At 37.5% G+C, this 57,671-nt stretch carries 47 protein-coding genes and 2 pseudogenes (2 of these 49 running past the window's edge); 7 read left to right on the top strand and 42 right to left on the bottom strand.

Going from position 1 to position 57,671, the window contains the following annotated elements:
* Positions 1 to 805 carry the 5' portion of a LysR family transcriptional regulator gene (locus D7I46_RS12400; protein WP_120773152.1) on the bottom strand. It extends 26 nt beyond the left edge of the window, so only the first 805 of its 831 coding nucleotides appear in the window; the start codon lies at positions 803 to 805; its stop codon lies beyond the left edge, outside the window.
* A gap of 116 nt (positions 806 to 921) precedes the next feature.
* On the opposite strand from D7I46_RS12400, the gene D7I46_RS12395 reads away from it, so the two are divergent.
* On the top strand, positions 922 to 1,977 hold the full coding sequence (locus D7I46_RS12395) for a YeiH family protein (RefSeq protein ID WP_162930911.1): 1,056 nt from the start codon (positions 922 to 924) through the stop codon (positions 1,975 to 1,977).
* Positions 1,978 to 2,147: 170 nt separating this feature from the next.
* Positions 2,148 to 3,599, top strand: coding sequence for a lysine--tRNA ligase (lysS, locus tag D7I46_RS12390; protein ID WP_162930946.1), 1,452 nt, complete (start codon positions 2,148 to 2,150; stop codon positions 3,597 to 3,599).
* Positions 3,600 to 3,884: 285 nt separating this feature from the next.
* On the opposite strand, the gene D7I46_RS12385 is transcribed toward lysS, so the two are convergent.
* From D7I46_RS12385 to D7I46_RS12315, 14 genes and pseudogenes are all read right to left on the bottom strand, one after another.
* Positions 3,885 to 4,361: a PAS domain-containing protein gene (locus tag D7I46_RS12385; RefSeq protein ID WP_120773149.1), complete on the bottom strand. Its 477-nt coding sequence runs from the start codon at positions 4,359 to 4,361 to the stop codon at positions 3,885 to 3,887.
* A gap of 111 nt (positions 4,362 to 4,472) precedes the next feature.
* On the bottom strand, positions 4,473 to 5,450 hold the full coding sequence (locus D7I46_RS12380) for an FAD:protein FMN transferase (protein WP_120773148.1): 978 nt from the start codon (positions 5,448 to 5,450) through the stop codon (positions 4,473 to 4,475).
* A complete protein-coding gene (locus D7I46_RS12375) occupies positions 5,450 to 6,343 on the bottom strand; it encodes an NADPH-dependent FMN reductase (protein WP_120773384.1) in 894 nt (297 codons plus the stop codon). The genes D7I46_RS12380 and D7I46_RS12375 overlap by 1 nt, the downstream gene beginning before the upstream one ends.
* Positions 6,344 to 6,596: 253 nt before the next feature.
* Positions 6,597 to 7,022 (bottom strand): hypothetical protein, encoded by a 426-nt coding sequence (locus D7I46_RS12370; RefSeq protein WP_120773147.1) that lies wholly within the window; start codon positions 7,020 to 7,022, stop codon positions 6,597 to 6,599.
* A 198-nt stretch (positions 7,023 to 7,220) separates the two neighbouring features.
* Positions 7,221 to 9,566: a nitric-oxide reductase large subunit gene (locus tag D7I46_RS12365; protein ID WP_120773146.1), complete on the bottom strand. Its 2,346-nt coding sequence runs from the start codon at positions 9,564 to 9,566 to the stop codon at positions 7,221 to 7,223.
* Between the two features lie 850 nt (positions 9,567 to 10,416).
* Positions 10,417 to 11,157 carry an ABC transporter permease gene (locus tag D7I46_RS12360; RefSeq protein ID WP_240424447.1) on the bottom strand — a complete coding sequence of 247 codons (741 nt, stop codon included), beginning with the start codon at positions 11,155 to 11,157 and terminating at the stop codon, positions 10,417 to 10,419.
* Positions 11,158 to 11,443: 286 nt separating this feature from the next.
* Positions 11,444 to 12,262 carry an ATP-binding cassette domain-containing protein gene (locus D7I46_RS12355; protein WP_162930910.1) on the bottom strand — a complete coding sequence of 273 codons (819 nt, stop codon included), beginning with the start codon at positions 12,260 to 12,262 and terminating at the stop codon, positions 11,444 to 11,446.
* Positions 12,263 to 12,507: 245 nt separating this feature from the next.
* The gene (locus D7I46_RS12350; protein WP_205570819.1) at positions 12,508 to 12,990 is read right to left on the bottom strand and encodes an SRPBCC domain-containing protein; all 483 of its coding nucleotides are present in this window, start codon (positions 12,988 to 12,990) and stop codon (positions 12,508 to 12,510) included.
* 135 nt (positions 12,991 to 13,125) lie between these two features.
* A pseudogene (locus D7I46_RS12345) lies at positions 13,126 to 14,486 on the bottom strand (amino acid permease).
* A gap of 310 nt (positions 14,487 to 14,796) precedes the next feature.
* Positions 14,797 to 15,525 carry a histidine racemase CntK family protein gene (locus D7I46_RS12340; protein WP_162930909.1) on the bottom strand — a complete coding sequence of 243 codons (729 nt, stop codon included), beginning with the start codon at positions 15,523 to 15,525 and terminating at the stop codon, positions 14,797 to 14,799.
* 65 nt (positions 15,526 to 15,590) lie between these two features.
* Positions 15,591 to 16,616 (bottom strand): M20/M25/M40 family metallo-hydrolase, encoded by a 1,026-nt coding sequence (locus D7I46_RS12330; protein WP_120773142.1) that lies wholly within the window; start codon positions 16,614 to 16,616, stop codon positions 15,591 to 15,593.
* Between the two features lie 88 nt (positions 16,617 to 16,704).
* Positions 16,705 to 17,535 carry an amino acid ABC transporter substrate-binding protein gene (locus D7I46_RS12325; RefSeq protein ID WP_120773141.1) on the bottom strand — a complete coding sequence of 277 codons (831 nt, stop codon included), beginning with the start codon at positions 17,533 to 17,535 and terminating at the stop codon, positions 16,705 to 16,707.
* Between the two features lie 217 nt (positions 17,536 to 17,752).
* Positions 17,753 to 18,388 (bottom strand): amino acid ABC transporter ATP-binding protein, encoded by a 636-nt coding sequence (locus tag D7I46_RS12320; RefSeq protein ID WP_120773140.1) that lies wholly within the window; start codon positions 18,386 to 18,388, stop codon positions 17,753 to 17,755.
* 28 nt (positions 18,389 to 18,416) lie between these two features.
* Entirely contained in the window at positions 18,417 to 19,055 is a 639-nt protein-coding gene (locus D7I46_RS12315; RefSeq protein ID WP_120773139.1) for an amino acid ABC transporter permease, read from the bottom strand.
* 385 nt (positions 19,056 to 19,440) lie between these two features.
* On the opposite strand from D7I46_RS12315, the gene D7I46_RS12310 reads away from it, so the two are divergent.
* Positions 19,441 to 20,271 carry a peptidylprolyl isomerase gene (locus D7I46_RS12310; RefSeq protein WP_120773138.1) on the top strand — a complete coding sequence of 277 codons (831 nt, stop codon included), beginning with the start codon at positions 19,441 to 19,443 and terminating at the stop codon, positions 20,269 to 20,271.
* Positions 20,272 to 20,422: 151 nt separating this feature from the next.
* On the opposite strand, the gene D7I46_RS12305 is transcribed toward D7I46_RS12310, so the two are convergent.
* Genes D7I46_RS12305 through D7I46_RS12295 form a run of 3 tightly spaced genes read right to left on the bottom strand, consistent with a single transcriptional unit; the run spans position 20,423 to position 22,762 of the window.
* Positions 20,423 to 21,304, bottom strand: coding sequence for an RluA family pseudouridine synthase (locus tag D7I46_RS12305; protein ID WP_120773137.1), 882 nt, complete (start codon positions 21,302 to 21,304; stop codon positions 20,423 to 20,425).
* Entirely contained in the window at positions 21,304 to 22,116 is an 813-nt protein-coding gene (locus D7I46_RS12300; protein WP_120773136.1) for an NAD kinase, read from the bottom strand. Before D7I46_RS12300 ends, D7I46_RS12305 begins: the two co-directional genes overlap by 1 nt.
* On the bottom strand, positions 22,103 to 22,762 hold the full coding sequence (locus D7I46_RS12295) for a GTP pyrophosphokinase (RefSeq protein WP_120773135.1): 660 nt from the start codon (positions 22,760 to 22,762) through the stop codon (positions 22,103 to 22,105). Before D7I46_RS12295 ends, D7I46_RS12300 begins: the two co-directional genes overlap by 14 nt.
* Before the next feature lie 569 nt (positions 22,763 to 23,331).
* Here D7I46_RS12295 and D7I46_RS12290 point away from each other — a divergent pair.
* The gene (locus tag D7I46_RS12290; RefSeq protein ID WP_120773134.1) at positions 23,332 to 23,925 is read left to right on the top strand and encodes a CYTH domain-containing protein; all 594 of its coding nucleotides are present in this window, start codon (positions 23,332 to 23,334) and stop codon (positions 23,923 to 23,925) included.
* A gap of 155 nt (positions 23,926 to 24,080) precedes the next feature.
* Here D7I46_RS12290 and D7I46_RS12285 read toward each other — a convergent pair whose 3' ends face one another.
* From D7I46_RS12285 to D7I46_RS12275, 3 genes are all read right to left on the bottom strand, one after another.
* Complete coding sequence (locus D7I46_RS12285; RefSeq protein ID WP_120773133.1) at positions 24,081 to 24,599, bottom strand: DsbA family protein; 519 nt, start codon at positions 24,597 to 24,599, stop codon at positions 24,081 to 24,083.
* A 419-nt stretch (positions 24,600 to 25,018) separates the two neighbouring features.
* Complete coding sequence (locus tag D7I46_RS12280; RefSeq protein WP_120773132.1) at positions 25,019 to 25,330, bottom strand: YlbG family protein; 312 nt, start codon at positions 25,328 to 25,330, stop codon at positions 25,019 to 25,021.
* Complete coding sequence (locus D7I46_RS12275; RefSeq protein WP_120773131.1) at positions 25,317 to 25,700, bottom strand: YlbF family regulator; 384 nt, start codon at positions 25,698 to 25,700, stop codon at positions 25,317 to 25,319. The genes D7I46_RS12280 and D7I46_RS12275 overlap by 14 nt, the downstream gene beginning before the upstream one ends.
* A gap of 530 nt (positions 25,701 to 26,230) precedes the next feature.
* On the opposite strand from D7I46_RS12275, the gene D7I46_RS12270 reads away from it, so the two are divergent.
* A complete protein-coding gene (locus D7I46_RS12270; RefSeq protein WP_120773130.1) occupies positions 26,231 to 27,619 on the top strand; it encodes an amino acid permease in 1,389 nt (462 codons plus the stop codon).
* A gap of 21 nt (positions 27,620 to 27,640) precedes the next feature.
* Positions 27,641 to 29,014, top strand: coding sequence for an amino acid permease (locus tag D7I46_RS12265; RefSeq protein ID WP_120773129.1), 1,374 nt, complete (start codon positions 27,641 to 27,643; stop codon positions 29,012 to 29,014).
* A 27-nt stretch (positions 29,015 to 29,041) separates the two neighbouring features.
* Here the strand turns inward: D7I46_RS12265 and recA are convergent, their stop codons facing one another.
* The 21 genes and pseudogenes from recA to D7I46_RS12160 all read right to left on the bottom strand — a co-directional run bounded on the left by recA (position 29,042) and on the right by D7I46_RS12160 (position 57,352).
* Entirely contained in the window at positions 29,042 to 30,202 is a 1,161-nt protein-coding gene (gene recA / locus D7I46_RS12260) for a recombinase RecA (RefSeq protein ID WP_120773128.1), read from the bottom strand.
* A 408-nt stretch (positions 30,203 to 30,610) separates the two neighbouring features.
* Entirely contained in the window at positions 30,611 to 31,432 is an 822-nt protein-coding gene (gene mutM / locus D7I46_RS12255) for a DNA-formamidopyrimidine glycosylase (protein WP_120773127.1), read from the bottom strand.
* Between the two features lie 220 nt (positions 31,433 to 31,652).
* Complete coding sequence (gene asnB, locus D7I46_RS12250; protein WP_120773126.1) at positions 31,653 to 33,245, bottom strand: asparagine synthase B; 1,593 nt, start codon at positions 33,243 to 33,245, stop codon at positions 31,653 to 31,655.
* A gap of 150 nt (positions 33,246 to 33,395) precedes the next feature.
* Positions 33,396 to 34,307, bottom strand: coding sequence for a GTPase Era (era, locus tag D7I46_RS12245; RefSeq protein WP_120773381.1), 912 nt, complete (start codon positions 34,305 to 34,307; stop codon positions 33,396 to 33,398).
* A 126-nt stretch (positions 34,308 to 34,433) separates the two neighbouring features.
* Complete coding sequence (gene cshA, locus D7I46_RS12240) at positions 34,434 to 36,068, bottom strand: degradosome RNA helicase CshA (protein WP_120773125.1); 1,635 nt, start codon at positions 36,066 to 36,068, stop codon at positions 34,434 to 34,436.
* A 307-nt stretch (positions 36,069 to 36,375) separates the two neighbouring features.
* A complete protein-coding gene (locus tag D7I46_RS12235) occupies positions 36,376 to 37,947 on the bottom strand; it encodes a peptide chain release factor 3 (RefSeq protein WP_120773124.1) in 1,572 nt (523 codons plus the stop codon).
* 571 nt (positions 37,948 to 38,518) lie between these two features.
* The gene (locus tag D7I46_RS12230; protein ID WP_162930908.1) at positions 38,519 to 39,457 is read right to left on the bottom strand and encodes an ABC transporter ATP-binding protein; all 939 of its coding nucleotides are present in this window, start codon (positions 39,455 to 39,457) and stop codon (positions 38,519 to 38,521) included.
* On the bottom strand, positions 39,457 to 40,509 hold the full coding sequence (locus tag D7I46_RS12225) for an ABC transporter ATP-binding protein (RefSeq protein WP_120773122.1): 1,053 nt from the start codon (positions 40,507 to 40,509) through the stop codon (positions 39,457 to 39,459). Before D7I46_RS12225 ends, D7I46_RS12230 begins: the two co-directional genes overlap by 1 nt.
* 20 nt (positions 40,510 to 40,529) lie before the next feature.
* Positions 40,530 to 41,561: an ABC transporter permease gene (locus tag D7I46_RS12220; RefSeq protein WP_120773121.1), complete on the bottom strand. Its 1,032-nt coding sequence runs from the start codon at positions 41,559 to 41,561 to the stop codon at positions 40,530 to 40,532.
* 16 nt (positions 41,562 to 41,577) lie between these two features.
* Positions 41,578 to 42,501, bottom strand: a complete 924-nt coding sequence (locus tag D7I46_RS12215) for an ABC transporter permease (RefSeq protein WP_120773120.1) — start codon at positions 42,499 to 42,501, stop codon at positions 41,578 to 41,580.
* Positions 42,502 to 42,584: 83 nt separating this feature from the next.
* Positions 42,585 to 44,267 carry a peptide ABC transporter substrate-binding protein gene (locus D7I46_RS12210; protein ID WP_120773380.1) on the bottom strand — a complete coding sequence of 561 codons (1,683 nt, stop codon included), beginning with the start codon at positions 44,265 to 44,267 and terminating at the stop codon, positions 42,585 to 42,587.
* A 244-nt stretch (positions 44,268 to 44,511) separates the two neighbouring features.
* Positions 44,512 to 46,182 carry a peptide ABC transporter substrate-binding protein gene (locus D7I46_RS12205; RefSeq protein WP_120773119.1) on the bottom strand — a complete coding sequence of 557 codons (1,671 nt, stop codon included), beginning with the start codon at positions 46,180 to 46,182 and terminating at the stop codon, positions 44,512 to 44,514.
* Between the two features lie 241 nt (positions 46,183 to 46,423).
* Positions 46,424 to 48,076, bottom strand: a complete 1,653-nt coding sequence (locus D7I46_RS12200) for a peptide ABC transporter substrate-binding protein (RefSeq protein WP_120773118.1) — start codon at positions 48,074 to 48,076, stop codon at positions 46,424 to 46,426.
* A gap of 236 nt (positions 48,077 to 48,312) precedes the next feature.
* Positions 48,313 to 49,644 carry a UDP-N-acetylmuramoyl-tripeptide--D-alanyl-D-alanine ligase gene (locus D7I46_RS12195; protein WP_120773117.1) on the bottom strand — a complete coding sequence of 444 codons (1,332 nt, stop codon included), beginning with the start codon at positions 49,642 to 49,644 and terminating at the stop codon, positions 48,313 to 48,315.
* Between the two features lie 70 nt (positions 49,645 to 49,714).
* Positions 49,715 to 50,668: an AraC family transcriptional regulator gene (locus tag D7I46_RS12190; RefSeq protein ID WP_120773116.1), complete on the bottom strand. Its 954-nt coding sequence runs from the start codon at positions 50,666 to 50,668 to the stop codon at positions 49,715 to 49,717.
* A gap of 360 nt (positions 50,669 to 51,028) precedes the next feature.
* Positions 51,029 to 52,078 (bottom strand): D-alanine--D-alanine ligase, encoded by a 1,050-nt coding sequence (locus tag D7I46_RS12185; protein ID WP_120773379.1) that lies wholly within the window; start codon positions 52,076 to 52,078, stop codon positions 51,029 to 51,031.
* Between the two features lie 249 nt (positions 52,079 to 52,327).
* The gene (recR, locus tag D7I46_RS12180) at positions 52,328 to 52,924 is read right to left on the bottom strand and encodes a recombination mediator RecR (protein WP_120773115.1); all 597 of its coding nucleotides are present in this window, start codon (positions 52,922 to 52,924) and stop codon (positions 52,328 to 52,330) included.
* A gap of 111 nt (positions 52,925 to 53,035) precedes the next feature.
* Positions 53,036 to 55,192: a penicillin-binding transpeptidase domain-containing protein gene (locus D7I46_RS12175; protein ID WP_120773114.1), complete on the bottom strand. Its 2,157-nt coding sequence runs from the start codon at positions 55,190 to 55,192 to the stop codon at positions 53,036 to 53,038.
* 515 nt (positions 55,193 to 55,707) lie between these two features.
* Positions 55,708 to 56,409, bottom strand: a complete 702-nt coding sequence (locus D7I46_RS12170; protein ID WP_120773113.1) for a phosphoglycerate mutase — start codon at positions 56,407 to 56,409, stop codon at positions 55,708 to 55,710.
* 172 nt (positions 56,410 to 56,581) lie between these two features.
* Positions 56,582 to 56,979: pseudogene (gene gloA2, locus D7I46_RS12165) on the bottom strand (SMU1112c/YaeR family gloxylase I-like metalloprotein).
* 25 nt (positions 56,980 to 57,004) lie between these two features.
* Positions 57,005 to 57,352, bottom strand: coding sequence for a winged helix-turn-helix transcriptional regulator (locus D7I46_RS12160; RefSeq protein ID WP_120773112.1), 348 nt, complete (start codon positions 57,350 to 57,352; stop codon positions 57,005 to 57,007).
* 141 nt (positions 57,353 to 57,493) lie between these two features.
* On the opposite strand from D7I46_RS12160, the gene D7I46_RS12155 reads away from it, so the two are divergent.
* Positions 57,494 to 57,671: the 5' portion of an aldo/keto reductase gene (locus tag D7I46_RS12155; protein ID WP_120773111.1), read on the top strand. 641 nt of this gene lie beyond the right edge of the window; the window shows 178 of its 819 coding nt (coding positions 1–178); its start codon is at positions 57,494 to 57,496; the stop codon falls past the right edge of the window.

Raw genomic sequence — 57,671 nt, 5'->3', positions numbered from 1 at the left:
GTTTTCTAATACGCTCGGTTAATTTTTTTATAGAAGGTTGGTGCTCATCAAGATAAGTCACACCATAAAATACCCGCTTATATTTCTCTCCTAGTCTTACAAAGGGAATTTCATTATCAATAAAGCGTTTTGATATGATTGAAGCACCAAGTCCAGCATTCAGATGGTTAACAATCAACTCGTTACTGTTCATTGTAACGATGTTTTTCGGAATACTCTCACACTCTTTCAAAAATTGTTCTGTATAATGGTTGACCCCAGAACCTTTTTCACGAATAAAAAATAAATCCGATTCAAGATTCCCTGCAAGTACCAACTCGTCATCATAAATAGGAAAAGTGTTAGTCCGCGCTCCCATCAAAGGTTTTTCAATAATTCCCAAATGCAACTCATGATTAGAAACTAAATCAAAAACTTTATCTGAATTAAAAGTTGAAATTTCCATCTCTAAATGATTAATCTCTGGCATAAATTCTTGAAAAATTTGAGGCATTACACTGCCAGCCACACTATGAGATACTGCAACTTTAAATGACTGTCGTTTAGAAGTGTTCTGCTGGAGCTCCCGCTCTATTTTTGACCATTGCTCCAGTAAATCTACAACCCTGCTGTAGAGCTGGTTTGCCGCTTCGCTTGGGATAACTTCATGATTTTTTCCTCTGAAGAAAAGGGAAGTACCTAGTTCTTCTTCTAGTTTTTTGATTCGCACCGTAACCGTTGGCTGCGAGAAATAGAGCTGTTGTGCTGCACGAGTGAAGCTTTTAGTCTCATACACTGCAACAAAAGTTTTAAATAATGAAAACATCTTTAATTACCTTTTTTAATCAATATGATTATTATAATTTATTTTACAAATAAACTCAAGCGCGCTATAATCACTCTATGAATAATTTTATAAAGAAATCTTTTCACATAGAAAGATTGGGAACTCCTACCGCAAAATCTCCTGTCCAAACTCTAAAAAGAAATATTTGGCCTGGATTAATCATTTGTGCCATTATTGGTCTTGCTTGTATGATTGAAGGTGTCTATTTTCCAGCCCTCAGTGCAAATTTATTGGCAATTTTATTGGGATTCGCTGCTCGCAATCTTTTATCTATTCCAGAAACTCTCGAACCAGGAATTGGTGTAGCTGCAAAGCGTTTACTGCGTTGGGGAGTTGCACTTTTAGGACTTCAAGTTTCTTTGTCAACAGTACTTGGGCTAGGGTGGGGAGTCATTATAACAGATATCTGCGCCGTATCCATTACTTTTGTTGCGACTTTCTTCCTCGGACGTTTGTTAGGTATTGATGAGGATTTAGTTACACTCATTGCCTCTGGATTTTCAATTTGTGGCGCTGCTGCTGTTGCTGGAATCCAAGGTACTGTCAAGGCAACCGAAGAAAAAGTGGCTGCTGCCGTCGCATTGGTCGTTCTGTTTGGAACAATTATGATTGGTGTTGGTCCTCTTATTTATCATTTGCTTGGTATGAGTTTAGGAAATGGTGCCACTCTTATCGGAGGTTCAACTCATGAAGTCGCTCAGGCTGCTGCTGCCGCTGGAATTGCTGGTGGTGGTGCATTATTAACTACTGCAATCTTAGTCAAACTCTTTAGAGTCGCCTTACTTGCTCCAGTTGTTTTTTTACTCGGAATTTTCCGTCGTAAAGAAGTTGAGATTATTGATAAACATGAACTCTATCAAGAGGGCACAAAAGTTAAACGTCCTGCCCTTTTACCTTTGTTTGTTGTTGGATTTATTATCCTGATGTTTATTGCAACACTCAATGTCATTCCAAAACCTATTGCTGCAAATATCAAGTTGCTCCAACAATTTTTTCTTACTACTGCAATGTTTGCACTAGGTCTTGGGGTTCATATCAAATCTCTACGAAAACTTGGCTTTAAACCGCTACTTCTTGGTTTATTCAGTACCATTATCATTATTTTAGTGGTGTTGGTTTGTATTTCTTTGGGACTTGGGGCGCGGATTTAATAATTAAAAAATCAGTCATTAAAATTTGACTGGTTTTTCATTATTTGCTTTCAAACAGCTTCATTTCTATCAATTTTTGGCTGTAAAATCGGTAAAAATGTGATAAAATAGAGAGAATAAAATTTACAAGGAGCTATATTTTGGCTGAAATTGAAGAACTTAATGACCAAATGAAAGTCCGTCGCGAAAAAATGGAAAATCTGCGCGAAGCAGGAATTGACCCATTTGGACATAAATTTACACGTACACATAACTCTGCTGAACTCCACGCAGCATATGATGACAAAACCAAAGAAGAGCTTCATGAGTTTGAACTTCAAGGAGTCGTTGCTGGTCGTTTGATGACAAAACGTGGAAAAGGGAAAGTTGGTTTTGCCCATCTCCAAGACCGTGAAGGCCAGATTCAACTCTATGTCCGCAAAGATGAAGTCGGCGATGAAAACTACGAAATCTTTAAAAAAGCGGATCTCGGGGATTTTCTTGGTGTTGAGGGCGAAATCATGAAGACTGATATGGGCGAACTTTCGATTAAAGCAAAAAAGGTTACTTTCCTTTCTAAAGCCCTTCGCCCACTTCCAGAAAAATTTCATGGTTTGACCGATACTGAAACACGCTATCGCAAACGTTATTTAGACTTGATTTCAAATCGTGAAAGTTTTGAACGCTTCTTGACCCGTTCAAAAATCATTAGCGAAATTCGTCGTTACATGGATGGTCGTGGTTATCTTGAAGTAGAAACTCCCGTTTTGCACAATGAAGCTGGTGGTGCTGCTGCGAAACCATTTTACACCCACCATAATGCTTTGGACTTTGATATGGCGCTGCGTATTGCCTTGGAACTTTACCTAAAACGTCTGATTGTCGGTGGCATGGAAAAAGTCTATGAAATTGGGCGAGTTTTCCGCAATGAAGGAATGGACCAAACACATAATCCTGAGTTTACCATGCTTGAGAGTTATGAGGCTTATGCCGATTTTAATGATATCATGGATTTAACAGAAGGCATTTTCCAACACGTTGCTAAAACGATTGTCGGCAAAGAAGTCATCGAGTACAATGGCAAAGAAATCAATGTCGGCGGCAAATATCGTCGTGTCCACATGGTCGATGCCATCAAAGAATCTACAGGCGTGGACTTCTGGCAAGAAATGACTTTTGATGAAGCGGTCAAATTGGCGGAGCAACACGATATTCATGTCGAAAAACATTTCACAATTGGGCATATCATTAATGAATTTTTCGAGAAATATATTGAAGAAACATTAATTCAGCCGACTTTCGTTTTTGGTCATCCAAAAGAAATCTCGCCGCTTGCCAAGATGAACAAAGAAGATCCACGTTTCACTGATCGTTTTGAGTTTTTCATTGATGGACATGAATTTGCCAATGCTTTTAGCGAGTTAAATGATCCGATTGACCAGCTTGAACGCTTTGAGGCTCAAGCTCGTGATAAAGAATTGGGTGATGACGAAGCAACAGGCATTGACTATGATTATGTTGAAGCTCTTGAGCATGGTATGCCACCGACAGGCGGACTCGGTATCGGGATTGACCGTTTGGTCATGCTTTTCACAGGTACAACTTCAATCCGTGACGTTTTACTCTTCCCAACAATGAAATAATAAAAAATACTCTCGTCAGGACTGATGAGAGTATTTTTTAGTTTAACCAAGCAAGTGACTGCTAAAACTCCTCCATCTTTTAGGCGGAAACTCTAGCAGATTATTCTACTAATATTAGTAGGGAAGAAAAAATTCCCTACTAATGAAGTAATCTCTTCAATTTTGTAAAATACCACTGACAAAGTCATTCTCAAAAACTATCAGTACTGACAAGAATTATTTTTGTGGTTTGTCAGTAAGAAAAAAAGATTCTGTCAGCACTGACAGAACCCTTATACTGTTAAATTATTCTGATTTACCAGAATTATGAGGGGTGCGAACACCACGGAATCCTTGAATACGTTTGATGTCTCCTGTAAATTCCATACACCCCAAATAAGTTCCATCAATATCACGAATCGCATAATAATTAATATAGCAAGTATGTTCTCCCATTGGGAACCATTGTTCATAGTGGTCAGCTGAACCATCATGGAAACTTTCCAAAATTTTCTTGACCGTTGGACGAATGCGTTCTGGTTTTTCTGGATGCAGTTCAAGTAAATTTTTACCTAACTGTTCAACAAAACGTTGGTGCATCCGTTTTTCTCCGTCAGTAAAGTAAACAAATTCATCATTGGCATCAATAAGGTCAATTTCAAATGGAATAGTGTTTAATACTTGGCGCAATAAGTGTAAATTCATCTTACCTGTGGGGAAATTCACGAAACCATCCTCAAAAAAAGTTTTGGCATCTTCTTCTATCAAATTACGTTCTTTCATTTCTTATCTCTCCGTTTTAAACATAAGCATATCTATTTCTAGGTAAGGAGCATTATCCAGATGCTTCTCATACTCCTAGATTACAGTTTTGTTCATCTTTTCTTTATATTTTTATTCAAATTCAAAGCTCGAATCAGCAATATAGACTTGACTTTGAGGTATTCCGACTACCTTTATCTTTTTGTCTCGGCTAATAAAGATTGCTCCATAGACATCTGGATGATTCTCTAGCCAATTCTCAATCGGTTGATTTGCGAAAAACAGTCTTGTCGTCTCAATCTCACCATCAATTGAGCGTTTTGATAAAACTGTAACACTTGCAATCTGATTATTGTGTGGATAGCCCGTTTCAGGGTCAATAATATGATGGTAGGATTTTCCATCTACTTCCATATGTCGCTCTGCGATACCAGAAGTCACAACTGAACTCTCCCTTGTTAATATTTGAGCGATAGAAATACCATTATTATTGAGTGGATTGCGAATTCCAACGCGCCACTTTCTATTTTTTTGATGAGGAGCTTCTCCCATCAAAATTAGATTCCCACCGAGATTAATCATTCCAGAAGAAATCCCATGCGCTCGCCATAAGTCTTGAACTCGGTCAGCGATATATCCTTTTGCAATACCTCCCAAATCAATTTCCATCCCTTTTTTGGGAAGAAAAATAGAAAATTCTTCATCATTAAGAATAATCTCATCGGGGCTGATTAATTTAAGATATTCATCAATCTCTGATTGCTGAGGGAGTCTAGCATCCGAAAATCCAATATGCCATAATTTAACTAAAGGACCAATTGCTGCATTGAAACCAAAATGCTCTTGACTTTTTCCCACTGCAATTTTTGTCAACTGATACACTGGATCCGAAACTTGCACAGCGCTAATACCCGCTGCATCATTGACCATCATCAGTTCTGATTGTTCACGGTTAACTGTAAAAATATCCTCATAATATTTGATGAGACGAAAGCCATCATCCAACAACTGTTCATCAGTTGTTCCATAGATTGTTAAATCAATGACTGTCCCTAATGCCCTATATCGCTTTGATATTTTCTTTGTTGCAATCTTGTCTAATTTTTCCATTAGTGTTCTGATGCACCTGTTGAAGTATCAGGCTGTCCTTTAGCATCTGCAACTTTACCATGAGTTGATTTAGATGCCGAAGTTGCTCCATCTTCTTTAGCTCCCGAATGAAGTCCAATTTCTTCAATCCACCAACCATCACCCTCTTCGAGAATTTGTGCATAGACTGATTTTACCGCTTCATCAGGTTCCTCATATTCTGAAGCCCCCGTATCAGCATCTGAAATCACTGGGAATCCAAGATTAGTATCTTCAATCCACCAACCCTCTCCTTCTTCAAGGAGTGGTACTTTTTCTTCTTGATTTTTACTAGATGATGCTCCTGTACGGTCCGTTGCTAATGCTCGCATTGGTTTCAAGGTCTTTGTATAAGTCACAAAGTTTAAAAAGCAATGCTCCAACCAACCAATTGTTCGTTCATCTACTAACTCATCACGACTATTGAAAGACTCTGCTGCGCGCCCTAATAAAAACTGATTTGATGGTAAAACAAAAGCATCAAGACCTGGTGAACTAAGAATTTGGCGCAAATTTTCTTGCGCAAAGACAGTTCCCATATTCCCCAATGACACACCAACAATCATGACAGGTGTATTCGTCAAGGGATGAAGTGAACCCCATGAAAGCCATTCAATCAGCGATTTTAATCCTGCAGTGATAGAGTGGTCATACTCAGGTGTTGAAAAAATCACACCATCAGCTTCCTCGATTGCTCTTGCAATTTCTAGAACTTTGGTGGGGATTTCTTCGATGTCCTCACAAAAAAGTGGTACATCTGTAATCTCAACAACTTCAATTTGTGCTTGGTTGTTGAAGTGTTTTTTCATATACCAAAGTAACTTTCGATTGTACGAAAAGCTAGCATTGGTGCCGACAATGGCGATATATTTCATCCCATTTCCTCTTTCGCTTTGTAAATACATTGTAATTGTATTCCTTTTCACTAACTTTGTCAAGAAGATATTCAACATTATGTTGTTTTGTCAAATGATTTGTTTCTAGCAGATTTTAAAAGTATTTTAATGTTTACATTATGTATTTTTAGCTCTACATTTATTAGGTTCAATACCGATTTTTTCTTATTTTATCTGTAACATAACTCAGTTGTTATTTTACAAAAACATTTCATAATAAAAACTCCCACATTTATTGTGCGAGTTTCTTTTTCTTATTGTCTGGAAGGTTTAAAGCTTCGTTCATTAATAAAATACCTATAAGTAAGCCAAATAAAGTGCTGATATAATATCCTGGAAGTAAGAGCTTTCCCATCATATTTAAAGAATTTCCTACATTTGTAGCGTCTAAATGTAAAACTTGACTATACGTAAATACACTAACCACTGTAAAAGATATGCCAACGAAAATATTATAAATTCTATTTTTTCCACGCATGATGTAATAAAAGATGAACAAGAGGACTAAAATCAAATACATGACCCAATTTTTCTTTACAAATTCAAATCCAAAATGTGCTTGAAAGCGATAAGTTTCCACACTTATTAGCTTCATGTAAGGTAATAAATAACTTAAAATATATAATACGACTAAGCTTTTAAAAAAGTATTTTTTCATTTTTCCTATCACTATGCTAGCTACTTTAAGAACTGACAAGATTTTAAAGCGGCTATTGCGCTCTGGACTTTAACTACAATGTCAATTTTTCTCATTTTACAGCATATTAAACAATTTTTAAATATACTGATTCATGTCTATCTAGACATCGAATTAGTATAAAAGCAGCTTCTACGCAGACAAACCAATTTATACTAATTACGTATTTTCTGCTGCAAGTTCATCCAGTACAATCTTTGATTCTTTTTCATGTTGTTCGTTTTCTGCTGGTTTCAGATTGAAGAAAGCTCCAACAACAATGATAATCAAAACAATAACTCCTGCTGTAAACACAAGGTCTGGAAGCATTCGTGCCCATAACAATCCTGAAACAAGTGGGCTATGGTAAAAACTTGTTAAGCGAGCGTGCCAATAACCGTGTTCAACTGCATCTGTCAACTGCATATATCCTACTGGAAGTAGAGTAATCACTAGCATCCCAAGAAGTCCCATATTTGTCAACCAAGCGGACCAGACCACCATTTTTTCTCGTTTTGGTGTCCAATATTCTTTCTTAGATACTGAACGCATTGTATAAAGTAGGATTGCAATGGAGAACATTCCGTAAACCCCAGCCATTGAGCCATGAGCATGAGCTGATGTCCATGTTGTTCCATGTTCAAAATAACTAATTGCTGGCAAGTTAATCAAGAACCCAAGCGCACCAGCACCGAAAGCATTCCACAATCCTGTGGCTGCAAGGAAAATGAATGTTCCTTTATAAGGGAACTCTACCCCTGAATCTTTGTAAACCTTATAGTGCGTATAAGCTTCCCAAACCAAGAGACAGAGTGGGACAACTTCGAGGGCGGAAAATGAAGAGCCGAGCGCCAGCCAGATGGAGTTATCGCCCATCCAGTAGTAATGGTGCCCAATCCCAACAACACCAGAGCCGAGGAGCAAAATCATTTGGAAATAGAGCGCACGAATCGTAGATTTGATGGTCGTCAAACGCATATCAACCATGAGCCAACCAATGAGGAGGACGGCGAAGACTTCAAAGACACCCTCAACCCAGAGATGGACAATCCACCAGCGCCAGTAGTCGGCGAAAGTAACGTGTGAGTCGGGCATGATGAAGAGCGATGCCACGTAGAATGATGGAATAGCAAGCGCACCGACAAAAAGCATGGTGGCTAAGTGCTTTCTATCAAAAAGATAACTCGTTTTTGCTTTTTTACGAATGGCGGGGACAAATCCACGACCAAGGATGACGGCCCAGAGTACCATTCCGATGATGAAGAGGACTTGCCAGAATTTACCTAGTTCGATATATTTCCAGCCATATTGTCCGAAGAGCCACCAAACTTTGCCCATCCAGCCCATTGTCCCTGCCCATTCGCCAAGCATTGAACCTGCGACGACAATAATTAATGCCCAAAATAATAAGTCAACGAGCAATCCTTGACGTTTAGGTTCACGTCCAAGGACACGAGGAACAACGTAAATTCCTGTGGCTAGCCAAGAGGTGGCTACCCAGAAAATAACGAGTTGCAAATGCCATGTCAAATCAATTGGAAATGGGAAGATATTTTGGATGTTCCAACCAAAGAAAGAATTTTCGGCGTAGAAGTGACTCATTAATTCTCCAAGCATGATTTGAACAAGGAAAAGGAGAACGACAATCACAAGGTATTTGGCAACTTTACGTTGTGAACTTGTGATTGCTTTATCTGCATCAATGATGGGCAAATCTCCCTCAGCATAACGGTCTGCCATCTCGAGATTGTAGCGACGTTCGTACCAGATGATGATACCAAGACCCGCGACAAGGATGGCTACCGAAATCGCTGACCAAGTGATTGCCGTCATCGAAACATTATTCCCTGCTTCAAGGTCATATGGGAAATTATTGGTATAGGTTGAGCCTCCTTCGGGTCGCTCGGTTGAAGATAACCATGCACCCCAGAAGAAGAAATCAGCGAGGTAATCCACTTGATTTCCTTTGGCTTGATAAGCCCCTGTATTATGTGCTTTAATCAAGTTTTCTGGCAAGCCTGCTTCTGAAGGATTGTTGATAAACATTTTGTGATAATATTGTTCTTCATATTTGAAACCTGCAGCTTGTGCATCGGTCAAGACCAATTGGTGAGTTTTGGTATTGTAACGATTTTTCTTGATTTCTTTGACTACTTGACCTTTGATGCCTTCTTGCTGAATATCAGAAAGGTCTGACCAGTTCTTATTGAACAACTTTTGGGCTTTATATTTATACATTCCTTGAATGTAAATATGTAACGCTTCTGAGCTGTAGTCAGGGCCAAGATAAGCGCCATCTCCAAGATATGAACCATAGTCACCAAGCCCATAGCGCTCATAAGTCGCTTGCCCTGAGATAAGTTGCGTTTTGGTTGCTAAAGTTTTGCCCTGCTCGTTTACAATTTGAGAAGGACGGGGTGCTTCATTTTTGAAAATTGAAAGACCACCAGCAATGAGGATTGAGAATGTTATCACCAATGTGATAAACAGCACATTTCTCAAACGCGCGTAGGGGTTCTTTTGCATTTGTTTACTCCTTTAAAATATGAGCCCGACTGTTCTGAAGTCATGAAAAATATGGAAAATGTGGTTGCCTTTTGCTCTTGCTGCTTTAGCAGCTAAGCAAACGGACAGCGTAGTGGCGAAGCCACGAAGATCTGCTCGAAGAACCGGTTCCATTTTACAATTTTTCACTATCTTCAAGGAGGACGAACTCAGTTACAAGATGTGAGGGGTGCTAGATTTGAAATAATGAAAAATAGGAAAATACGCGTTCTTCGCTTGTGCAGGTTGTTGATTTTATCTTTTTTCACTTTTTTCTAGCCTTTCGAACTCAGTTGGTTGGTTAAGATATGAGCCTGACTCCAAGGATGGTGAACTCAGTTGGTTAAAACGTACGGTTTTCTTTTATGAGTTTAAACGACCCAAACTTGATGATTATACTAGTTTATCTCTCAATCTACGTTACAAATTTAGTAGTTAAACTACAGATATACTGCCTTGTGGCTGCACAACAGACAATTTGCGTAAACGCAAACTTTAATTTCTAAAAGTTCCTTTTAAAAATTAACCAGTATTAGATTTTAAACTAATGACAGACCCGATTTATTGATAAATAATTTTTATGAAAACTTGTCAGTATGCTGACAGAAAATTTTTTAGCTCAGTTTTGATAGAAATTCAAGAATTATTGATAATTTCTAATTCCGTTATTCACTCATGCGTGTCTTGTATCGTTCCTATCCTTTAAAGTTAGGGTGCATCTTTATCGATTTTTACAACAAATCAATCATAGGATAAATATTAAACTTACAGAAATTCCGCTAACCACGGTGGATAGTCGGTTTTTAATTTTATTCTCACTTTGTTTTCCTTTCTATCTTTTTGCAAACGATCTGTGTCTGATTGTGTAGATTGCCAAAAGCAAAATAACAGCCACACTGAGCAAAATTTCCAACCAATTGGGCTGCAATAAATAATGATGCGTCAGCGTTTCTGTTAGTGCTGACAGAAGTTGTGTCAGAAAGAAATTTGCGGAAATAACTCGAATGATACCTGTCATTTGAGAAAATGGAATCATCATTCCTGATAGAAAGAAGCTGACAAACATAATGGGTAGTCCCAGACTACTCGCGATGGCAGGATTTTTAACTCCAAAACCAATAATAATAGAAATGAGGAAAAATGGAATGGCATAAAGGTATAATTTCACGTAATAAAGGAGCACTACACCAAATCTAGGAAGCTGATAATGATAGACAACCACTGCAATCGCAAGAATAACAAGGCTTGATAGAAAAACAATAAGGACAAAACCTAAAATTTGGGCAAGAAGATAGACATATTTATTGGCGCCGCGCCTCTCCAACATCGAATAATATTGGTCAGCGTTATATTTAGAAATCTCTATCGAAAGACTTGCAATACTCGCCGACAACACGGCATACATCATGATAATGCCTAAATTTTCTTGTAGATAACTCGGATTATTTTTTGCAAAAATGACCGAAAATGCAATCATCAGAAAGATTGGAAAACCAAAAACGAAAAAGAGTTGTATCGGAACTCGGAAGCGTAGTTTGAGTTCTATCATAAGATATTTTGAAAAATTATTCATTTTATATTAATTATTAATTTCTGTCAGTGTACTGACAGCTTTCCAGTGGTTAATTTTTAGACACTAATAAACTGACAGAAATTTTAACATTTTCTATCAGTAAAAAAATTGATACAAATCAATGTTTTTTCAATAATAATGTTCTGTCCCATCTCACTAAACGCCTAAAACTGCAAAGCAAAGATTGACGAATCTAGTGCTATCTTTAACTTTACACTACTGTCAAAGTTTCAACTGGAGCTATTGAAGCTGGTATCAAAACATAGTTAAATAAGTCGTCGCACATTTAGTCTGAAATGATTTCGCCAAGGTTTCTTACAAAATCACGTTCATATCTTGTGATTTCCTCATATCTCGTCTCCAAGATATCTGGCATTTTGTCCTTTAAAATCTTATAAGTCCAAGTTTTTTCATCAATCAACTCCTCTGTCAGACCAATTTGTAAACGGTCAAATTGCACCAAAGAAAAGTTAGTCTGAACCAGTTCATCACGTGTAAAGTCCTGTGTAATTCGCCCATTAGCAACAACAACAAAACGATTACACAGACGTAAAGCTTCTTCAATATAGTGAGTGACAAGAAAAAGTGTCGCCTGACTTTCTTCAAAAACTTCTGACAAAAAACTCAATAGTTCATCTCTGGAATTGTAATCTAGCCCCGTTGTAATTTCATCAAGAAAGAAATATTCAGGATTATTTTGTATCGCCGAAATCAAAAACAACTTCTGCTTTTCACCACCAGAAAGTTTAGAAAATCGCTTATCCAAAGCTTTTGTTAAATCAAAATGTTCAGCAAGTCCTAATCCCTTTTCAAAATTCTCTGGACTTTGCGCCAAAACGTATAGTGCTTCTTTAATCTTTAACTCACTCGGCAAATTCTCATGCTGCATGATATAACAGCGATTTTGATTATTAATCTCAAAATCTTCGTCCTCAATTTTTCCTGCTGTGGGTACTAAAGTTTTGTTGATTAAGTTTAAAAGTGTTGTTTTTCCAGAACCATTTTGCCCTAAAATCGCGATACGTTCACCTTTATTGACCTGCAAATTGATAGATTGTAACACTTCCTTATCACCAAACTTAATGGCTAAATTCGTAATTTTCATTTTTTTCTCCAAAATAGAATTTATCATTTTTCATCAGTAAAAAAATTGATACAAATCAAGTTTTGTTGATTATAGATAAACCATTTTACGCATTTTGATGTGCAAAACACACCAGAACACGCTATGGTGCGCCAATCTACGTTCGTGTTCGTTCTCATCAAACTCGTTTGCTTAGACTACCTTAATTGCAGAACAACTACTAAATTAAGACAAACAAAAATGCATCCGAAGATGCATTTATTTCATCAGCGAAGCAAGCCTGTTCGTAAGCTCGTCACACCATTTTCCAAATAAGCTTTCAAGCAAGCCAGAACAAAAGTCCAACCTCCTTTTCCACCCATTAGATTATTTATAATTTCCTCATATTCATAAGTACGAACTTCAGCAAGGACTGGATCTGTCAGCAACCGTTCATACTCTTGGAAACCAACTTCCTTCACCTCAACAATCGTTTTCTCATCAACCTGCGTGAAACTCATCGTAACTGCTCGTTCATCAGAAATCGGTCCCCAAGTCAATAAAATTCGACGATTTTCTCGAATATCCATGATTTGAATCGGTACATTAGCTTCAAATTCCTCATAGCTCAGTATTATTGTTTTTCCTTTTTCCCAACGTTCCGAACTATTTGAAAACCAAAAATTCCCTATCTTTTCAGGATTGACAAAAGCATCAAAAATCTCCGAAGCGGGAGCCGAAATTTCCATCCGTGTATTTATTTCAATCATTTTTTTCCTTTTTCACAAAATAATTTACTGACAGTTTTCTGTCAGCACTGAAAATTTACTGACAACTTTGTCAGCAAGTAAAAAGAGCTTTCGTTTTTTATTTTATCATACATTATTATTTTTCTCGGCTCAAATCTACTTCTTCAAGCGGAATAATTTTTGTATTATATTTCCATTTATATCCAAAATATAAAATAAGAAAGATTGGAATAGCAGCGTACAATGCAAGCCCTTCCCCCAATGACTACTAAAAAGCATAGAAGGATCCAAATTAATCGCAATAGCTGCAGTCATCAAAAGCGCAACCATTGGTCCAAAAGGAAACCATTTTGCTGTATAAGGAAGGTCTTTCAAATCTTTTCCTTGTGCAACATAGGCACGACGAAATCGAATGTGACTGACAGAAATTCCAAGCCAAGCCAGAAAACCTGTCAGTGATGACAAATCTACCAAAAATAGATAAATTTGAGTTCCAAAAATTCCTGTTAAAAATGTGATAAAACAAATGACTGCTGTCGCAAGTAAAGCGTAAAATGGAATACCATTTTTAGCAGTACGTCCAAAAAATTTTGGTGCCCCATTCTCTTGACCTAGTGAATAAAGGATGCGCGTAGAAGCATACATCACAGAGTTTGCGGAAGAAATAACCGAAGTTAAAATCACAGCATTCATCACAGAAGCTGCAAGTGCGAAACCAATGTTTTTAAAGACAATAGTAAATGGACTCATTACTGCCGTTGAGTTTGGATTGAGCAGTCGCGGATCTTTAAAATTAATAATCGCCGCAATAACAATGATTGAAAAAATATAAAAAAGTAAAATCCGCCAGAAAATTGAATTCATCGCTTTCGGAATAGATTGTCCAGGATTTTCTGACTCTCCCGCAGTTACACCAAGTAGCTCTGTTCCCTGAAAAGAAAAACCTGCAATCAGCAATACCCCAACAAATCCAGACACACCACCAACAAATCCATGATTGCCCGCAGTCAAATTAGCTGCCACATCAACATTACCTTGTCCTAAAACACCTACAATCGTTAAAATACCTATAATAAGAAATAGAACAATAGTGATTACCTTTATCGTTGAAAGCCAATATTCCGTTTCACCAAAAGCTCCCACTGCAAGAACATTAATCACAAAAATCAAGATTGTTGCAATTCCAGAAAAAATCCATGAAGGAATATGAGGAAACCAAAATTGAGTAATCAATCCAGCCGTTGTCAAATCAACAGCGATTGTAATTGCACCATTAATCCAATAATTCCACCCCAGAGCAAAACCAAACGCTGGATCAACATATCTCCCCCATAGTCAGAAAATGAACCTGATGTTGGAAGATAAGTCGCCATCTCACCCAATGAAGTCATCACAAAATAAACCATAATCCCGATAAAAACATAAGCAAGTACTGAACCCCACGGTCCGGCTTGACTAATCGTCGCTCCAGAAGTCAAAAACAAACCTGTACCAATCGTGCCACCCAGAGCAATCATTGTAATATGGCGCTGTTTAAGGTTGCGCTTCACCTGATTTTGCTTCTCCAAAATATTTTCCTACATATTAATTTTTCTATCACCAACCATTAAATTTCGTTAGTATGACTTATATATTCTATCACTTTTATGACTTTTGGTCTCAAATCAACCGTTTTATGACAATCTCACTTTAAAACCCCAGAAGATTTCATAATACCGCAGTTGTCACTTTATTCTCAGTGCAACACTAAGATTCTGAGTCAAAGTCATCATCCCCATATCACGAAAATCAAACCATAACATCATTTTTTTGTTTACAACAAATCATCTATAAAGGTATTTCTTCAACTTCTCCAAAAATTCTAGCGCCTCGCTTATCAATTATAGCAGTAATCCACTTACCCGAAGGCTGCCTTAAACCTAACTCAACGAAGTTCCCAAACTTTTTATACTCCACCATTGCCACAGCCATTGTTCCTGAACCACAAGCTGTTTCACAAAACAGAGTATTGATTTTTTTAACCCAAACCACAGGATATATCTCATCATCTTCTACAAAAATAACCCCTAAGCAATCTTCTACAGTTTCCTTATACTTATCAATAAATTTCATCGCCATGTGTTTTGGATTTTGAGGATATCCTATCGAAACAAGATGAGTAATCCCTTCTAACTTCACCTCATACAGGTCATCAGTCAGTTTTTTCACACTCCTTTCAATCGAGTCAATCAATGGAATTTCTGACCAAGCTTGTCCTTTCTCCATTCCTACATTGACCTTTCGCTTTCCCTCACAAACTTCCAAAGCAAGCACTCCATCTGCACCTCCTAGATAATAAAATGCTGCGCAGCGACTTGCGTTACCACAAAACTCACCTCCCGCCATTGAAAGCTTGGGAGGTTGACGAGCCGTTATAAATCCAACTTGTTCTACATTTGGATGTTGGCTCATAATCACTCTATTAATTTCTTGACGTTCTTTTTCGGAAAAGTCATTCCCCTCAACAAGAGCGGTATCATTTCCTGAAGGACGATAAATGTGATAATTATAGTTCATCGTATAACTCCTTATGACGAGTAGCGCTGTTAACTGACCAATCCTATTTTATCAATCACTTACTATCAACTTTGCTCAATCAACTGCTTATAAATAATTGCAACACGCTTCAAAGATTCTAGTGAAACATATTCGTCTGCTTGGTGTGAGGTGTCTGGGCCTGCACCATAAATGATACGTGTTGTGGTCCGCGGAAGAAAACTTGCCTCCGTCATACCATCATCACCCTCAAAATTTCTATCAAATATTCTATCTATCTCCCTCTCTGAAATTTTATTTTCAAAAGGTTCAATATCATTTAAAATTGTAAGTTTTATCGGCTGTTCATTTGATAATCTTTTTATCTCCTCTCTTACTTTTTGATGTTCATTTGGATTCGTTCTAAAGTCTGCAACTATCCAACATTTTTCAGCAGTAGAATTAACCGAATCTCCACCTGAAATCTGCCCAACATTCATACTAGTAAATGGTATTGAAAAATTATGATTGGGTTGACTTTTACGGAGTTCTGCGCTAAAGTTACGAAGCTCATTTATAAAATCTGTCGCTCTGAAAATAGCATTTTTATCATCAGTAGCAACCGAACTATGGACCCTTACTCCTGAAAAATCAACTCTAAACTCAAACAGTCCTTTCCCTGTATTTAACACGCGCTCATCTGTTGGCTCACAAATAATTACGGTTTCTGGAAATTCTTCTTCCGCAATTAAATCACGAATCCCCGCAAATCCAATTTCTTCATCATAGGTAAAATAAAATGTTACTGCTTTTTCCGTTTGGCTTGCAACAAATAACATTGCCGCAATCCCACTTTTCATATCACAAACTCCCAAACCATAAAGCTTATCTCCCTTTTGGACAAGTTCCCACGGATTAGTCGTCCATTTTTCACTTGCTGGCACCGTATCTGTATGACCTAAAAATCCAATTTTACTTTTACCACGTTCTGCCACAAGACAGGCGCCGACATTCTTGAATCTAAAATGATAATCAGTTAGAAAAACTCGAATAAAGTCGAACATCTTTTCTTTTTCTGAATCATTAACTGTATTAAAAGATACCAGTTTTCCCAAAATTTCTTCTATTTTCATGATTAGCACTTCTTCCTCAAAGCAAGTGCGTGCTATTATCCTTAGCGGGATAAAGCAGCATTAGGCTTCGAATTTCGTCCGATTAAATTTATTTTGAACTTGGATAAACATCCTTACCAAACCATTTTTCTGATATTTTTTGAAACTCTCCTGTTTTGTGTAAACTAGCAATTCCTTGATTAATCTTGGAAATAAGTTCTTTATCTGATTTTCTAGCGCCAACTGCTGTTGGAGCTCCAGCAAAACCAGCGCTAAAAACATTATAGTTATCTGTTTGTTTAGCTTGTTTGAGGTAATAGTTTGCATAAATACCATCAACAAGCAAAGCATTAATTCGACCATTTTGTAAATCAAGAAATCCCTGATCAAAGTTACTATATTGCGAAATTGTATTTCCAGAAACGCTATTCTTTAAAACTTTTGGTTCACTTTCAAATTCTTGATATTGCGACGAACCAGATTGCACACCTACTGTTTTTCCTTTCATGTCCTTTGCAGATGTAATACCACTTGATTTTTTAGTAACAAGCACATCTCCACCCTCCATATAGACATTAGAGAAAAGTACAAGCTTTTTGCGCTCTGGTGTGACTGAGTAACCGTTCCAGATTAGATCAATATTACCATTTTTTAGTTCTTGTTCTTTCATTGACCAGTTGATGGGCTGCCATTTCACCTTTATACCATACTTTTTAAAAACTGCATTCGCAAGGTCAATGTCAAATCCTTTATAAGTTCCATCTTTATCTTTAAATCCCATCGGAACAAAAGTATTATCGAAACCAATTGTGATTGACTTGGTTTTCTCCGCTGTCGCCCAAGTGTTAGAACTTTTTGCCTTTGCTTGAGAACAAGCCGAAAGTGTAACAACAGCCAAAACTGCGATAACTGTAACAAGTAATGTTTGTAATTTTTTCATATTTTTTCCTTTTCTTTAAGATGTGAGGAGCACTCGTCCAAAAGCGTAGCAAGTTGCTACTCGCCTTAGCACTTTAGCACCCATAGCGAGAGTAGACAGCGTAGTCCTAAAAGGATGGGGATAGAAAATTAATTAGACGGTTCGTGCGAAAGCACAGTTCTCCAATTTATCTAATCGCCTAGCTTTTAACACTCCGAACACAATTAGTGATCAATATTCAATTTCTTGGATTGACTTTAAGAATTTTATCTGCGATTTTTTCCGCAAACTCTGCATCATGTGTTACGACAATTTGCGTCACACCTGCCTGCTTGTTTGTCAAAATCAAATCGGCAACTTGATTGCGCAATTCTGAATCTAAAGCACTTGTTGGCTCATCATAACCTATAATCTTAGGATTAATCATCATCGCTCTAGCAAGTGCAACACGTTGTTTTTGCCCACCAGATAAAGCATAAGGATAAGTTTTTTCGAAACCTTCCAAATCCAAATTTTTTAGCAAAAATTTCGCTTTCTGTGTTGCTTCTTTTTTAGATTGATTTTGTGTATAAATGGGACTTAGGATAAGATTATCTAAGACCGTTTTGTGTGGAAAGAGTTGAAAGTCTTGAAATACGAAGCCTAGTAAATTTTTATCAAAATATTCTTGATGAAGTGTGACTTCATCATCGTTAAAGCTTATGGTTCCACTATCAATTTTTTCGAGACCAGCGAGCATTCTCAATAACGTTGTTTTACCTCCGCCAGATGGTCCCAAAATCACAAGTGTTTCATTGTCATTAATCGTCAGATTAAAATTTTCAAAAATCTTCTTTTCGCCAAATTTTTTTGTTAAATTTTTAATTTCTAGCATGATTTCTCCTGTAAAGATGTGAGTACGATTATTTATAAATACTAAATCTTTTTTCTGTTATTTTAGCAATGATTGTAAGGATTCCATTGAAAGCAAGATAGAAAAGCCCTGCAATGTAAATCGGTACGAGAGTAATATCTCTGTTCATTGCTGTTTGAGCCGCTAAAGTCACATCCATAATCCCTACGACGTATACAAGAGAACTATCTTTTACAAGGTTAATTACCTCATTCATTACACTAGGGAGAACGATTTTGACTACTTGGGGAAGAATAATCAACCGTGTTGTTTGCCATTTACTGAGTTTTAATACTTTAGCTGCTTCGTATTGTCCCTCTGGAATAGCTCCAATGCCACCGCGGAAGATTTCAGCGAAATAAGCCGCATAATTTAATACAAAAGCAATCAAAACTGATAGCAGACGATTGGTAATCGTTATTCCAATCAAGGGTAATCCAAAATAGACTGTGATAATTTGTAAAAGTAAGGGAGTACCACGCATCACCCAGATGTAAAAATTTAAGATCCATTTTACGATAGGAACACGAAGAAGATAAGCAAAAATGATCCCTAGCGGAATAGAAATAATCAATGTAATCACAAAAACTTGAAGTGTGATAATAAATCCCTGAGCAAGTTGGGGAAGAATCCCAATAATATAAGACATTTTGTTTCCTTTCTCGACTGAAAATAAAGAATTTTCAGACTTATCTTTCTAAAGAAATAACCTTTGCTTTTACGACTATTTTAAGCATTAAGCCAAAAATATCTTTCACAAAGGTGAGTACGAGCAAATAAAAAGACCGATTGTCTTTAACAACCGGTCTCTTGAGAATCACCGGCATAGATACTTGAGCGTACTCAAAAGTTGTATCTATACCTTTGTATGATACAACCTCTACCTATGCACATGATGATGACGTGAAGTAAAGTTTTTCATTTGTGATTCTCCTTTCGATGTTTTTTTATTATTCTATACCTTTTCTTTTGAAATTGCAAGAGATAACTTGATAAAAATTTATAATTACTTATTTTTATGATAAAATACTCATATGAATAAGAAAAAAACTTCTATTATTTTTGGACTGCTTGGCATTATTTTAGTAGCAGCCATCGCATTTTTGATTTACTCTGCAAATAGAAAACCTGCTGATTCTTCAAAAAATACTTCTCAAACAACGCAATCGACTGCTAAAGCTGCTGATTATCCAACAGATTATACTTTGCATCCCGCAGTTAAGAATTCTACAAAGGCACTTAACGACCTAGCATTGCCTCAACTTTCAACGGCTGTAGCAAGTGATGAGGCTGAGGTGCAGATTCAAACAACTGCTGGAAATATTAACATTAAACTCTTTCCTAAGATTGCTCCTAATGCAGTTCAAAACTTCCTTGTCCTCGCCAAACATAACTATTACAAGAACAATGAGTTTTTCCGTGTGATTAAGGATTTCATGATTCAAACAGGTGATCCCTCTAATCAAGGAACGGGTAGTGCTTCGATTTTTGGTGGGAAACCTTTTGATACTGAGATTTCAAATCAGCTTTATAACATTCGTGGTGCGTTAGCTCTTGCTAATACTGGACAACCAACTTCTAGTAGCTCACAATTTTTCATTGTCCAAAATTCACAAGACATGACAAGTCAAATTCAAGATAAGAGTAAATATCCACAAAAAATTATTGATGCTTACAAAAAAGGGGGATATCCTAGTCTTGATGGTAGTTATACTGTCTTTGGACAAGTCATCTCAGGAATGGATGTTGTGGACAAGATTGCTTCAGCCGAGGTTCAAGCTAACTCAACAAGCGGTGAACAATCATCACCTGTTCATCCTGAAAAAATTACTGGTGTAAAAATCATCAAAGATTGGAAATTCTAATTCATATAGAAAGTAAAAATTACTGACAAGCTTGTCAGTAATTTTTTGTTTTTATAAAATTCTGTCAGTTTAATGCGACCAAAGTGAGCATTATCAGTAGATAAGAGAACGCTCAGCTTTGATGAGTGTTCTGTCAGTATACTGACAGGATTTATGTCAGTAATCTTTTCATATCTTCTGGCATATCAAGTTCGATATGCACCATTTCGTCAGTAAAAGGATGTAAAAACTGTAAATGATGACAATGAAGTGCTTGACGCTCAAGCAAATCATGGTTGCCCCCATACAAATCATCACCAATAAGTGGATAACCCAGATGAGAAAAATGAACGCGAATCTGATGGGTACGACCTGTGTGCAACGTAATGTCTAATAAAGCTAAATTATTTTTTCTGTCAGCACTGATAAAACTTGTCAGCGCTGTTTTTGCCTTTTCATCCCTCCTCACTTGACGCTTAATGATAGAATCATCACATCGACCAATAGGTAAGTCAATCTCACCAGAATCGGGAAGTCCCTCGCTATTTACAAGAGCAAAATATCTTTTTTCTAGAGTGTCACGAAACTTATGTTGTACCATCAGTGCATGAGCATAGCGATGTTTGGCAAAAAACATAATTCCACTCGTATCACGGTCAAGACGTGTAATAATATGAACTGTCTGATTCGCATAATTTTGTCTGGAAATATATCCTTTGACAGCATTTGACATCGCACCTGTAGGATGCAAAGAACCTGTAATTGAAGGTTTACCTGCTGGTTTTTCAACAACTAAATAGTGTTCATCTTCAAATAAAATATTTAGTGGAATATCATCAGGCACTAAAAATTCATTGTCTGGTTCATTGGGTGTTGTAATAGTCACAACATCTCCAAGATGCAGTTTATGAATCGCATTTTGCTCCTCACCATTGACCGTAATCAACCCGCCATCAAACTTTATCTTTGCCAGCAGTCTCTTTGAAACGCCATGTCGCCCAAGCATTGATTTGACCATGCTTCCCTCAATATCATTCGTGAAGGCGAATTGCATTATTCAACCTCCCCGATGAAAGATTTACTCACTCGCTCCCAAAATGGAGTATGTGCACAGTTTGCAAAAGATATTGTCGTGCCATCCAAACTATATTCAATTGATTCAATATTTTTATATTCAAAGGTCAACTGGTCAAAGGTTAAACTATAATCATCTTCTGGTGCAGGGCACACCCTTATCGTATCTTTTTCAGCGACAATCATAGGAGAACCCAGAGTGCGGTAAACAACATTGTTCAAACTTGCAATTTCAGCAATCTGCATCGCTTTTACTCTTGGATGCATGACCGCACCACCGATTGATTTATTATAAGCCGTTGACCCTGTTGGTGTCGCGATGGATAGACCATCCCCACGAAAACGCTCAAATAAATAATCCGAGATTCGTACATCTACTACCATGGTCTTACTTGCTCTGCGGATCGTTGATTCGTTAAGTACATGACGGACAATTTTATAACCATCTGTAAAATTCACCTGAACTTTAATTAGAGGATAGCGAATCGCCTTTGCTGGATTTTCTCCGTACAATGCTTCAACCACTTCAAATAACTCTTCGTCTGTAAAATCAGTATAAAAACCCAAATGCCCTGTATGCACTCCCAAAAAACGTACTTTATCTAATTGATATTCATACATATGCATCGCGCGTAATAAAGTACCATCACCACCTACAGAGATTACAATCTCAGGATTAATATCATCAAAAATAAAGTGCTCGGCTTTTAAAATCTTGCTCAATTTATCCATCGTCTTTTTCGATTTTGCGCTTGAATTTCCGATGAGCCAGATTTTTTTACCAAAGTTCATTATCTTCTCCGTTTTCTTTCTTAAAGTCTTGTTTTTGTTGCGGACGGTCAAAGAGTAGCTGTGCTTCCTGAATATCCTCTCGAATCTCGCCCATTTCCGCATCAAGTTGAGCAGCTTCTCTCGCAGCATTTGTCAAACGTGCTTTAACATCATCAGGAATTAAACCACCATACTTGTAATTCAGCGAATGTTCAATTGTTGCCCAAAAATTCATCGCTAAAGTTCTAATCTGAATTTCCGCATTCACAATCTGAAATCCTTCGATCGTATCAATCGGATACTCAATGATGACATGATAAGAGCGATAACCTGAAGCTTTTTGGTGATTAATATAATCCCTTTCTTCAACAATTTTGAAATCTTTACGTTTACGCAAAAGTTCAAGCACATCCCAAACATCATCAACAAACTGCACCATAACCCTGATACCAGCAATATCCTCCATCTCAGATAAAGTATCTCTAGTATAACCACGCATTTTTGCTTTATTGATGATTGATTCACGTCTTTTGACGCGTCCTGTAACGAATTCAATAGGTGAATATAGACCTTTTTTCAAATATTGCTTACGCACTCCACGTAACTTGATTTTCAATTCTCCGACCGTTTGGATATACGGGTCGAGAAACTCTTCCCAATTAAACATAATTTTATAATGCAAGAATAATATTTCCATGTATCGCTCTACATCAATATACGAAAAACAAATAACAGCCAACACTATTTTTTATACTAGTTCATCTCTAAAAATCCCTAAGAATTCATGGTAATTTTCTTGCGTTTTCCTTTCTTATTTTGTTTATTCTGTACTTTATCGCGAGATGAAACTTCGTGATTTTATTTCATTTTTTCCGTCTTTAATTACATCTAATATTTTAACATAACTTATCTTGTTTCTCATCAGTTGTTGTTACTTTATCATATATTTATCTTTATTTATACTAGTCCGCCTCTAAATCTGCTAACGCAGATACACTTAATAGCAAGCGAATAGATACCTGTGGTGTGAATCGAATGGCGCACGAAGTGCGTGTCTTGCGATGATTGGTAAATACATTTTTTGAACTCTGAATTTTTTAGGTGTTTTTACTCAACTTTACTTCTATCTTAGGTTTTGCTATACTTTTAGTTAATATCTATTTTTAACATATCTGAAAGGAAAGCTGTTTTTACTATAATTGTTTCTCAGTAAACAGCTTTATTAATTAATTTAAAATGAGTACGAACTTGGAGATTGAGTATAAATCGCTGCTCTCTTTAGCAGAATATGACCAGTTAAAGAAGCTATTTACACATATTACCCCTGTTAGGCAGACGAACCATTATTTGGATTCTAAAGATTTTAAACTACGTAAAAAAAAGCTTGCTTTACGTATTCGGACTTTTGATAAATCCGCTGAAATGACATTGAAGGTGCCACAAGAAGTTGGAAATATCGAGTATAATATTGCTCTTACTCTTGAAGAAGCACAACAATTATTAGGTGAGCGAAATATCATTTGTGGGGATACCGACCTTAGTGAAATTTGTGAATTGCTTACCGCGCGCGATATTAATCTAGAAGAAATCACACTGATTGGTAGTCTGACGACGATTCGCTATGAGCAGCAACTTCCCATTGGACTTGCTGCGTTAGATAAGAATGACTATCTCGGACACACCGATTACGAATTAGAGCTTGAAGTAGAAGATAATACACAAGGAAAGAAAGACTTCTTTGACTTTCTTGAAAAAAATCGTGTTGAGTATCGTTTTTCAAAATCAAAAGTCGTTCGTTTTTTAGATTGTTTGCGTCATTTGCGTAAGTAGTTTTGCATAAAATTACTGACAGCTATTTTATCACTATTTTTGCAGAAAAATCAGCTATAAGTAAATTAAACAAGTCTGTCAGTATACTGATAAGTCTTTTATTCACTGATTCAAGGATTCGCTTAAATCTAATGTGACACAAAAAGACTGCCTAATTAGGCAGTTTTTTCAATTTGATAGAGATAATCTTGTAAGGCAAGATGAGAGCATTTTTCCATGTGTAAACATTCTTTGTCAGTAATGACAAGACTAGAGGGTGAAGCATGAAAATCATTTTCCCTGAAATCTTTTAAGTCTAATGACAAATGCCTTTTTGCAAATTGTCGATATTCCATAAAATCTGACGTCGATATGTTTAGTTTTTTTAAAATCTTTTGACGTATTTGGTCAGTATACTCCAATACCGTTATTTCAGACAAACAGTCTTGAAGGAGCAACAAAAACAGTCGCCCTTGTTTCCGTCCATAAAGTGTGACAGTAAGATAATCTAATGAGATTTTTTGTAAACGGTCGTGGCAGGCATTAAGCGATGCAACATTTTTAGGTAAATCTTCTACATCACGCAATTCTTTTGCAGCAGGCAGGGTCACAATGGGATGTAAGTGCCAATCGTTTTGGTCGAATCGCTCCAGATGGTCTAAAATAGGAGTGAAATAATAATGAATCTCCAACATAATTTTTTCCTTAGTTATCTAATACTATTTAAGTTTTTTAAATAAGAACTACTTCGCTGTGTCACTTTCTTGATTTTACTTGTCACTCATTCATCACGCAAAATCAGCACTAAAAGTAATCTTTTAAAGCATACAATCTCTATTACTGATGGATTGTCATCAGAGATATAAAAACAATAAGACTAATATACACGATAAAAACAATGACAAACCATACTGTCAATGTTATATCATTCAGAGCTTGCATCTCGTGTTGATTATTCTGTAATCTATACTAACCAACCTACTTGACTAATCTTAACAAAAAAATGTCCTACACTCAAATGATATACAAATGAACGTATTTTATAGATATAATTTTCTTGCTTCATTTTTTACATTATAAATACTAATCATAGTCTAGATTTTTTACTACTCAATCATGCCTCAAGTTCTTTTTTCACTTCTTGATTTGTCAGTAAAAATGCCTCAGAAAAGTTTTTATTCATCTCTTTAAGATGTCCTACACGAACTTTTTTTACAAACTTCAATTCTTCTAATTTTGGGAGGAGTTCAGAAAGTTGTGCTTCATCAACATAAAGCAAACTGTAATGTGCCTTTTGACTTGTATAAGCTACATCGCCAAATCTTGCTAACTGGCGAGTTCCCTTATAAGAATTACAATAAACATATATCGCTATTCGTCCTGGCACTTCTAATGGGCGAATTTCTTTTTTGTCAAACTGTTCCATGATGTCGTCCACGGTGTCCGCCTCCTTTCAATGGTAAATTTTCATCAACAATAATTTTTTCAGAAATACTACTTGTAATTTTTTTTGTCAGTACTGACAGAATGGTCTGGATATCATTTTCAGCCAAACGCAATGCATAAACCTTATCATCAACATTAACCTCTTTTTGCAGAGCTTTTAATTCTGGACGAAAAGTGATGAAATCTGCGTTCTCATTTAATAGTGCAATTTTTTCTTGGAGTTTTTCGTCATCCAAAAAATCCACTTTAGCTTGTCTATACGCCCTAACTTCGGGAAATTTAGCAAACTCTACAAGTAATTTGTCAATTAAGTCATCTATCTCTAGTAAATTTTCATCAATGATTAGCATGATTCTATTATATCAAGATGTGAGGCTTATTGTCCAGAATTCATGAAAATTAGGAAAAGACGGAGATGGGCTTTGCTCATTGGAGACTTTTGTCTATTTTCCTGAGTTCTAAGCAGACGAACTCAATTACAAGATGTGAGCAACACCGTCAAGAAGTGTAGAGAAATGCCAGTTGGCTCTTTGGGCTTTAGCACATAAGCCAATGGACAGTGTAATGTCGAAAGCACGGAGATAGAATAATGTGGTTCTGCTCGTAGAACAGGCCCCATTTTGTCTTTTCTCCTAGTTTCTGGTGTCGCGAACCCAGTTATATCAAGATGTAAAGTTAACTGTTCAGGATTCAATTATAACAAGATCTAAGCGCAATTACAATGAAAGTAGCCCTCACAATGCCTGTCAATCCCGAACGTTTTCTGTCAGTACTGACAGAAACTTTTTTTGGCACTTGAACTTATATTACAGAGTATGTTATACTATTTTTTATATTAATTAATAATTGTCAGAAAATTAAGAAAGAAAGTCAAAATTTTATGGAACAGACTACAGAAGGAAATCGTGGACTGCAGAATCGTCACATTCAACTTATCGCTATCGCTGGAACAATAGGTACAGGACTATTTTTAGGTGCTGGAAAAACAATTCGCATGACTGGACCTAGTATTATCTTCGCTTATATCATCATTGGTATTGCAATGTTCTTTTTCTTGCGAACCATCGGTGAAATGCTCTATCAGGATCCTAGCCAGCACTCATTTCTAAATTTCGTTACCAAATATGCTGGAACTCGGATTGGTTATTTTACTCAATGGTCTTATTGGCTTGTTCTTGTGTTTGTTTGTATTTCAGAGCTTACAGCAATTGGAACTTACGTTCAATTTTGGCTACCACAAATTCCTTTATGGTTGATTGAAGTCGTCATGTTAGCCCTACTTTTTAGTCTTAATACACTCAATGCTAGATTTTTTGGTGAAACAGAATTTTGGTTTGCTATCATTAAAGTTGCAGCCATTTTAGGGATGATTGTTACCGCAATTATATTAATGATTAGCCAATTTAGCTATACAACAACGATTCATCATGCTACCATACATGGCACAGTATCATTTGCCAATATTTTAAATGGTTTCCAACTTTTCCCACGCGGCGTTTGGAATTTTATCGGTGCTTTACAAATGGTAATGTTCGCTTTTACCTCAATGGAATTTATTGGGATGACTGCCGCTGAAACAGTCAATCCTAGAAAAACATTACCACGCGCCATTAACCAAATCCCAATCCGTATCCTTATTTTCTATGTTGGCGCTTTACTTGCAATTATGGCAATTTTTGACTGGAATAATGTCCCAGCAGATAAATCTCCGTTTGTTATGGTTTTCCAACTTATCGGTATAAAGTGGGCAGCTGCATTGGTTAATTTTGTTGTCCTTACTTCCGCAGGATCAGCTCTAAACAGCTCTCTTTTCTCCGCAACAAGAAATATGTATGCTCTTGCTAAGCAACACGACAGAGGTGGTTTAACTGCCTTTACAAAGCTTTCAAGACATGGTATTCCGCTTAACGCTCTCTATTTAGCAGGTGCATTGGCTCTTTTTGCTCCAATCTTAACACTGATCCCTCAGATAAAAAATGCTTTTGATTTCGCAGCTTCATGCACAACAAATTTATTTCTTATCGTTTATTTCATCACTGTCTTTAGTTTTTGGAAATATAGAAAATCATCTGATTTCGACCCAAATGGTTTTCTTACTCCAAAAGCAAAGATAACTGTTCCTTTAGTCGTTCTAGTTTTTGCTATTGTCTTTATTTCACTCTTTTTCAATTCAGAAACACTCTATCCAGCGATTGGTGCTGTGGTCTGGACAGTTCTCTTTGGATTATTTTCTTACTTTAAAAAAATAAATCCTGAAAATCTTTCATAAAAGGACTATAATAAATACATTATGAAAATAAATGAAAATACGGAAACACAAACACCAAACCGAGGACTCCAAAATCGACATATCCAATTAATAGCGATTGCTGGAACAATCGGTACAGGTCTATTTTTAGGTGCTGGAAAATCTATCAGCTTGACTGGACCTTCAATTATCTTTGTTTACCTTATCATTGGTGCATTAATGTTTGTACTTTTACGTGCAATTGGAGAAATGCTTTATCAAGACCCCAGTCAACACTCATTTTTGAACTTTGTTTCTCGATACCTGGGAGGAAAGCCTGGTTATTTCATCCAGTGGTCTTACTGGCTTGTCGTCATTTTCATGGCTATGGCAGAACTAACAGCGATTGGAACTTATATCAACTTCTGGTTGCCTCAGTTTCCCATTTGGTTGAGTGAAGTTTTCGTTTTGGCTCTGTTAACTGCACTCAATACACTTAATTCTAAGTTTTTTGGGGAAACAGAGTTCTGGTTTGGGATGATTAAGATTGTAGCAATTATTGGTTTAATTTTGACCGCTATTATTTTGATTTTTAGTCATTATCATACAGGTTCAAATACGGTTAGTTTAACAAATATTACCCACAATTTTCATCTCTTCCCCAATGGAATTTCCAAATTTTTTGAAAGTTTCCAAATGGTAATGTTTGCCTTTGTAGCTATGGAATTCATCGGAATGACTGCCGCTGAAACTGCCAATCCCAAACCAACACTCAAAAAAGCAATTAACCAGATTCCACTGCGCATTATTTTATTTTACGTCGGTGCCTTACTTGCAATCATGAGTATTTATCGTTGGCAAGATATTCCTGCTGATAAGTCACCATTTGTTATGATTTTCGAGCTTATTGGGATTAAATGGGCAGCTGCTCTAATTAATTTCGTTGTCCTAACTTCAGCGGCTTCTGCTTTAAACTCTGCTTTATTTTCAACAACTCGTAATCTTTACTCACTCTCAACAATCAATGGTGATAAAATCTTAAAACCATTTACAAAATTCTCAAAATCTGGAATTCCTATAAATGCACTATTTTTCACATCATTACTCATCTTTTTAACTCCTTTCATTTCAATGATTCCTGCCGTTTCTAATGGTTTTGTGTTCATCACAAGCGTTGCGACTAATCTTTTTTTGGTCGTCTATCTTATGACTTTAGTGGCTTATCTCAAATTTAGGAAATCTCCTGATTTTGATCCTAAAGGATTTATACTTCCAGGGGCAAAAGTCCTAGTTCCTATTGCAATACTTGGTTTTGGACTCATCTTTATCTCTCTTTTCTTCTTTAAGGAGACACTTGTTCCAGCAATTGGTTCAGTCATTTGGATTGTTGTTTTTGGACTTATCACTACATTTAGAAAAGCAAAAACAGTTGGATAACCAACTGTTTTTTGTTTGTTGTTTTGATTAATCTTCAAGCTCAAGTTCGATTTCTTCTGGTTCTTGAATTTCTTCTTTTTTAGCTTTTGTTGTCTTTTTTGCTTTGGCTGCTGCTTCATCCACTATAGTTTCTGCAGTCTCTCCGAGAAGTCCATGCGCAACGCGAATTTTGTGGTCAATCTCATCAAAGACTTCCTGATGTTCTTTGAGATATCCCTTAGCTTTTTCAGCTCCTTGACCGATTTTTTCATCATTATAGGCGAACCATGCTCCCGATTTTTTGATGATTCCTTCATCTACTGCAATAGTCAGCAACTCCCCTGTCTTTGAAATTCCTTCACCAAACATAATGTCGACAAGTGCCGTTTTAAATGGTGGAGCAACTTTATTTTTGACAACTTTAATCTTTGTGATTTTACCAAGCGCCGTTTTGTTATCTCCCGTTCCTTCCTCAATTTTTGTCGAGCCACGAACGTCAAGACGAACTGATGCATAGAACTTGAGCGCGCGTCCACCAGGCGTTGTCTCAGGTGAACCAAACATCACACCTACTTTTTCACGCAATTGGTTGATAAAAATTGCCGTTGTTTTTGTTTTGTTGATGTGTCCTGCAAGTTTACGCATCGCTTGAGACATCATACGAGCTTGTAAACCAACTGAACTATCACCAATTTCTCCATCAATTTCAGCTTTGGGAACGAGTGCTGCAACTGAGTCGATAACAACAAGATCAACTGCTCCTGATGTAATCAGTTTTTCAGCAATTTGAAGACCTTGTTCACCAAAGTCTGGTTGTGAGAGCAAGAGTTCATCAATATTAACTCCAAGTGCTTTTGCATATTCTGGATCAAGTGCATTTTCTGCATCGATATAGGCCGCAATACCGCCCTCTTTTTGAACAGCTGCAACAGCATGGAGCGCGACGGTCGTTTTACCAGATGATTCTGGACCATAGATTTCGATGATACGTCCTTTAGGATATCCACCAGCACCAAGTGCAATGTCAAGTGCAAGTGAACCTGAGCTTACGACTGATACTTTTTGATTAGCTGCTTCTCCGAGACGCATGAGTGAGCCTTTCCCAAAATCTTTCTCAATCAATGCAAGTGCATCAGCTAATGCTTTATCTCGCTCTGCTCCGTATTTCTTGGTAATATCATCAAAATTTGTTTTTTTCTTTGTTGCCAAAATTTATCTCCATCTCTTCTTTTTTGTTCAACTTGTGAAGTCAGTTCTACTTTTTTAAACAGCCTTTTAGTCAGCAGGTGTCGTTAAGCAGTCATACTTCTTAATTAGTGCGACCCTGCTCCAAAGTTTCACTTCGTCTGTGGATCGCCTAGTTGTTACACTGGGGGCTTTATAGCTTATGTTCAAGGACAACACAAGGTTCACTTTTTTATCGCAAATCTCTATGTGGTACATCAACAAAATATGAAACAACTTACCGTCTAATTATAGCATTTTTCACGATTTTTTATAAGTCCCTAGCGCTATTATTTTATACGTTTTTTATTGAACTTTGTCACTTATTCTTTTAATTTTTAATCAAAATATTTTATGTTTTTTATAAGTATACTGACAGAATACCGTCAGTGCTTATTGTTTTTGACAAGTTGGGCAAAAGTGTGTCCCACGACCTCCTACCTTGATTTTCTCAATCGGTGTACCGCAGCGTACACAAGGTTCACCTGTCTTACCATAGACTTTCAACTCTTCTTGCATTGTCCCCGATTTACCTAGTGCGTTAGCATAAGTTCGAACTGTTGAGCCGCCAAGTGCCACTGCCTGTCCCAAAAGCTCAATGATTTCATCGTGTAGGAGGTGGATTTGCGTTTTTGTCAGCACTTTCGCTATTGTTTCTGGGTGAATCTTTGCCCGCCACAAGACTTCATCTACATAGATATTGCCAAGTCCCGCTACAAGTGTCTGTTCTAAGAGATAGGGCTTTATTTTCTTTGTCGAATGTTGCAGTTTTTTTAAGAAAATGGATTCGTCAAAAGCTTCATAAGTTGGCTCTGGCCCTATTTTTTTACTGACAAAATAACCCGAAAGTTTGTCAGCGCTTATCAGCTCCCATGTCCCGAATTTTCTTACATCAGCATAAATTAATTGGCTATCAGTAAATTTTACGGCAATATGGTCATGCTTTTCAATCGGTTCTTCAAGTCCAATCAATCGATATTTTCCTTCCATTCGTAAATGTGAAATTAATCGAAATTCATCGTCAAACTCAAAGATTAAATATTTCCCTCTTCTCGTAACTCCCGTAATCACATGATGGGTTAATTTAGTTTTTAAATCATCAAAACCTGTCAAAATCATGCGTGGATAGTTTGATTCTACTGACTGAATTTTTTTACCCACTACGATACGCTCCAAGCCTTGACGGACATTTTCAACTTCTGGTAATTCTGGCATAATTCAATTTTTCCTGACGAGCAGGACTCCCTTCTCCATTGATATTCTAGTACAATATTCACATTTTAAATTTCTGTAACTCTTTCAATTCGTCGCAATTGTAAATACTAACTTTCAACCTAAAGGTCAGCACTGACAGAAATCAAAATTACTGACAGAATATCTGTCAGTAATCATTTTAACATTTATATCACGAATTAACCGCATCCCTTGTTCTTAGCTACTTGCCAGAGTCTCCATAATTTGACAAAACACGTGCTGAGGGATCTTTCACTTCCTCACCTACCCATTTTGAATTTGGCATCCAGAAGTCAACAATCCAACCATCGTATCCAGGATAAAATTCTTCAAAAATATCACGATAAAGTAGTGATTCTTTAGTAAAAGGTGTGTGCGAAGGGTACTTTTCTTTAGCCGCAGCTAATTCTTCATCAGTGTATTTATTTTCTGCAAATTCTTTCAAATAATCAACCATTGAATGACCAACGGCATCTGAAAAAGCAGCTTTTTCGCGGAATAAAATCTCATCTGGCAAAAGCTCTGTCCCCTCAAAAGCATGGCGCAGCAAATATTTCCCTTTACCATAGGTGTTGAGTTTACGTTGTGGATTAATAGACATCACATAGTTTGCAAAATCCAAATCTGCAAACGGTACACGCGCTTCAAGTGAATGTGCCGCCAAACAACGGTCAGCACGCAAAACATCATACATATAAAGCTCGTGAACTCTTTTAGATGCTTCATTTTGAAATTCGTTCGCATTTGGTGCAAAGTCTGTATATTTATAGCCAAACATTTCATCTGAAACTTCGCCAGTCATCAGCACTTTCAAATCTGTATTCTCACGGATGTATTTACAAATCAAATACATCCCAATGGAAGCACGAATCGTTGTAATATCCCATGTTTCCAAGTGCCAAATGACATCACGAAGTGCACCAAGTACATCATCTTTTGTCATTAAAACTTCTGTGTGGTCTGTCCTCAAGAAATCAGCCACCTCACGCGCATATTTCAAATCAATAGGGTCAGTTTCCATCCCGATTGCAAAAGTTTTAATCGGCTGCTCCAATTCCCTAGCGGCAATCGCACAAACCAAGGATGAATCAAGACCACCAGACAATAAATATCCCATCGGTGCATCAGCGTGTAGCCGTTTTTTTACTGCACGTTCTAATTTTCTACGAATATGCCCTGAAATCTCTGCAAGAGGTTCTTCTACCATCTGTTTCACTGCTGAAATATCATGATACACATAAAACTCATCATTTGCATAATAATATCCTGGCGGAAATGGTGAAACCTCACGGCAAGATTTTACAAGCGCTTTAGCCTCTGAGGCAAAACAAATCTTTCCTGTTTCTTTGGCATAGCCGTAAAACATTGGGCGAATCCCAAACGGATCACGTGCCGCAAAAGTTTCACCCGTATTTTCATCAACTAACACAAAGGCAAATTCTGCATCTAACATTTTCACCATGTTTTCAATCCCTTGTGTTTCAAACAATGGAATCAACACTTCACAGTCTGAATTTCCAGCAAACTCATAACCTTGAGTTTCTAAAAACTTTCGTAAAATAATAAAGTTATAAATTTCACCATTACACATCAATCGCTTGCCGTTCAAGCCAAATGGTTGCCTACCACATACCGACAAATCCATAATCGACAGACGATGAAAACCAAAATCATTTCCCAGTGTATCACGGACGTGCTGTTGATCATCTGGCCCACGATGCTCTATCAATTGCAAATTTGCTTTAAACTCCGCTATCGCCAAATCAGATGTTCCCATAAATAAAAATCCGCACATAATTTCCCCCAATAATCATAATTTTCAATATTATATCACAATTATCAGAAAAATTCATAAAAAATGTAAAACTGACTATTAAATCAATATCCGTCAGCACTGAAAAAACTGTCAGTACACTGACAGCCTTGATTTACCACTTTTTCGTTTTCACATATAGTCGTCTTTGTTATAGCCAAAGTCAGCCAAATCCATCTTACGATCACGCCAGTCGTTTTTGATTTTGACCCAAGTTTCGAGATAAACCTTGTCGCCAAGCATAATCTCAATATCACGTCGTGCCATTTTACCGATTTTGCGGATCATATCGCCACCTTTGCCAAGAATAATCCCTTTTTGAGACTTGCGCTCCACAATAATTGTTGCCATGATATGGATTTTTCCAGTATCAATGTCACGCGTCATCTGATCTGTAGTCACAGCAATACTATGTGGCACTTCCTCACGCGTCAAAAGCAAGATTTTCTCACGAATCATCTCACTGACCAAAAAACGCTCTGGATGGTCAGTAATTTGGTCTTCTGGGAAGTATTGTGGTCCTTCTTCCAATTTTTCTGTAAGTGTTGACAAAAGTCGGTCAGTGTTATTACCCATTTTCGCGGAAATGGGCACAACTTCTGCAAATTCCATTTGTGACGTATAATCGCTGACAATCTCAAAAAGTCGATCAGGATGCACTTTATCAATCTTATTAACGACCAAAACGACTGGAACTTCTGCTTTTTTCAGACGTTCAATAATCATGTTTTCCCCAGTAGATCTTGGTTCATCGGCGGCTACCATAAATAAAACCACATCGCATTCACGCAAAGTAGAATAAGCAGACTGCACCATAAAATCGCCTAGTGCATTATGCGGTTTATGAATTCCTGGCGTATCAATAAAAATGATTTGTTCATTTTCTGTCGTATAAATCCCTTGGATTTTATTTCTCGTTGTCTGTGGTTTATCTGACATGATGGCAATTTTCTGCCCCATCACGTGATTCATAAATGTAGATTTCCCCACATTTGGACGACCTAAAATCGCCACAAAACCTGATTTAAATTTGTTATTTGTCATAGCGCTATTATACAAGAAGTGGACGTTACCGTCAAGAAGCGTCCTCAAAATATCATCATATGCTTCTATCAGCAGTAGTCAGAGCTTAAAAAATCTGTCAGTATACTGACAGATTTATTCTTGAATTTATTTATCGCCACGACTGCGCATCACGAAGCCAGCTGCCTTTTCAGTGCCCGTTGTCCGCTTACGAGGTGTTTTTTCGCCTTGTTTGCGGTCATCAAAGCGACGGTCATCGCGTTTTCCTCGGTAACCACCGCGATTTTCATCACGATCACGACTCCAGCGTTTACGATCACCACCACGTTCACCATCGCGATTTCCGCCACGGTAGCCACCTCGGTTACCTTCACGATCACCATTTCCTCTACCCTTATAACGGCCGCCACCTTTGCCTTTTTTCTTAAAGCCTTGACCTTCACCGTTAAATGGTAATGGACGTTCAGCCGTAATTTTCACTTCTTCTTGATTATCTGGGTCTTTCACTCGACCTTGAAGTAGCAAGGATACCAATTCTTTAGCATCAAATTGTTCCAACAACTTCTCTGCTTGCTTGTCAAATTTTCGAAGAGCAGTTTTTGCAGATTCATCTGTCAAATCACGCAAAACATCATCCATTGCAACAGCCAACGAAGCACGGTAAGCTTCCTCTTTTGTTGGTGGTTTCAAGCCTTTCATTTCTTTGTTGGTCAACTTTTCAATGGCACGTAGGTAACCCATTTCGTTATAAGACACAAAAGTTACTGAACGACCAGATTTACCAGCACGACCAGTACGACCAATCCGGTGAACGTAGCTTTCTTGGTCCTGAGTAATATCATAGTTGTAAACGTGCGTCACACCTGAAATATCAAGTCCACGTGCCGCCACGTCTGTTGCTACCAAAACGTCAATGTGTCCTGCTTTAAAATCACGTAAAACAGCAAGACGTTTATTCTGATCCAAATCACCATGAATACCCTCAGCACGATAGCCACGCAGTTTAAGTCCACGAATCAACTCATCTACACGACGTTTTGTCCGTCCAAAAACAATCGCAAGTTCAGGACGTTCCACATCTAACAAGCGTGTCAAAATATCAAATTTTTCAAATTCTTTTGTTTTGATAAAATATTGATCAATACGGTCAGCTGTCATTTCCTTCGCTGCAATTTTGATATGCTCAGGATTTTTCATGAATTTCACACCGATTTTCTTGATATCCGCGGGCATCGTTGCTGAGAAAAGCAAGGTTTGACGATCAGCTGGCGTATTTGACAAGATAAATTCAATATCTTCCAAAAATCCCATATTCAACATTTCGTCCGCTTCGTCCAAAACCAAAGTGCTGATGTGGTCAATTTTCAAAGCTTTACGTTTAATTAAATCCACCAAACGTCCAGGTGTTCCAACTACGATATGCGCACCAGACTTGAGTGCTTTGATTTGTTTTTCAATACTTGAACCACCAAAAACAGTACGAACTTTAAGTCCTTTTGATTTCCCGAAGCGGAAAAGTTCTTCCTGACCTTGCACAGCAAGTTCGCGCGTAGGAGCAATAACAAGTGCTTGAACAGCTGGGTTCTCAGGATTGATTTTTTCAATCGTTGGCAGACCAAAAGCCGCTGTTTTTCCTGTCCCTGTTTGAGCTTGACCAATCACATCACGACCCGCAAGTGTGAGCTGAATCGTTTGCTCTTGGATTGGAGTTGGCTGTTCATAGCCTATTTCTGTAAGTGTATTTACGATACCTTCTGACAGGCCGAGTTCACTAAATTTCAAATTTTCACCTATATTTCTAAATTTTGTCTTCCGACAATTCTTCTATTACAGCATCCGAAATGCTTGATACAGGCGAAATTTGTGTGACCCGCCTGACGTAACTTATCTATTATAGCATACTTTTTCATCTGAAAATGCTTACGGTATTTATTTTTTTGAAATTTTTTTCACTAATCACTTTCTGTCAGCACTGACAGAAAAAATGGTATACAAAAAATTCCTGTCAGTACTGACAAGAATTTTTTTAACTCAGTAAACACACATTTTTAGTCTAATTCCCTTATTGATAAAACTGTCACTTCAAAACTCAAACTGAAAACTGTTCCATCAACTCAACATCAGGGTACTTATCCTTGAACCAACGCATTGCAAATTCATTCTCAAACAAGAAAAGTGGATGACCAAAGCGGTCACGTGCCAAAATGTTGCGTGAACTAGACATTTTTTCATCTAAATCTTCCTCTTTAATCCAGCGCACTGTCTTAGCACCCATTGGTGTCATCACCGTTTCAGCATTATATTCACGTTCCATTCGGTCTTTAAATACTTCAAACTGCAATTGTCCGACAGCTCCCAGCATGATATCACCAGTCGTAAAGCTTCTGTAAAGCTGGATGGCACCCTCTTGCACAAGTTGCTCAATCCCCTTTTGAAACGACTTCTGCTTCATCACATTTTTAGCCTGAACACGCATGAAAAGTTCTGGAGTAAACGTTGGCAAAGGCTCAAAAGCCTTTTTCAACTTACCTGTTGTCAATGTATCGCCAACCTGATAAGTTCCTGTATCATAAACCCCAATAATATCACCAGCCACCGCATTTTCAACATTTTCACGAGTCTCTGCCATGAACTGTGTGACATTAGATAGCTTCACCTTTTTTCCCGTCCGAACTAAGTTCACATCCATTCCACGTTCAAATTCACCTGACACAATCCGTACAAAAGCAATACGGTCACGATGTCGTGGATCCATATTTGCCTGAATTTTGAAAATGAATCCAGAAAAATCAGGATTTAAAGGCTCAATTTCTTCATCATCTACTGTTTTATGTGAGTGTGGCTCAGGGGCATATTCCAAGAAAGTTTCCAAGAAAGTCTGCACACCAAAACTTGTTAACGCCGAACCAAAAAACACAGGAGTCAACTGTCCAGCAATAACTTTCTCTGCCTCAAATTGATTTCCAGCATCTAAAAGTAGCTCAGCATCTTCCAAAGCCTGAGTAAAAAATGGATTCTTCGTCAACGGATGGCTACTAGGTACTTCCCCATTAGCATCAAATTCGACAAAGCGCTCACCATCGTCAGGTTGATAAACTTCAACCCGACCATGCGTAAAATCATACAACCCTTGGAAATTTTTCCCCATTCCAATCGGCCAATTCATTGGCACAGAAGCAATCCCAAGAATTTCCTCCAACTCAGAAAGTAAATCCAACGGCTCACGACCATCTCGGTCAAGCTTATTAATAAAAGTAAAAACAGGAATACCACGACGTTTCACAACTTGGAAAAGCTTTTTAGTTTGTGCCTCAATCCCTTTTGCACTATCAATGACCATCACAGCAGCATCCACTGCCATCAGAGTTCGATAAGTATCTTCTGAAAAGTCCTCATGCCCCGGAGTATCCAAAATATTAACTCTTTTACCCGCATAATCAAACTGCATGACAGATGAAGTAACCGAAATTCCCCGCTCTTTCTCAATATCCATCCAGTCAGACTTAGCAAAATTACCAGTCTTACGCGCCTTAACAGTTCCCGCTTCACGAATGGCACCACCAAACTTCAACAATTGCTCAGTAATCGTTGTTTTACCAGCATCCGGGTGACTAATAATCGCAAAGGTGCGCCGTTTTTTTATTTCTTCTGCTACATTCATTTTAAATCATCTAAACTTTCTCTTGTATTTATTTTCATAGAATCTTTATTATTCTCTACATCGGAATACTCCCTCAGATAGTTTTATATTAAATGATAATCATTTTTATCTATTCTTATATACATTTAATCACACTCAAATTTCACAACGCAAAATCAGTACCTCAATACATATTCTGCTAACACTCTCCTTATGATTCACCATCTCCATGCTATCTCACTCTATCCTTTTTAATTATTTCAATTCCCACTTCAGCACGAACAGAAGATAAAATAAGTAAGCGCAAAATCCTGACAAATTTTAAAATGAAACAAGCATAATAACTAAAAACATTTAATTGATTAAAAAATTCTGTCCCGTCAATTATATCAAAATTCCAGCTAATTTTATAGCATATTTTTGCTTAAATTTATTACCACAAAAAATGAGCCTGTCAGCTACGACAGACTCGGAAAACTTAAATAGCCGATTTTAGGGTGCAGCTTGGACACCATATCTATCTATAAACCCCCACTCCCAGAGGTTTAGTTTATCTTTTAGTAAATACTAAAGAGATAAATTAAATAGCTTATTAAATAAGGTTATTCTTATACTCAGCAGCCTCAGCTTCTGTAGAAAAGACGAAATGCCCCGGCTCAATCTCACGCATTTCACGCTCTTGACCATCTAGCTCAGTAGTAGGGTCATAGACAATCGGTGTCCGGCCACGTTCAGAAATTGGATCTGGTGCAGGAATAGAACTCAACAAACTCTTCGTATAAGGATGGATAGGGTGATTATAGACCTGATCAGAAGTCCCAATTTCCAAAATTTTACCCCAATGCATAACACCAATACGGTCAGAAATGTATTTTACCATCGACAAATCATGAGCGATGAAAAGATAAGTCAAGTTTTCTTTCGCTTGAATGTCTTTCATCAAGTTGACAACTTGTGCTTGAATAGACACGTCAAGGGCAGAAATAGGTTCATCCGCAACAATAAACTTAGGTTTTACGGCCAAAGCACGCGCAATCCCAATCCGTTGACGTTGTCCACCAGAAAACTCATGTGGATAACGCGTCAAATGGTCTCGATTCAAACCAACCAGTTTCAATAGTTCTTCAACTTGTCTTGTACGGTCTGCTTCATCTTTAGCCAAACCATTCACATCAATTCCTTCAGCAACAACATCTTTAATCCGCAAACGACCATTTAAGGAAGCTTGTGGGTCTTGGAAAATCATTTGTGCTTGCGAACGAAAATCTCTAAGCTCTTGTCCTTTAAGGTTTCGGACATCTGTTCCGTTGAAAAGAATATCTCCACCAGTAATATCTTTATCATAAAGTTTTAAGATTGCTCGACCAATCGTCGTTTTACCCGAACCAGATTCGCCAACAAGACCAAATGTTTCTCCTTCATAGATATGGAACGAAACATCATTTATCGCTTTATTTGCGTTACGTTTTCCTTTGTTAAAAGTCAAGTCAAGATTCTTGAGCTCAACCAATACTTTTTTATCTTCAGCCATTATTCCGCACCTCCTGAAATCTTAGCCCAGCGCGCCCAACGCGCTTTAATATTATCAGAAGGGTCAACCTTTGGTGCTCGTTCATCAAGCAACCATGTTTTCGCAAAATGCGTAGGGGATACTTCAAAAAATGGAGGTTCTTCTTCAAAATCAATATCAAGAGCATATTTATTCCGCGCTGCAAAAGCATCCCCTTTCGGAGGATTGAGCAGGTCAGGAGGTGTCCCTGGAATAGAAACCAAACGGTCAACATCTGTTTCTACTGTAGGCATAGAGTCCAATAATCCCCATGTATAAGGATGTTGCGGATTGTAGAAGATTTCCTCAACCGTCCCATATTCTACAATTTCCCCTGCATACATTACCGCAACTTTGTGTGCAAATCCAGCTACAACTCCAAGGTCATGAGTGATGAACACAATAGATGATTTAATACGTGCTTGCAATTCAGCCATCATATGCATGATTTGTGCTTGAATTGTCACATCAAGTGCTGTAGTAGGCTCATCTGCAATCAAAATTTCTGGATCCGCTGCAAGTGCAATTGCGATAACCGCACGTTGACGCATCCCACCTGACCATTGGTGTGGATAATCATTAATATGTTCTTCTGCTTTAGGAATACCAACTTGCTTCATCAGTTCCAACGCACGTGCTAAAGCATCTTTTTTGCTCATTCCTTTATTGTGCTTCAACAAAGGTTCAGCGATTTGTTTCCCAATTTTCATTGTTGGGTCAAGAGAAGTCATGGGGTCTTGGAAAATCATTGATATTTCATTTCCACGAAGCGCTTGCCATTCTTTCTCTGTATTTTTAAGAAGGTCTTTACCTTTGTAAAGTAATTGTCCTTCAGGGATTTCAGCATTTGGTGCATTCAAACCCATCAAGGTTTTAGTCGTTACAGATTTCCCAGAACCCGATTCACCAACGATAGCCAAGGTTTGACCTTTTTCTAAACTAAAAGATACATCACGAATAGCCTTAACTTGTCCAGCATATGTTTTAAAGTTTACATGTAAATTTTTTACTTCTAAGATTGTTTCTTCAGACATTTCTCATTCTCCTTTCATTATTAATCCGCAGATTTAGGGTCAAACGCATCACGAAGCCCATAACCAAAGAGGAAGAATGAGAGTGACAAAAGACAGAGGACAACAGCTGGCACAGCAAGTTGGAATGGATAAAATTGCAAACTTGAAATACCGTCAGAAATTAATGAACCAAGCGAAGATGTCGGCGGTTTAACTCCAAGGTTGATCGCAGATAACGTAGCTTCAGCGAAGATAACCGATGGAATATCAAACATGATTTGAACGATGACAACGCCAAGCATATTAGGAAGTAAGTGACGCACCATGATTCGGAAGGTAGACTCTCCCAAAGTACGAGCAGCAAGAACAAATTCCCGCTCTTTCCAACTCAAAGTCAAGTTACGTACCTGTCTAGCAATCCCTGTCCAAATAAACATACCAATCGCCAAGATAATTGAAGTAACCCCTTGACCAAAAAGCATCCCCAACATTGTTACGATAACTAGATAAGGAATAGATGAAATGATTTCGATAATCCGCTGCATCACATTATCGACTCTACCACCGACCCAGCCTGAAATCAAACCATAGGTAATACCAATGAAGATATCAAAGAGAATCGCTGCAAAAGCAATCAAAAGTGAGATACGCAAACCAACAACCGTACGTTTTGCCAACGACCGTCCAAGATTATCTGTCCCCAAAATAAACGAAGTACCTTTTGGAACATTTTGGTCTTTATAAACATTAGAAGCTTCTGAGTTACCTGGTGGGGTAAACCTACCATCAAATCCAGGAATTCCAAGATTACCAATTTTAGGAGGCAAATTCTTATAAACTTGTACTTTATTAGGGTTAAAATTATTCGCTGCTTTTTGAGGAACAAGTACAGTTGAAACCAGTGCAAAGAGCAAGGTAAAGACAACGACGACCATCGCAACAACTGCAATTTTATTTTTCTTAAATCGACGCCAAGCATCTTGCCAGAAAGTCAGAGCAGGTTTTGAGATAAGTTCCATATCGTGAGAACCTTTGGTTCCCACAAGGGTAAATTTATTATTAACATTTTCCATTTTTCTACTCTCCTTTCTAGTCCAATCTTACACGTGGGTCAACAAATGCTGTGATAATATCCGTCACAAGAATCATAACCATCAGCATCGCTGCATAAACGATTGTCGTCCCCATAATAACTGGGAAGTCTTTAGATGGGATAGATTGAACAAATTGTTGACCAATACCAGGAATACTGAAGATTGTTTCGATAAGAACCGAACCGGTCAAAAGAGCAGCTGTCATTGGACCAATCAAGGTAAGCATTGGAATAAGAGAGTTTCGAAGTGCATGTTTCCAAAGTACCTCACTACTTGATAAACCTTTAGCTCTAGCTAAGAGAATATAGTCAGAACTTAAAGACTCTATCATTTCAGAACGCACAAATGCTGTCACTTGTGCCATAGAAGCTAGAGAGAGGGCGATTGCAGGCATGACAGATGTTGAAGCTCCGAAACCATCCCAACCTGTAACTGGCAAGACATTTAATGTATAACCAAAAAGCAAGAGTAATAAAGTACCAACAACAAATGAAGGAACTGAGAAAGCAAATGTTGAGATGACTGACAAAAGTCCATCAACCCAAGTATTGCGATAACGGGCAGATAATACACCAAATAGGACACCGAAGACAATGGCAATAATCATCGCTTCAACACCAAGCTGGGCAGAAACTGGCAAACGTTGCGCAATCATCATGCTAACAGGTTGGTTCATGTAAGTAAAAGATGTACCAAAGTTACCTGTAAAAGCATGACCCAGATAAATCAAATACTGTTGCCAAAGTGGTTTGTCAAGTCCATAAGTAATCATCAACGCATGAACTTGGTCTGGTGATAATTTGGGATTATTGAATGGTGTCCCTGGCATAACTTGCATTAAGAAGAAAGTTGCTGTGACAACCAAGAAAAGAGTGAGCACCATCAAAAGGACGCGCTTCAAAATATATTTAACTAGCATAATTTAAGTTTTCCTATAATAACACGAAAAAGTAGGTGCTACGAAGAGCCCTGCTTTTTCATTAAATAAAATTTATTTATCAATTATTTAACGTAAGTCCCTTTAAGGTTGTAATTCAAACCTGTACCGTGGAAGTTAAATCCTTTAAGGTTAGGGTTACGAAGTGATGGTGTAGTACGGAAATATACTGGGTTGATACTTGATTGTTCAAAGAGTGCTTGTTCAGCATCTTTGTAATCAGCATTACGTGCTGCATCATCCATTACATCTGGGAGTGTAGATGCTTTATTGAAGGCTGCTTCATATGCTGGGTTATTAACCTTACCGTCATTTTGTCCTGAATTTTGTGTAAAGAGATTCAAGAATGTAGATGGTTCCGCATAGTCACCACCCCAAAGTGTCATTACCATGTCAAAGTTTTGAGTTTGTGAATCTTTCAAACGTTGTTGGAATGGTACGATTTTTTCAGTGATTGTCAAACCTGGAAGGGCTTTAGCAAGAGAAGTTTGAAGATAGTCTGCTGTTGCTTTTGCTACTGGTTTATCTGCATCAGTTGTATAAGTAAGATTTACAGATTTAGCACCAATTTCTTTCAAACCTTTTTGCCACAATTCTTTTGCTTTTGATACATCGTAAGTATAAGGTTGAGCTGCATATTTAGAGAAATCTTCTCCTGTTTGAGTTGTAGCCATACCTGCTGGCACTAAGCCTGTCGCTGGTGCTGAACCTGGGTAAAACTGTTTAACAAGTTCATTACGATTAGTAGCAAGATTGATTGCTTCACGAATATTCACATTTTGCAATGCTTTAGCAGCAGTAGGATTTGATGTTCCCTTACCAGATTGGTTGTACTCAATATATGCTGTTGTAGCTTCTTTCAAAGGTACATAATCTTTACCACCATTAAAGCCTTTGTTAGCACTATAAAGTTCAGGTGATGCGATTGGTGCTTCATCAAGTTTACCTTGTTTGTAAAGTTGTACTGCTGTATTAGGATTCTTCACAACTTGAAAATCAATTTCACTAGATTTTACATTTTTCTTATCGTAGTAATTTGGATTTTTAACGAGTGAGAAGTTAGCATTTGTTCCTGTCCAACCCGCATTTTTCTTGAAGACAAATGGACCTGAGTAAACCATCTTATCAGAAGTTGTACCATATTGTTTGCCATATTTTTCTACTGCAGCTTTTTGTACTGGAGCATAAACAGGGGCTGCAAGCAAGAATTTAAAGTAAGGAACTGGTTGTGTCAATGTAACTGTCAACTCTGTATCCGAATTCGCTACTACACCGAGCTGATTCAGGTCTTTAATCTTACCTGAGTTAATTTCAGAAGCATTTTTAATGTGGCCTGCGTCTGAATAAAGGTAAGCGTATTGTGAACCTGTCGCAGGATTAACTGCACGTTGCCAAGAGTAAACAAAATCTTTTGCTGTTAAAGGTGTGCCATCAGACCATTTAAGTCCATCATGTAAAGTGATGGTGTAAACTTTACCATCATCAGAAACTTTAATGTCTTTTGCAAGAGCATTTTCAGCAACGCCTTCGTTATTTACTCGAGTCAGACCTTCTTGCGTATTACCGATGATTTCTCCAGAATAAGTATCTGTTGCCAAAGCAGAATCAAGCGTAGTAATATCTGTCGTCAACTCAAGTTGTGGATTTTTTGAAGTTGAAGATGAAGACGAACTTCCACCACAAGCTGCAAGAAGTGCAGCTGAACCAAGCGCAACTGTACCTAGAGTAACTTTTTTCCAAGTTTTCATGTGATTTCCCTCTTTCATAAATATTCTCTGATTTGCAATGTTTATTATTGTCAGAAAATTTATTATATTGGTATTATACTTAATTCAATCTGAAATGTAAAGTATAATGGATAACCATTTCTAAAAAAGCGGGAATTTTTATATTTTTGCCGAACGTTTTTTCTACAAAATTTTTCTTATCACTTTTGACACTTTGAGATGCTTCAATAATTTTTATAAAAAATATCTCCGAAGAGATATTTTTTTATTTGATATACACACCTTTAAGGTCGTAGTTGAGCCCTGTAGAATTAAATTGTAATCCTTTCATTGCTGTATTACGAAGCGCTGGAGTTGTACGGAAGTAGATTGGATTGATACTTGATTCATCATAAAGTGCTTTTTCTGCTGCTTTATAGTCTGCATTCCGTGCATCATCATTTGTTACATCTGGAAGAGTTGATGCTTTATCCCATGCTGCTTGATAAGTTGGATTGACAAATCCACCGTCATTGTATCCTGAGCCTTTGATAAAGAGTGACAAGAATGTAGATGGCTCTGCGTAATCACCACCCCAAAGTGAGTTGACCATGTCAAATTGGTGATTTTGTGAGTCTTTCAAACGTTGTTGGAATGGTACAATCTTTTCAGTGATTGTCAAACCTGGAAGATTTTTAGCCAATGATGTTTGGAGGAAGTCTGCTTGTTGTTTTGCTGTTGGAGAATCAGCATCTGTTTCGTATGAAAGGTTAACAGATGTTGCTCCGATTTCCTTCAATCCTTTTTCCCAAAGTGTTTTTGCTTTTGCAGGATCATAAGTATAAGGTTGAGCTGCGTATTCCGCAAAGTCTGTACCATCTGAAGTCTTAGCCATGCCTGCTGGTGTCAATCCTGTTGCTACTGTTGAACCTGCGGTAGTTTGAGCTACGATAGTCGCACGGTCTGTTGCCAGATTCAATGCTTCACGAATATTTTTATTTTGAAGAGCCTTGGCTGCAGTAGGGTTTGATGTTCCTTTTCCTGTTTGATTATATTCGATATAGTCTGTCGTTGCTTCTTTAAGTTTTACAAGTTTCGTGTTTTTCGTGTAACCTTTATTTGCATTGTAAAGGTCTGGAGTTCCTAGACCAACTTGGTCAAGTTTCCCTTGTTTATAGAGTTGTACAGCTGTATTTGGATTTTTAACGACTTGATAATCAACTTCGTCAGATTTCACATTTTTCTTATCCCAGTAATTAGGATTTTTAACTAGCTTAAATGAACCATTGGTTCCTGTCCATCCTTTTCCTTTGAAAACAAATGGCCCTGAATAAAGTGTTTTAGCTGATGAAGTTCCATAGTCTTTGCCATACTTTTCAACAAACTTTTGATTTAAAGGATAGTAAACAGATTGAGAAAGCAAGAAGTCAAAATATGGTGTTGGTGTCGTCAAAGTGACGGTAAACTCTGTATCTGAAACTTGCTTAATTCCAAGAGTACTTGGGTCGGCTTTACTTGCCATAATTTCAGATGCGCCTTTAATATTAGCCATGAGATAAGCATATTGTGAACCAGTCTTAGGATTTACTGCTCGTTGCCAAGCGTAGACGAAGTCTTTTGCTGTAAGCGAATCTCCATTTGACCATTTCAATCCATCTCTCAATTTAATCGTATAAGTCAAACCATCTGACGAAGCTTCTACACTTTTAGCCAACGCTGGAACTGCTTTGCCTTCAGCGTTAACACGTGTTGCGCCTTCTTCAGTGTTACCGATGAAAATATTTGAATATGTATCCGTCGCCATTGACGAGTCAAGTGTTGAGATATCTGTCGGGATGGCAAGTTGTGGTGCTCGACTTGATTTTGAAGCTGAACCTGAGCCTGAGCCACAAGCAGCAAGTAATGCTGCAGAGCCAAGTGCTACTGTACCTAAAGTAACTTTTTTCCAAGTTTTCATGTGATTTCCCTCTTTTGCATTTATTTTTGAATTTTCTAGTTTAATTACAATTATCTGAAAATTCGATATGCTTTATTTTATCAGGTTCGTTTAAGCTTGTCAAGAGAAATGATAGATTTTTCTGAATATTTTTTGTTTTATTTTGTAAAACATATTTTTCATAAAATTAAAACTCCTTTTTGTGGGATTCTTCTATATTCAATGATTTTATGAAAAAATAGCTCAATTGAGCTATTTTTTATTATTTCAAATATGCTGTTTTTAAATCATAGGCAAGCCCTGTTGAATGGAATTCTAAGCCTTTGATATTTGGATTCATAAGAGCTGGATTAGCTTGGAAATCTACAGGATTGATGTATGATCCTTGATAAAGCGCTATTTCTGCTGCTTTGTAATGTTCATCTACTTTTGTGGGATTTAATACATCTGGTGTCGTTGTTGCTTCGGTAAATGCTTTATCGTATGCTTTACTTGAGAATTTACCATCGTTATAGGCTTGTCCTGTGGTAAAGAGTTGGAGGAATGTAGAAGGCTCCGCATAATCTCCTCCCCAACCTGAAAGAATCATGTCAAATGTACCATTTTGTGCATCTTTTAAGCGTTGTTGGAATGGTACAAGTTTCAGATTAATGGTTAGTCCTGGAAGTGCTTTTTCATAGGAAGTTTGGAGATAGTTTGCTGTGGCGGCAGATGGTGCGAGGTCACCTGCTGCTTCAAAACTCAGCGTGACTTTTGTGAGTCCCGTTTCTTTTAGTCCCTTTTCCCATAAGGTCTTAGCTTTTGCAGCGTCATAGGTATAATCTTGTTTGGCATACGTTGCAAAATCTTCTCCTGATGCTGTTTTACTCATGCCAACTGGAGTAAAGCTTGTTGCTGGTGTTGAGTCTGGTAATGCTGTTTGAACAACTTCTTTACGGTTTGTCGCAAGATTGAGTGCTTCACGAATATCTTGATTGGCTAATGCTTTTTGAGCATCTGTACTTGAAGCATTTTTTCCTGATTGGTTATACTCGATATAATCTGTTCTGGCTTGTTTAAATACTGTAAAACCTTTGACGTTTTTGTTTGCATTAATCAGGTCTGTTGTTGGGAGCAAAGTGAAGTCAAGTTTCTTTTGCTTGTAGAGTTGCGCGCCAGTATTGGCATTGCTAATGACTTGGAAATCTATCTCGTCAGATTTCACAGCTGATTTGTCATAATAGTTTGGATTTTTATAGATAGAGAATTTTTTATTTGTCCCTGTCCAACCATTTTTTGAGGTAAACATGAATGGTCCGTCATAAACCATCTTCGCGGATGTCGTCCCGAATTGTTTACCGTATTTTTCGACAACTTTTTGGTCAAGGGGATAATAAACGGGTTCTGAAAGGAGGAATTTGAAATAAGGGGTTGGTTGTGCTAAAGTAACGGTAAATTGAGTATCACTATCTACTTTAATGCCCAATGTATTTACTGCAGCTTTGCTTGCCATTATATCATTGGCACCTTTTACTGCACCCATGAGGTAGGCGTACTCTGAGCCTGTTTTTGGGTCTACGGCACGTTGCCACGCATAGACAAAATCTTTGGCTGTGAGTTTATCTCCGTTTGACCATTTCAAGCCATCTCTTAAAGTAATCGTGTAGGTCAAACCGTCTTTTGAAACATCAATTGATTTTGCTAAGGCTAGCGCAGCATCACCCTTACTATTTACACGAGTTGCTCCTTCTTCAACATTTCCTGCAACATCGTAAGAGTACTGGTCAGTGAGCAAAGTAGTGTCCAAAGAAGCGACATCTGTCGGGATAGAAAATTGGATATTTTTTTGAGCACTGCTACTATTTCCACAAGCGGCAAGAACGCCAACTGATGCTAACGAAAGGACGGACAAGCCGATGAGCTTACTTTTTTTCATTTGTTTTCTCCTTAAGAGATGAGTTAGAGGTCAAACTGTTTGGAAATTGCTGTAAATCCAAGTTGCTAAGGCAGAGTGAGCAAACTCATTTCTTTAATAATGACATTCAACGAACGTTCTGATTTTTCTGAACATTCAATGTATTGATATTATACTTAACTGATTTTTAAATGTCAAGAATTAGTTAAATTTTCTGATAATTTAGTTTTAAAATAAAAACACTGAATATCAGTGTTTTATTTTTTATTTGTCAGAGCTTCAACAACTGTCGCTAATCTCATGCCATTGGAACCTTTAAAAAGTATCTGGTCTTGAGGAGTCAAGCTGGCTGACAGGGATTCTGTCAGTGCTGACAGGTCTGTAAAGTGACTGACAGGCTTGTCTGTTGTAGCTTTTGCTAGATTCTCCATCAATGGTCCGTAAAGATAGACTTTATCAATTGTCGTAAAATCTAGAGTTTTCAAAATATCTGCGTGAAGCTGTGCTGCCGTCTCTCCAAGCTCTAGCATATCCGCAAGTACTACGATTTTTCTCCCATTCTCATTTTTGGGGATGGCTTGGAAAGTTTCTAAAATCAGCTTCATCGCTGTAGGGTTTGCGTTGTAAACGTCACTTAAAATATCGGCTCCGTTCGCAGCTTTTTTCCACTCTGTGCGATTACGGGTAAGTTCAACTTTTCCTAGTGCTTCTTTGATTTGCTTTTCGGACAAGCCGTAATGACGTCCAACATATGCTGCCAACATCGCATTTGTGGCATTATATTTTCCAGGAACTGGGATTGTGATGGTTTCATCAAGAAAGTTAGTGTTAAAGCTCAGATACTCCTTGTGTTCTACAAGTTTTGTGATAAAAATATCTTCATTTGGTCCAAACCGTGTTATTTTTTGATTTTCAGGAATGTAGGTATTGATAATCGGGTCGGCAGGTGCAATGAGTTCCCCATGAAGACCCGCGGTAATCCCCATTTTTCCTTTAGCGATTGCCTCTCTGGAACCCATAAACTCCAAATGAGCTTCGCCAATCAGTGTAATCAGTGCAAGCTCTGGTTGGGCAAGTTTTGAGAGAAAATCAATATCTCCTGGGTGATCCATGCCCATTTCAAGAACAAGCTTTTCTGTCCGCTCAGGCATATGCAAAATCGTGTAAGGAAGGCCAATTTCATTATTATGGTTTCCTTGTGTTTTGTAAGTTATGTATTTTTCCGATAAGACAGCGGCAATCATATCTTTGGTTGTTGTCTTACCATTACTTCCTGTCACTGCAATAACAGGCACTTTTGTTTTTTTGAGATAGTACTGGGCTAAGGTTTGAAAGGCGACAAGATTGTCTTCTACAAGAAAATGTGGTTGATTGATTTCTTTTTCGGAAAACGTAATAATAGCCCCATTTTCAAAGGCTGTATCAATGAACTCGTGTCCATCTCTAGCTCCTTTGAGTGGAAGAAAAATATCACCTGACTTAATCAGACGGCTGTCAAATTCAATGTTACGGATTTCTGTGTCTGTCAGTTCTGACAGATTATTTTTTGCACGGACTACTGTTGCGATTTCTTGGATTGTGAGTTTCATAGTAGTTTCATTATAGCATTTTTACTGACAAAAAAGCCGGCAATAGTTGCTCATTTCAATGAGAGATTGGTCAGGACTTAAGACTAAAATTTGTAAATCGTGCTTCTAAATAATCTTGAAGTAACTCAAAACTCTCTTTGTCATTGTAGGTTTTTTGGTTGTCAAGCTCATCTTGATTAAAAGACATTTTTATGACAACTGGTGAATTCAAATTATTTTTTCGATAGTCTTTAGGGGAAATATCATAACACTTAGAGAATGCATTATTCAACGTCCTAATATCAGAAAAACCGCAGATATAGGAAATCGTGAGCAAGTTTTCATTTGTCGAGGCGAGAAGGGTGCGTGCTTTTTCACAACGTAAGTTATCCAAGTACTCTTTAAAAGTAATGCCAAAATTATTTTTAAAAAAGTGACTAAAGTAAGTCCGAGAAAATCCTTCACGTGTAGCTAAATCATCCAGAGAAATCTTGCTGGTGTAGTGTTCATGGATGTACGAAGAAATCCGTTGGATACGCTCTTGTAAGTCCATTAATTTATTTTGTTGAGCCGCACTCAAAATGTCATAATTGCAGATTTCCATCAGCCCATCCAGAACCAACGAGGTATAACCATGCACGCGCAGCGGAGAATGTGTCCCTTCTTCAAAATAGCTCAAAGCTGCTTGAAGAATAAAATAAAGGACTTCAGGATTATTCTCCAAGTCAAAAGGTTGGCTCTCAAAGTTGGTCCGATCCAACTGTGGAAAAACAATCTCAAGAATCGTTGTACTAAACTGCACGACCAAGACTTTCATGGCTTGCTCTGAGATGAACTCATGAATCTGGCAACTATTAAAAATAATACCTTGCCCTGCTTGGATGGTAAATTCTTGTTCTTGAGTTCTAATTTTTCCTTTTCCTTCAAGAACAAATGATACTTCCATATCAAAGTGCAAATGGGGTTTACGATAAGCAATATCCACTAACAAAAAATTCAGATTGTTTATCTTTGAATGATAAATATTCTCCAATTCACTTTGCACGCTTTAAATCCTCTATTCAATTAATTGATGAAGGAGTTCTGTCAAGAACTCCTTCACTAGTGTACACTAGTGCGATTTTCGTGAATTTTTTAATAAAAAAAAGTCTGTCAGGATACTGACAGACTTCTCAGCTATGCTGATAAGTCCTCTATTCGCTGATTCAATGCTCACGATAATCGCATTGAACTGACAGACTTCTCAGCTATGCTGATAAGTCCTCTATTCGCTGATTCAATGCTCACGATAATCGCATTGAACTGACAGACTTCTCAGCTATGCTGATAAGTCCTCCATTCGCTGATTCAATGCTCATGGTAATCGCATTGAACTGATAGACTTTTTATGATAGATTTTTAATTCTTACAAAAGGTGTTTTTCTCGAATTTCAAAGGCAGATTTTGCCAAATCAACCAATTTTTCAATCAAAGCTGAATAGCTCAAACCCATATTTTCCCAGAGTAGTGGATACATTGACCATTGCGTAAACCCTGGAATAGCGTTAATTTCGTTGAGATACAATCTTCCATCTGTTGTTACAAAAAAATCACAACGTGATAAGCCCGCGCCATTGACCGCTTTATACGCTTTAATTGCATAAGTTTGAATTTGTTCAGCAAGCTTTGGCGCAATGTGCGCTGGAATATCCATCTGAATTTTATTATCAATATATTTAGAATTATAGTCATAAAATGCGACATCTTTCACGACTTCACCTGGCAGTGTCGCTGAAATTTCGCCACCATTGCCAAGGACAGCACACTCAATTTCGCGAGCATCCACACCTTGTTCAATGACAACGCGATTATCATATTTATAAGCTTCTGTCAGCGCACGTGCTAGTTCTGTTAAATCTTCAACTTTACTGATTCCGACACTTGAGCCCATATTTGCTGGTTTTACAAAGACTGGAAATTGAAGCTTTTCGACAACTTCTTCAGCAATCTCAGCTTGATTTTCATCTGCAAATGCAGCGACATAAGGAACTTGAGGAACTCCGACAGATTCAAAGACGTGTTTTGCCAATAATTTATCCATTGTACTACTTGCTGACAAAATATTTGGTCCAACATAAGCTAATTTTAAAATCTCTAAAAAGCCCTGAATAGAGCCATCTTCTCCCATTGGTCCATGTAGCACAGGAAAAACGACAGCATCTGTTTCATAAATCGCTGACGGCGCAATCTTGTCATTCCACACAACACTGTCATTGGTCATCAATTTTTCGTCAGTAGCAGGTAGCGTTATGAATTCTTGCGTTTTGATGAAATCACCAGACTTTGTGATGAAGTATGTTTTGACATTAAAACGGTCATAATTTACCGCACGCATCACGCTTTCAGCCGACAAAACAGAAACCTCACGCTCTGCACTTCGACCACCATAAAGTAAAATTAAAGTTTCTTTTGACATCATCTCTCTTAACTCCTGTAATCATTTCTGTCAGTATACTGACAAACACATCTTTCGCTATTATGGCTTATGTGTCCAACCTCGCTTGACCTCTGGGCAACTAGAATGGCACCCCTTAACTTTCGTCTAATTGTCTATTATTCTGCCAAGCTGACAAAAAATGGCTAGCGATAAAAATTCATTGTCCTTGTTTATTTTATCACTGACCGTCTGTTTTTTCAGCAATAAAATGTGTATTTTATTTAAAAATCAGATTTCCATACGATTTTCGACAGCTTTGGAAAGCGTTACCTCATCGGCATACTCAATATCAGAGCCAACTGCTAAGCCACGCGCCAACCGTGTCACTTTTATCCCTGCTGGCTTAATCATTCTCGCTAAATACATGGCTGTTGCCTCACCATCAGAGGTTGCATTTGTCGCAATAATAACTTCTGAAACACTACTATCCATCAATCTTATAATGAGCGACTTTACATTAATCTCATCAGGACTAATTCCATTCATTGGCGAAATCGTCCCATGCAACACGTGGTATAGACCACGATATTCTCTAATTTTTTCCATTGCTAGTACATCTTTAGACTCTTCTACTACTAAGATAGTAGATTTATCACGAGTAGTGTCCGTACAAATCCCACAAGGGTCAGTTTCAGTCAAATTGCCACAAATTGAGCAAAAACGTAAATCACGCTTTGCAGATAGTAGATTTTTAGCAAATTCATTGACATCTTGGTCATCCATGCCAATGGTATGAAAAGCCAACCTTGTCGCCGTTTTCTGCCCAATTCCGGGTAATTTAGAAAACGACTCAATCAGCTTTGCTATAGGTTCTGGATAGTACATTTCCCCTCAATTCTTTATTTCATTTTCAACTCTCATCATTTTACTATATTTCCCCAAAAATGAAAAGAATACCAAAGGCATTTCTTCAAAAAAAAAAGAATAAATTTGACTTTATTCTTTTTGATATGCTGCATTAGAATAGTAAAGATTTGTGATTTGAGTGACAATATTTTGGTTCGCCTTTGTTCCATTACTTGCATTATTTTCTGTGTTATTTGGGATAACAACACCAATCGCAATCTGTGGGTCATCTGTAGGGGCGAAAGCTACCGCATTATTTGCAGTCAGATTTGTCCATGTTCCATTTGGAAGTTGGAATGACGTTTCTGACGTCCCTGTCTTAGCTGAGATAGAAACATTTGCCTGACTCATACCTGTACCTGTAGTCAAGCCTGGTGCACCATGAACAACCTCGTACATTCCTTGGTGCAAAACGTCCATATTATCTGGTGTAACATTCACTTTATCCATAATTTTAGGTGTAATATTTTTTACTAAGCCCCCTAAGCCACCACTAGTATCGCCTTCATAAACACCTTGAACAAGATGAGGAGCAAGACGCGTCCCATTATTTCCTAGGGTTGCTGCATAAACGGCGAGTTGTAGTGGAGTATAGTTGTCATACTGACCGAATGCTTCCATCAAAAGATTTGAACCTGTTGCTTCTGTTGAGTCTGAGGCAGGAATGTATCCCTGTGATTCTCCCGGAATATCAAGCCCTGTTGAGGTTCCCAAGCCGTAAGAAGCATAGGCTTTACGTAACTCATTATAAACTTTCACACGATCAGTATCATCCAGAGTTTGACCAGATTTGACATAAGGATCACCAAGCATTTTCATTGCAAGCTGAACCATATAAGTATTTGATGAATATTGCAATGCTTGCACAGCAGTGAGTGCCATTGGACTTTCAGTTCCGTTGCTTCCCCACCAGTCAAGAATAGGAGACGAACCTTGGAATTGAATAGCTTGTGCTGTTTGAGTCGCATTGCCCGAAATTACACCTGCGTTCCATGCCGCCGTCAATGTCCCCATCTTCACGACAGACCCTGGGGTAAAGACAGATTGGAAAGTTCCAAGTGTGTTCTCTGTAATCTTACCTGTACTTGGATCTCTTTGATAACCTGACAAGGCAAGCACTGCACCAGTTTTAACATTTAATACTACGGCGTAGGCTCCCTTATTGTACTCACCAAAACCTTGTTGTATCAATTGGTCAAGTTGGGTTTTGACGATATTGTTTACTTTGTTTTGGAAATCCAAATTAATCGTCAATTTCAAATCATCGCCACGTTTTCCTTGCTGAACTGTCTTTGTTCCTGACACATTACCATTTTTATCAATTTCGACTTTACTGATATTATGTGTCCCTTGCAAATCACTTTCATAAGCTTTTTCTAGAAAAGCGACACCCACTCGGTCATTTCGTTGATAACCCTTTTTCAAATATTTATCAAGGTCATCCGCTGGAATACCTTGTTTTTCACTAGTTACACCACCCATTAGAGGAGTGAGCGCATTTTGAGCATAAGTGCGTGTCCAGGAAGTTCCGATGCTAATCCCTGGTAAACTACTTTCGTGTTCGGCAATATTGGCTTGTTGCTCTGGGGTAATATCTCCTGCAGCAATCATTGTCGTATTAAAAGTCGTTGTACCATTCATCTCTTTGAATAATTTCGCTGCAAAAGTTTGTTGTGGGGTGAAATTAATATCACTATCTTTAACTTTGGTCAACTCAACATCGTAGATTTCCGCTCCAGATAAGTCATTCCCTTGCTTATCAGTTTTTTCTTTCTCAGTCAAGCTATTTGCGATTTTATCAAGATTTTTTGTATCTGCAAGAAAATAGTCTTTTTTATCACGAGTAGTCAGATTTCCTGCATCAATGGTACTTGGAAGAATCGTTGCCAAACGGTCAGCAACTTGTCGCATCTCCTCAGCCGTCGTATTTTGTCCACGAGTGAATTCGACAGCTTGAACAGGAGTAGTTGTCGCTAATGGTTTGCCCGTCGCATCATAAATATTTCCGCGCGGTGCCCCCTCAATAATCTGAACATTCGACCCCGAATTAACAATCTTATCCGCATAAAAATGTGAATTTAACACTTGCATATTAAAAAGTTTTGCAATCAAAATCATGAAAAGAATAAAAATCACAAAAAATAAAATATTCACCCGAGCAGGAATTGATTTTGCTGGATGTTTCATCGTTTTCTTTTCTTTATTTACACTTTCAGTCTTGTCGTTTTTTCTTCTATTCGTTGGCATTTGCACTCCGATACATTTGATGTGTTCCCAATCTCTACTTTCTTATCAGGTTTTTGCACCTTTTTGCGCAGAATAGTTCAAGTAAGAGCAAGGTAAGCTTTGGAACAACTCTATCACTTATCAATTTTTTTGAAATTATACTTACATATTTTACCACATTTATAAAAACTTTTCCTTACAATTTTTGACGATAGATAATCCATTGAAAAAAGTAATGATAAATCAGCACTGTGGTCATTTTATCATAAAAATCTCTTACCAAATACCACTGATATAATCCTAGTTTATACAAGTCTATCGTTTTTTTCAATTAAAATGCAAAGTCAATTGTCTGATTCAAACAACAAAAAAAGCTGTCAGTATACTGACAGCTTTTTCAGCTCTGCTGACAAAGCTTTTATCCACAGATTCAATGCTCACGTTAATTGCATTAAACTGACAGACTTTTGAGCTATGCTGATAGTTATCGATCACGTTGAACTGACAACTCCTTTTGACAGGCTTTATCCAAACGGTTAAGCTTGTTTTGGTGCCAAATAGTATTCAGATGTAACATTCAAATTATCATCAAATTCGAAAACAAGTGGTGGGAAGTTAGGGATTTCAACATCCATGATTTCATCATCTGAAAGTTTTTTGATTTGTTTAACGAGTGCACGGATTGAGTTACCATGCGCACCAACAAAGACATTTTTGCCTTCTTTCAAAGCTGGAGCGATTTGGTCTTCCCAGAATGGAAGGGCACGTTCCAAAGTAACTTTGAGGTTTTCAGCATCAGGAATCAATGAATCTTCAAGACCAGCATAACGACGGTCTCCGTGAGCTGTATATTTATCATCATGATCCATTGCTGGTGGCAAAACATCATATGAACGACGCCAGATGTGAACTTGTTCATCACCATGTTTTGCAGCAGCGTCAGCTTTGTTCAAACCTGTCAAACCACCGTAGTGACGTTCGTTCAAGCGCCATGATTTAACAACTGGTACCCAAAGTTGATCAGAATATTCAAGTGCAAGGTTAGTTGTTTTGATAGCACGTTTCAATACTGAAGTGTAAGCAATATCAAACTCGATACCTGCTTCTTTAATCAATTTACCTGCATCAATTGCTTGTTGTGTTCCGTTTTCAGAAAGGTCAACGTCAGCCCACCCTGTAAAAAGGTTAGCAAGATTCCATTCAGATTCACCATGACGTGCAAATACTAATTTTGGCATGATTTTTCTCCATTTATTTTATTTGAGTTTAAGCGAGTTTTTGTTCGCTTATTTACAAAGATAATTTTACTACAAATTCTGCTTTTTTTCTAGCCCTGATTTTCTGTAAGCCCTTTTATTTACTGACAAAACTGTTAGCTAGTCTAAAAGTCTTTTCTTAATTTAAGATTTTTTAGAAATACTCATGAAGTTCTATTGGTAAATCATCTGGGTCATAAAAAAAGAGCATTTTTTTGTCTGTAATATCATCTTGACGGATTTCCTCCACTTTGCCCCTTTACTTATCAAATAATTTCTATCTTCTTCAATATTTGTTGTTTTAATGGCTAGGTGGCGATAACCCGTTGCTTCTGGGTAAGTTAAGCGTTTAGGAGCATCAGATTTGATAAATAATTCAATTTCCGTTTCTTCATTCATCTTTAAATCAAGCTTGATATCTCCTTTTTCTGGACGATGATTTTCTCGAATGATTGAAAATCCTAAAATATCAACATAGAACTGACGAGATTTTTTATAATCTGCGGCAATGATAGCGATGTGATGAATTTTATTGAAAGCTGGTTGGTACATCTTGCGGCTCATCTTCTTCGTTCTCTTATTCTAAAATTTGAACTTCTTCACCCATACTTTTTAAAGTTTGGACATGGCCTTCACCCCATGAGCAAAGAATATCTAATAAACCATTTAAAGTTTCACCATAAGGGCTTAGAGAATATTCAACCTTCGGCGGAACTTGATGATAAACCTTACGAACGATAATATTATCAATTTCTAATTCTCTTAATTGCTGGGTCAGCATTTTTTGACTGATTCCTGGAATTTGACGTCTCAATTCTCCTGGACGACTTGGATTGTGCCTTAAATTACACAAAATAATTGGTTTCCATTTTCCGCCAATAACATCCATTGTCGCTTCGACACCAATATTATAAATTTTTTTCAAAATTAATTTCCTTTCTAATCCCTTATTTTATCCAATTATTACTTTTTAGTATGTATGACACAAAAAAGTAGGTACTGTTCAATAGGTTTTATTTATTATATACTAATTTTCTGCCAAAATAAAATATATGAGGAGCAAAAAATGAAACTTAATAATCAGATTGAAATTCCAGAACTTGGTTTGGGAGTTTTTCAAATTCCAAATGAAGAAACTGCTGATGTTGTAAAAAATGCAATTATCAATGGATACCGTTTAATTGATACAGCCAAAATTTATGAAAATGAAGAAGGCACTGGCCAAGGAATCAAAGAAGGTTTGG

This window comes from Lactococcus allomyrinae, from assembly GCF_003627095.1.
In the GTDB taxonomy this organism is placed as follows: domain Bacteria; phylum Bacillota; class Bacilli; order Lactobacillales; family Streptococcaceae; genus Lactococcus; species Lactococcus allomyrinae.
Note: the sequence above shows the minus strand (reverse complement) of the source record. Positions and strands in the feature narration are given on the sequence as shown.

What these genes read in the sequence shown, in the direction of transcription:
- lysS (WP_162930946.1), top strand. Translation starts at nt 2,148, where the DNA reads ATGAAAGTCCGTCGCGAAAAAATGGAAAATCTGCGCGAAGCAGGAATT.
- D7I46_RS12385 (WP_120773149.1), bottom strand. Translation starts at nt 4,361, where the DNA reads ATGAAAGAACGTAATTTGATAGAAGAAGATGCCAAAACTTTTTTTGAG.
- D7I46_RS12380 (WP_120773148.1), bottom strand. Translation starts at nt 5,450, where the DNA reads ATGGAAAAATTAGACAAGATTGCAACAAAGAAAATATCAAAGCGATAT.
- D7I46_RS12375 (WP_120773384.1), bottom strand. Translation starts at nt 6,343, where the DNA reads ATGAAATATATCGCCATTGTCGGCACCAATGCTAGCTTTTCGTACAAT.
- D7I46_RS12370 (WP_120773147.1), bottom strand. Translation starts at nt 7,022, where the DNA reads ATGAAAAAATACTTTTTTAAAAGCTTAGTCGTATTATATATTTTAAGT.
- D7I46_RS12365 (WP_120773146.1), bottom strand. Translation starts at nt 9,566, where the DNA reads ATGCAAAAGAACCCCTACGCGCGTTTGAGAAATGTGCTGTTTATCACA.
- D7I46_RS12360 (WP_240424447.1), bottom strand. Translation starts at nt 11,157, where the DNA reads ATGAATAATTTTTCAAAATATCTTATGATAGAACTCAAACTACGCTTC.
- D7I46_RS12355 (WP_162930910.1), bottom strand. Translation starts at nt 12,262, where the DNA reads ATGAAAATTACGAATTTAGCCATTAAGTTTGGTGATAAGGAAGTGTTA.
- D7I46_RS12350 (WP_205570819.1), bottom strand. Translation starts at nt 12,990, where the DNA reads ATGATTGAAATAAATACACGGATGGAAATTTCGGCTCCCGCTTCGGAG.
- D7I46_RS12340 (WP_162930909.1), bottom strand. Translation starts at nt 15,525, where the DNA reads ATGAACTATAATTATCACATTTATCGTCCTTCAGGAAATGATACCGCT.
- D7I46_RS12330 (WP_120773142.1), bottom strand. Translation starts at nt 16,616, where the DNA reads ATGAAAATAGAAGAAATTTTGGGAAAACTGGTATCTTTTAATACAGTT.
- D7I46_RS12325 (WP_120773141.1), bottom strand. Translation starts at nt 17,535, where the DNA reads ATGAAAAAATTACAAACATTACTTGTTACAGTTATCGCAGTTTTGGCT.
- D7I46_RS12320 (WP_120773140.1), bottom strand. Translation starts at nt 18,388, where the DNA reads ATGCTAGAAATTAAAAATTTAACAAAAAAATTTGGCGAAAAGAAGATT.
- D7I46_RS12315 (WP_120773139.1), bottom strand. Translation starts at nt 19,055, where the DNA reads ATGTCTTATATTATTGGGATTCTTCCCCAACTTGCTCAGGGATTTATT.
- D7I46_RS12310 (WP_120773138.1), top strand. Translation starts at nt 19,441, where the DNA reads ATGAATAAGAAAAAAACTTCTATTATTTTTGGACTGCTTGGCATTATT.
- D7I46_RS12305 (WP_120773137.1), bottom strand. Translation starts at nt 21,304, where the DNA reads ATGCAATTCGCCTTCACGAATGATATTGAGGGAAGCATGGTCAAATCA.
- D7I46_RS12300 (WP_120773136.1), bottom strand. Translation starts at nt 22,116, where the DNA reads ATGAACTTTGGTAAAAAAATCTGGCTCATCGGAAATTCAAGCGCAAAA.
- D7I46_RS12295 (WP_120773135.1), bottom strand. Translation starts at nt 22,762, where the DNA reads ATGTTTAATTGGGAAGAGTTTCTCGACCCGTATATCCAAACGGTCGGA.
- D7I46_RS12290 (WP_120773134.1), top strand. Translation starts at nt 23,332, where the DNA reads ATGAGTACGAACTTGGAGATTGAGTATAAATCGCTGCTCTCTTTAGCA.
- D7I46_RS12285 (WP_120773133.1), bottom strand. Translation starts at nt 24,599, where the DNA reads ATGTTGGAGATTCATTATTATTTCACTCCTATTTTAGACCATCTGGAG.
- D7I46_RS12280 (WP_120773132.1), bottom strand. Translation starts at nt 25,330, where the DNA reads ATGGAACAGTTTGACAAAAAAGAAATTCGCCCATTAGAAGTGCCAGGA.
- D7I46_RS12275 (WP_120773131.1), bottom strand. Translation starts at nt 25,700, where the DNA reads ATGCTAATCATTGATGAAAATTTACTAGAGATAGATGACTTAATTGAC.
- D7I46_RS12270 (WP_120773130.1), top strand. Translation starts at nt 26,231, where the DNA reads ATGGAACAGACTACAGAAGGAAATCGTGGACTGCAGAATCGTCACATT.
- D7I46_RS12265 (WP_120773129.1), top strand. Translation starts at nt 27,641, where the DNA reads ATGAAAATAAATGAAAATACGGAAACACAAACACCAAACCGAGGACTC.
- mutM (WP_120773127.1), bottom strand. Translation starts at nt 31,432, where the DNA reads ATGCCAGAATTACCAGAAGTTGAAAATGTCCGTCAAGGCTTGGAGCGT.
- asnB (WP_120773126.1), bottom strand. Translation starts at nt 33,245, where the DNA reads ATGTGCGGATTTTTATTTATGGGAACATCTGATTTGGCGATAGCGGAG.
- era (WP_120773381.1), bottom strand. Translation starts at nt 34,307, where the DNA reads ATGACAAATAACAAATTTAAATCAGGTTTTGTGGCGATTTTAGGTCGT.
- D7I46_RS12235 (WP_120773124.1), bottom strand. Translation starts at nt 37,947, where the DNA reads ATGAATGTAGCAGAAGAAATAAAAAAACGGCGCACCTTTGCGATTATT.
- D7I46_RS12230 (WP_162930908.1), bottom strand. Translation starts at nt 39,457, where the DNA reads ATGGCTGAAGATAAAAAAGTATTGGTTGAGCTCAAGAATCTTGACTTG.
- D7I46_RS12225 (WP_120773122.1), bottom strand. Translation starts at nt 40,509, where the DNA reads ATGTCTGAAGAAACAATCTTAGAAGTAAAAAATTTACATGTAAACTTT.
- D7I46_RS12220 (WP_120773121.1), bottom strand. Translation starts at nt 41,561, where the DNA reads ATGGAAAATGTTAATAATAAATTTACCCTTGTGGGAACCAAAGGTTCT.
- D7I46_RS12215 (WP_120773120.1), bottom strand. Translation starts at nt 42,501, where the DNA reads ATGCTAGTTAAATATATTTTGAAGCGCGTCCTTTTGATGGTGCTCACT.
- D7I46_RS12210 (WP_120773380.1), bottom strand. Translation starts at nt 44,267, where the DNA reads ATGAAAACTTGGAAAAAAGTTACTCTAGGTACAGTTGCGCTTGGTTCA.
- D7I46_RS12205 (WP_120773119.1), bottom strand. Translation starts at nt 46,182, where the DNA reads ATGAAAACTTGGAAAAAAGTTACTTTAGGTACAGTAGCACTTGGCTCT.
- D7I46_RS12200 (WP_120773118.1), bottom strand. Translation starts at nt 48,076, where the DNA reads ATGAAAAAAAGTAAGCTCATCGGCTTGTCCGTCCTTTCGTTAGCATCA.
- D7I46_RS12195 (WP_120773117.1), bottom strand. Translation starts at nt 49,644, where the DNA reads ATGAAACTCACAATCCAAGAAATCGCAACAGTAGTCCGTGCAAAAAAT.
- D7I46_RS12185 (WP_120773379.1), bottom strand. Translation starts at nt 52,078, where the DNA reads ATGTCAAAAGAAACTTTAATTTTACTTTATGGTGGTCGAAGTGCAGAG.
- recR (WP_120773115.1), bottom strand. Translation starts at nt 52,924, where the DNA reads ATGTACTATCCAGAACCTATAGCAAAGCTGATTGAGTCGTTTTCTAAA.
- D7I46_RS12175 (WP_120773114.1), bottom strand. Translation starts at nt 55,192, where the DNA reads ATGCCAACGAATAGAAGAAAAAACGACAAGACTGAAAGTGTAAATAAA.
- D7I46_RS12170 (WP_120773113.1), bottom strand. Translation starts at nt 56,409, where the DNA reads ATGCCAAAATTAGTATTTGCACGTCATGGTGAATCTGAATGGAATCTT.